Source organism: Pseudomonas sp. OV226 (assembly GCF_003148705.1).
Taxonomy (GTDB): Bacteria; Pseudomonadota; Gammaproteobacteria; order Pseudomonadales; family Pseudomonadaceae; genus Aquipseudomonas.
In genome coordinates, this window is record NZ_QGGS01000029.1 from 1 (window position 1) to 57671 (window position 57671).

The 57671-nt window shown below is 52.2% G+C and carries 49 protein-coding genes and 1 pseudogene (1 of these 50 running past the window's edge); 6 read left to right on the top strand and 44 right to left on the bottom strand.

Features of this window, described 5'->3' with window-relative positions; all coding sequences use genetic code 11:
- A pseudogene (locus C7534_RS32415) lies at positions 1-236 on the bottom strand (diguanylate cyclase domain-containing protein); the annotation flags it as partial.
- 165 nt (positions 237-401) lie between these two features.
- Complete coding sequence (locus C7534_RS29135) at positions 402-3323, bottom strand: HD domain-containing phosphohydrolase (RefSeq protein WP_109787891.1); 2922 nt, start codon at positions 3321-3323, stop codon at positions 402-404.
- A 238-nt stretch (positions 3324-3561) separates the two neighbouring features.
- Between C7534_RS29135 and C7534_RS29140 the strand changes: the two genes are divergently transcribed.
- Positions 3562-5040 (top strand): GGDEF domain-containing protein, encoded by a 1479-nt coding sequence (locus tag C7534_RS29140; protein ID WP_256594836.1) that lies wholly within the window; start codon positions 3562-3564, stop codon positions 5038-5040.
- A gap of 130 nt (positions 5041-5170) precedes the next feature.
- On the opposite strand, the gene C7534_RS29145 is transcribed toward C7534_RS29140, so the two are convergent.
- Entirely contained in the window at positions 5171-5374 is a 204-nt protein-coding gene (locus tag C7534_RS29145; protein WP_146206204.1) for a hypothetical protein, read from the bottom strand.
- A gap of 95 nt (positions 5375-5469) precedes the next feature.
- Here C7534_RS29145 and C7534_RS29150 point away from each other — a divergent pair, with 95 nt between their 5' ends.
- Positions 5470-6024 carry a hypothetical protein gene (locus C7534_RS29150; RefSeq protein ID WP_146206205.1) on the top strand — a complete coding sequence of 185 codons (555 nt, stop codon included), beginning with the start codon at positions 5470-5472 and terminating at the stop codon, positions 6022-6024.
- 722 nt (positions 6025-6746) lie between these two features.
- Here the strand turns inward: C7534_RS29150 and C7534_RS29155 are convergent.
- The 25 genes from C7534_RS29155 to C7534_RS29275 form a co-directional block, all read right to left on the bottom strand.
- Positions 6747-7175: a response regulator gene (locus C7534_RS29155; protein WP_256594838.1), complete on the bottom strand. Its 429-nt coding sequence runs from the start codon at positions 7173-7175 to the stop codon at positions 6747-6749.
- A gap of 413 nt (positions 7176-7588) precedes the next feature.
- On the bottom strand, positions 7589-8086 hold the full coding sequence (locus C7534_RS29160) for a hypothetical protein (protein WP_146206206.1): 498 nt from the start codon (positions 8084-8086) through the stop codon (positions 7589-7591).
- Positions 8079-8954: a winged helix-turn-helix domain-containing protein gene (locus tag C7534_RS29165; RefSeq protein ID WP_109787897.1), complete on the bottom strand. Its 876-nt coding sequence runs from the start codon at positions 8952-8954 to the stop codon at positions 8079-8081. Before C7534_RS29165 ends, C7534_RS29160 begins: the two co-directional genes overlap by 8 nt.
- 115 nt (positions 8955-9069) lie before the next feature.
- On the bottom strand, positions 9070-9912 hold the full coding sequence (locus C7534_RS29170) for a response regulator (protein WP_109787898.1): 843 nt from the start codon (positions 9910-9912) through the stop codon (positions 9070-9072).
- Positions 9913-10479: 567 nt separating this feature from the next.
- Positions 10480-10980, bottom strand: coding sequence for a hypothetical protein (locus C7534_RS29175; protein WP_109787899.1), 501 nt, complete (start codon positions 10978-10980; stop codon positions 10480-10482).
- The gene (locus tag C7534_RS29180) at positions 10973-11839 is read right to left on the bottom strand and encodes a winged helix-turn-helix domain-containing protein (RefSeq protein WP_109787900.1); all 867 of its coding nucleotides are present in this window, start codon (positions 11837-11839) and stop codon (positions 10973-10975) included. Before C7534_RS29180 ends, C7534_RS29175 begins: the two co-directional genes overlap by 8 nt.
- 1150 nt (positions 11840-12989) lie before the next feature.
- Positions 12990-13505: a hypothetical protein gene (locus tag C7534_RS32420; protein WP_146206207.1), complete on the bottom strand. Its 516-nt coding sequence runs from the start codon at positions 13503-13505 to the stop codon at positions 12990-12992.
- A gap of 1266 nt (positions 13506-14771) precedes the next feature.
- Positions 14772-15188, bottom strand: a complete 417-nt coding sequence (locus C7534_RS29195) for a hypothetical protein (RefSeq protein ID WP_146206208.1) — start codon at positions 15186-15188, stop codon at positions 14772-14774.
- 139 nt (positions 15189-15327) lie between these two features.
- Entirely contained in the window at positions 15328-15750 is a 423-nt protein-coding gene (locus C7534_RS29200; protein WP_218278090.1) for a hypothetical protein, read from the bottom strand.
- Positions 15751-16013: 263 nt separating this feature from the next.
- Positions 16014-16841: a DUF1266 domain-containing protein gene (locus C7534_RS29205; RefSeq protein ID WP_109787904.1), complete on the bottom strand. Its 828-nt coding sequence runs from the start codon at positions 16839-16841 to the stop codon at positions 16014-16016.
- Positions 16841-17371, bottom strand: a complete 531-nt coding sequence (locus C7534_RS29210; RefSeq protein WP_109787905.1) for a hypothetical protein — start codon at positions 17369-17371, stop codon at positions 16841-16843. Before C7534_RS29210 ends, C7534_RS29205 begins: the two co-directional genes overlap by 1 nt.
- A 365-nt stretch (positions 17372-17736) precedes the next feature.
- On the bottom strand, positions 17737-17997 hold the full coding sequence (locus tag C7534_RS29215) for a DUF5339 family protein (RefSeq protein WP_256594839.1): 261 nt from the start codon (positions 17995-17997) through the stop codon (positions 17737-17739).
- A gap of 1448 nt (positions 17998-19445) precedes the next feature.
- Positions 19446-22940, bottom strand: coding sequence for a response regulator (locus C7534_RS29220; RefSeq protein WP_109787906.1), 3495 nt, complete (start codon positions 22938-22940; stop codon positions 19446-19448).
- Between the two features lie 309 nt (positions 22941-23249).
- On the bottom strand, positions 23250-23642 hold the full coding sequence (locus tag C7534_RS29225) for a hypothetical protein (RefSeq protein ID WP_146206209.1): 393 nt from the start codon (positions 23640-23642) through the stop codon (positions 23250-23252).
- A gap of 76 nt (positions 23643-23718) precedes the next feature.
- On the bottom strand, positions 23719-24732 hold the full coding sequence (locus C7534_RS29230) for a M48 family metallopeptidase (protein WP_256594840.1): 1014 nt from the start codon (positions 24730-24732) through the stop codon (positions 23719-23721).
- Between the two features lie 20 nt (positions 24733-24752).
- Positions 24753-25355: a LemA family protein gene (locus C7534_RS29235; RefSeq protein ID WP_109787908.1), complete on the bottom strand. Its 603-nt coding sequence runs from the start codon at positions 25353-25355 to the stop codon at positions 24753-24755.
- 471 nt (positions 25356-25826) lie between these two features.
- Positions 25827-26267: a L,D-transpeptidase family protein gene (locus C7534_RS29240; RefSeq protein ID WP_256594841.1), complete on the bottom strand. Its 441-nt coding sequence runs from the start codon at positions 26265-26267 to the stop codon at positions 25827-25829.
- A 371-nt stretch (positions 26268-26638) separates the two neighbouring features.
- The gene (locus C7534_RS29245; protein WP_158283941.1) at positions 26639-27244 is read right to left on the bottom strand and encodes an SPFH domain-containing protein; all 606 of its coding nucleotides are present in this window, start codon (positions 27242-27244) and stop codon (positions 26639-26641) included.
- A gap of 60 nt (positions 27245-27304) precedes the next feature.
- Entirely contained in the window at positions 27305-27850 is a 546-nt protein-coding gene (locus C7534_RS29250) for an SPFH domain-containing protein (RefSeq protein WP_146206210.1), read from the bottom strand.
- Between the two features lie 446 nt (positions 27851-28296).
- Positions 28297-28803 (bottom strand): ribosomal maturation YjgA family protein, encoded by a 507-nt coding sequence (locus C7534_RS29255; RefSeq protein WP_218278091.1) that lies wholly within the window; start codon positions 28801-28803, stop codon positions 28297-28299.
- A gap of 191 nt (positions 28804-28994) precedes the next feature.
- Complete coding sequence (locus tag C7534_RS32425; protein WP_146206211.1) at positions 28995-29393, bottom strand: hypothetical protein; 399 nt, start codon at positions 29391-29393, stop codon at positions 28995-28997.
- 658 nt (positions 29394-30051) lie between these two features.
- Positions 30052-31398 (bottom strand): hypothetical protein, encoded by a 1347-nt coding sequence (locus tag C7534_RS29265; RefSeq protein ID WP_109787913.1) that lies wholly within the window; start codon positions 31396-31398, stop codon positions 30052-30054.
- 106 nt (positions 31399-31504) lie between these two features.
- Positions 31505-32383, bottom strand: coding sequence for an SPFH domain-containing protein (locus C7534_RS29270; protein ID WP_218278092.1), 879 nt, complete (start codon positions 32381-32383; stop codon positions 31505-31507).
- A 129-nt stretch (positions 32384-32512) separates the two neighbouring features.
- The gene (locus C7534_RS32430; RefSeq protein ID WP_146206212.1) at positions 32513-32833 is read right to left on the bottom strand and encodes a hypothetical protein; all 321 of its coding nucleotides are present in this window, start codon (positions 32831-32833) and stop codon (positions 32513-32515) included.
- A gap of 125 nt (positions 32834-32958) precedes the next feature.
- Entirely contained in the window at positions 32959-33429 is a 471-nt protein-coding gene (locus C7534_RS29275) for a hypothetical protein (RefSeq protein WP_109787914.1), read from the bottom strand.
- An 898-nt stretch (positions 33430-34327) separates the two neighbouring features.
- Between C7534_RS29275 and C7534_RS29280 the strand changes: the two genes are divergently transcribed.
- Positions 34328-34591, top strand: a complete 264-nt coding sequence (locus C7534_RS29280) for a hypothetical protein (RefSeq protein WP_146206213.1) — start codon at positions 34328-34330, stop codon at positions 34589-34591.
- A gap of 646 nt (positions 34592-35237) precedes the next feature.
- Here the strand turns inward: C7534_RS29280 and C7534_RS32550 are convergent.
- The 6 genes from C7534_RS32550 to ltrA all read right to left on the bottom strand — a co-directional run bounded on the left by C7534_RS32550 (position 35238) and on the right by ltrA (position 43268).
- Entirely contained in the window at positions 35238-35375 is a 138-nt protein-coding gene (locus C7534_RS32550; RefSeq protein ID WP_158283942.1) for a hypothetical protein, read from the bottom strand.
- Between the two features lie 60 nt (positions 35376-35435).
- Positions 35436-36302 (bottom strand): prohibitin family protein, encoded by an 867-nt coding sequence (locus tag C7534_RS29285; RefSeq protein WP_109787916.1) that lies wholly within the window; start codon positions 36300-36302, stop codon positions 35436-35438.
- Between the two features lie 628 nt (positions 36303-36930).
- Entirely contained in the window at positions 36931-38061 is a 1131-nt protein-coding gene (locus C7534_RS29290) for a polysaccharide deacetylase family protein (RefSeq protein ID WP_109787917.1), read from the bottom strand.
- 69 nt (positions 38062-38130) lie between these two features.
- Positions 38131-39309, bottom strand: a complete 1179-nt coding sequence (locus C7534_RS29295; RefSeq protein ID WP_109787941.1) for a tetratricopeptide repeat protein — start codon at positions 39307-39309, stop codon at positions 38131-38133.
- Between the two features lie 1898 nt (positions 39310-41207).
- Positions 41208-41399, bottom strand: a complete 192-nt coding sequence (locus tag C7534_RS29300; protein WP_109787918.1) for a DUF4223 family protein — start codon at positions 41397-41399, stop codon at positions 41208-41210.
- A 582-nt stretch (positions 41400-41981) separates the two neighbouring features.
- Positions 41982-43268, bottom strand: a complete 1287-nt coding sequence (gene ltrA / locus C7534_RS29305) for a group II intron reverse transcriptase/maturase (RefSeq protein WP_109787942.1) — start codon at positions 43266-43268, stop codon at positions 41982-41984.
- A 666-nt stretch (positions 43269-43934) separates the two neighbouring features.
- Here ltrA and tnpA (C7534_RS29315) point away from each other — a divergent pair.
- Both tnpA (C7534_RS29315) and C7534_RS29320 read left to right on the top strand, forming a co-directional pair.
- Positions 43935-44267 carry an IS66-like element accessory protein TnpA gene (gene tnpA / locus C7534_RS29315; RefSeq protein WP_256594844.1) on the top strand — a complete coding sequence of 111 codons (333 nt, stop codon included), beginning with the start codon at positions 43935-43937 and terminating at the stop codon, positions 44265-44267.
- Between the two features lie 76 nt (positions 44268-44343).
- The gene (locus C7534_RS29320) at positions 44344-44799 is read left to right on the top strand and encodes a GNAT family N-acetyltransferase (RefSeq protein WP_109787920.1); all 456 of its coding nucleotides are present in this window, start codon (positions 44344-44346) and stop codon (positions 44797-44799) included.
- Here C7534_RS29320 and tnpC read toward each other — a convergent pair.
- The 3 genes from tnpC to tnpA (C7534_RS29335) form a co-directional block, all read right to left on the bottom strand.
- On the bottom strand, positions 44796-46349 hold the full coding sequence (tnpC, locus tag C7534_RS29325) for an IS66 family transposase (RefSeq protein WP_109787921.1): 1554 nt from the start codon (positions 46347-46349) through the stop codon (positions 44796-44798). The genes C7534_RS29320 and tnpC overlap by 4 nt on opposite strands.
- Positions 46350-46411: 62 nt before the next feature.
- Positions 46412-46747, bottom strand: coding sequence for an IS66 family insertion sequence element accessory protein TnpB (gene tnpB / locus C7534_RS33010; RefSeq protein ID WP_146206214.1), 336 nt, complete (start codon positions 46745-46747; stop codon positions 46412-46414).
- On the bottom strand, positions 46744-47061 hold the full coding sequence (gene tnpA / locus C7534_RS29335) for an IS66-like element accessory protein TnpA (protein WP_109787922.1): 318 nt from the start codon (positions 47059-47061) through the stop codon (positions 46744-46746). The genes tnpB (C7534_RS33010) and tnpA (C7534_RS29335) overlap by 4 nt, the downstream gene beginning before the upstream one ends.
- A gap of 81 nt (positions 47062-47142) precedes the next feature.
- Here tnpA (C7534_RS29335) and tnpB (C7534_RS32435) point away from each other — a divergent pair, with 81 nt between their 5' ends.
- Positions 47143-47388, top strand: coding sequence for an IS66 family insertion sequence element accessory protein TnpB (tnpB, locus tag C7534_RS32435; protein ID WP_256594845.1), 246 nt, complete (start codon positions 47143-47145; stop codon positions 47386-47388).
- 548 nt (positions 47389-47936) lie between these two features.
- Here tnpB (C7534_RS32435) and C7534_RS29345 read toward each other — a convergent pair.
- The 7 genes from C7534_RS29345 to C7534_RS29375 all read right to left on the bottom strand — a co-directional run.
- Positions 47937-48650, bottom strand: a complete 714-nt coding sequence (locus C7534_RS29345; protein ID WP_109787923.1) for a DUF3142 domain-containing protein — start codon at positions 48648-48650, stop codon at positions 47937-47939.
- 6 nt (positions 48651-48656) lie between these two features.
- Entirely contained in the window at positions 48657-50828 is a 2172-nt protein-coding gene (locus tag C7534_RS29350; RefSeq protein ID WP_109787924.1) for an outer membrane assembly lipoprotein YfiO, read from the bottom strand.
- 150 nt (positions 50829-50978) lie between these two features.
- Entirely contained in the window at positions 50979-53039 is a 2061-nt protein-coding gene (locus C7534_RS29355) for a DUF2207 domain-containing protein (protein ID WP_158283943.1), read from the bottom strand.
- Between the two features lies 1 nt (position 53040).
- Complete coding sequence (locus C7534_RS29360; protein ID WP_256594846.1) at positions 53041-53763, bottom strand: LemA family protein; 723 nt, start codon at positions 53761-53763, stop codon at positions 53041-53043.
- A gap of 450 nt (positions 53764-54213) precedes the next feature.
- Positions 54214-54825 (bottom strand): hypothetical protein, encoded by a 612-nt coding sequence (locus C7534_RS29365; RefSeq protein WP_256594847.1) that lies wholly within the window; start codon positions 54823-54825, stop codon positions 54214-54216.
- A gap of 260 nt (positions 54826-55085) precedes the next feature.
- Positions 55086-57296, bottom strand: a complete 2211-nt coding sequence (locus C7534_RS29370) for a WG repeat-containing protein (RefSeq protein ID WP_256594848.1) — start codon at positions 57294-57296, stop codon at positions 55086-55088.
- 17 nt (positions 57297-57313) lie between these two features.
- Positions 57314-57671: the end of a fatty acid desaturase family protein gene (locus C7534_RS29375; protein ID WP_109787927.1), read on the bottom strand. It continues 842 nt past the right edge of the window; 358 of the gene's 1200 nt are visible here — the last part of the coding sequence; the start codon falls outside the window, past its right edge; its stop codon occupies positions 57314-57316.

The window sequence follows — 57671 nt, forward strand, 5'->3', positions numbered from 1 at the left end:
TCGCACCAACCATCCAAATCACGGCAGCAGTAAATCAAACTGAATCGATAGGAAGTATCTATGCGCAGCTTGCGAAGCAATTTCCCTGCCGAGGCTCCCGGCATGTCAAGCAACAACACATCAAACGCGGGAACGGCTAAAAGGCTGTCCAGATCGGCAAAGCGCTCCAGTTCCAAGGAACCAAAACTTGAAGTGACATGACCAAGAATAGCAATGCGGGGAGATGAAGTCGGCATGTTGCGGTCCCCTGAAGGGCAGCCAAATAGCTCGTAGCCAGCACCACTGAAACGATAGCAGCATTGCTGTCAGCCAATCGCCTATTTCAAAATGAGGCTCATAATATCAATTCAGAGGCGTGGCTGATTGCGGATTTGTGGCGCCGAGTTGCGCCGGCCGCATGTTCATGCGTTCGCCCTCAGGTACTGTGCAATATCAACGTCATCAATCTGCTCCGGTTGCATATAGCGCTCGGCATAACGCCGGTACACCCCGGATGTCAGAAAGAGATCGAATAGGTCCGGATCGATGTGCTGCTGCGCCCTGGCTATCGACATGATGTGGACCGCCTCGGACAGGCTCTTCGCCCGTCTGTATGGCCGATCTGCTGCTGTGAGCGCCTCGAAAACATCAGCAATGGCCAACATTCTCGCCAACGGGCTCATGTCTTCCCGACCCAGTTGTCGGGGATATCCGGTGCCATCCATCTTCTCGTGATGATTGCCGGCGATCTCCGGTACCTGGCGTAGCTCCTTGGGGAACGGCAAGCGCGACAGCATAATTTGCGTCTGCACGATGTGGTCTTCGATCTTGAAGCGCTCTTCGTCCGAGAGCGTTCCCCTTCCCACTTGCAGATTGTGCAGCTCGCCCCGGTCGTACAAAGCCTTGGGCGTATTGCGCTTGAAGCCCCATGGATTATCCGCCGGGATCGTGTCATGCGTTGTTCGCGCGATGACGTGTTCGGGCTTATCGGCCAGCAGTGGCTCCATTGCAGGTAGCGGCGCTGCCGGATAGTGAGCCTTACGTGCCAGTTCTTCTTGCGAGAGACCAATACGATCGTCCAGAGTCCGAAGCCACGTACGACCAGCGACCTGCAGCAATCTGGCTTTATGCGCTGAGTCCATGAACTCGCCGCCCTGGTTGCAAGTGGCGACGAACGCGAAGTCGTCGTCTAGCACCTTTAATTCGGCGTCACGTCGCGTGCGCGCTGCCTCGTCGGGTTCGCCGGCGGCGACTGAATGCAGATACGTTATCTCGGCATCGCGTTTGAGTACCTCGAAGCGCATGCGGATTTCGTGAATCCGGTCGTAGAGAGTCTCCAGCTTTGTCGCCTTGTCGATAATGTACTCGGGGGTCGTCACCTTGCCGCAGTCGTGTAACCAGGCGGCGACGTGCAGGGCTTCCCATTGTTTATCCGTCATCCCGAACGACTCGTAGGGACCTTCGGTGGCATCGCAGGCTGCTTTGGCCAGCATCTTGACCATTTCTGGCACGCGCTCGCAGTGGCCGCCGGTGTGCGGGCTCTTCGCATCGATAGCGCCAGCCAGTAGGCGAATGAACGCGTCGAACAGATCACGCTGAGCTTTCGTCAGCCCCTGCATCTCAAGTGAGCCAGTGCACAGGCCGGCCAGTGTACTGACAAAGGCTAGCTGCGCAGTTTCAAGCGGGGTGTCGCGCAGTATCAGAATGACGCCCAACAGCTCGTCTTGGCGAGTGGCAAGCGGAATGGCTGCAACGTGAGGTGACTGAGCCGATGTCAACATTTCGAGGTTCGCATCACGGATTTCATCAACCGTGAAATAGCGCGTTTGCGAAACGTTTGCGCGGGCGGCAGAGCCGATCACAGGCAGTGCTTGCTCAATTGAAGTGTTCGCCACAGCTTGCGTTACATTTTTGCCATCGCGATCAAACGCTGCGGCGACCGTCAAAGCGCTGCCTTCCACCAGGTACAGTACGCCTGCATTGCCACCCGCTGCATTGAGGGTTTTACGCAAAAGCAAAGGCAGAAGGTGATCGAGCCGGGTTTCCGCGGACACAGCTTGCGCGATCAACAAGAAGCGTTGGATCGTTTGCCGCATTTCCTCGGTTGCGTGACCAAGATCATGCACCTCACTGATGCGCGACGGGACGGAAACCGGCTGGTGGAAATCGAACCTGCGTACGGCTTCGACCCCGTCCGCAAGCGCTTGCAAGGACCGGGAAATGTATCGCGCCGCAAACCAGATCAAGGGTATCGCAAGCAATATGACAATGACGGTAGCCGCCATCCCAATCCACGCCCGCTGCCTGGCACCTTTGAGCAACTCGTCTTTTGGGATAGCGGAGACCAGGAACAGGGATTTACCGTCGTCTGCTGTCAACCGGTCGATGGTCGTGTACCACTTCTCGCCGCCCGCGGCTGTCACTTCCTGCCGGCGGGGCGCATTACCCAATGCCCCGATGCCGTTCGCAAGAAGCGTCAGGATGGGGACCCGATACTCACTGGCGACCGTGAGTCGGTCCGTCCGGATGGACTCTGTGGTCGATAAGGATTCAGGGAGTTTTCTGTCGATCGCGATGACCTGGCCACTGCCATCTAGTACAGCGGCCACCGAGCGCGCAGTGGTCTCCTTGCGCGCGAGCATTTGCCCGAGTGAATCCAGTCGGAAATCGCCACCCACCACCGCGCGGCGGTTATCAGTAGGGATGGCGAACGTTGCGCCGACCACTCGGTCGATAAAAAACGTATAGGCCTCGGTGCGAATGAGCGATCCCGCCGCCATGGCTCTGGTGTACCACGACCGTTCTCTGGGATCGAAGTTGGAAGCAAAATCCATGTCGTCCTGGACCGAGAGAGTCGTGAGATTGGAATCGAGAAAATAGAGCTTGCCTTGCTGCGTACCACTACCCCGTTCGACACTGTTAATGACGTAGCTGGCTTGCGGCGGCGCGTGAAAGGTCAAGCGGGTTGAATCGTCGCGCAGCGGTGTGACAACGAAGACGCTACCGTCTGCATAACCAATGTAGAGCGATAGCAATAGTGGCGATAATCCCAACGCATCACGAACCAGCGCCAGATGCTGCAGACGTTGATCGAGAGAGGTTGAATCGGTCAGCGAGCTGTGGCTGATAAGCTCGACTGCGATCCGCGCTGGTGTCACGGTCTCTTCTATCTTGTCGCGTATATCATCGCTGATCTGATTCATAGCATCGGATGCGGCGACTTCCAGGGCTGTCTTGGTCATCATGAAATTGATGCCGCACGTCAGCGCTCCGACCACCAGCACAACGGCCCCGAACAGCGCCCAGAGATGAATGTGAAGCGGGTAACTTCTGTGCGTTTGCATCGAACTTCCCTCGACGGGTGCAGCACGAAACCTCCAGAGAACTGCCGGGGCATCTGCGGCGGGCCTAAGTCCTGCGCACGGTCAGTCTAGCAAACCATCAAAAAAGCTACTGTCGTACGACTACTGCAGCGCCAAAGGGTGTAATCGATGTTTACGCGCAGTTCGATGTCATCTCAGGACAGTGGGAGCAAAATCGCTGCGATACCGGCATGACTCGGCCAGATGACTACACCTTTAAATGATCTACGCTGAGCAGGTGCTCGACTGTCTGGCAACGGGATTGCTAGATAAGCACTGCCAATGCCCTGCCGGAGTGACAATCATGAGGTGGATAATCGAGTATGCGCGCGCCGTCAAGGTTGGTTGCTGGATTATAGGGGCAATCTTGATCGTGATTGCCGTTATCGGGGTGGCCGACCGTTATCACCGCCAGCGCGCTCTGCTGCTGGAGGGTCAGCAGGTATTATTGGCTCATCGAAGCAGTTGGGGCTATTCCACCCTGGTACGCCAACTGGCGACCCATAAACTGCAACATTCTCTGCTTCTAGCAAACCCCCTGCCGACCGGGTGTCTGCCAGACCAGTACATTGCCGAGCAGCAGCGCGCCACAGAGACCCGGACTGAAGGTATCGAGGAGCTGTCTCAATACACATTACGAGTACCCATCCATCAAATGGCGCCTCTACCCAGTCCGCTGGCACCACAAATGCGCCTGACGAAGGGCGGCATCCAGATGACTAGCCGGCAACTTCTGGGCTACAGCTGCACCGGGCGTTACGCGGTGATCCGGGAAACACAGACCCGGTTACAGCCATTACCGCTGCCACCGCGCTCAGCCATCGGACCGGCGTTTGTCGATGCGCTTGTCGTGCATGTCGCTGTGAGCCACGGACATGAGCCCCCCTTGTATATCGACGTTCATTTCACCGATGACAAGGCAGATTTGACACCGGTCACAGCAGCCGACTGGCCCACACACCTTTCCGAGGAACAAGGCGAGGAGCGTTTTGTCCGCGACATGGTGGATCCACAACATGCCCTGCACCTGGAATTCTATAGTGAACCACTGGCACCGAGTTTCCTGTCGCTGTTCCTGAGCTGGAATGGTCTCGGTTTATTAATGATGGTTGGCATGCTTGCCAGTGTGTTGTTGATCATTTGGCTGTCGGGGCAATTGATTGATGCTTACGGGATACAGCATAGAGCGGCTACCCGCGACTTTCTTACTGGGTTATACAACCGACGGGAGGCTATGGCATTGGCAGAGGCGGAATTGGCCAGGGCCCAGCGTACGCCTAGTCCGTTGTGTATATTGATGCTGGATATTGACCATTTCAAACGGGTCAATGATACCTACGGCCATGACGGGGGAGATGAGGTACTGAAGTTTTTTGCCCAGCTACTGAGCCAGACTTTGCGCCAACATGACCTACTCGCCCGCATAGGTGGCGAAGAATTCCTCGTCCTGCTTCCGAATACTGATCTGACTGGCGCGCAATCGATGGCCGAGCGCTTATTGCAGGTCTTGCGTGGTTCAACGCTGAACTATGCCGGAACACGTATTAGCATCACCTGTAGCATCGGTGTCACCGCTTGGCGGGGCCCAGAAGACAACATGCAAGCCATGCTTATCCGAGCCGATCTTTTGCTGTATCAAGCCAAACAGCGAGGACGTGACCGTTGTGTGAGTGATGCATGCTTATCTACTGCCAATTAAGGAGCACATCCAAACCGATCGCAGTATAACTACTGCTCTCAAAAGCGTCCTTGAACTGGTCGGTACTCGGATATGGATCACGTCATCATGTGCTATGAAGGCTGTGTATCGCTTGCACAGCGAAGTATTTTTAGTTGATATCTGTCAGCCCCTGGATGCTGCTACCGTCTGGCCATTTTACCGTGACGGTGCTGCCTGCTTCGGCCTTGCCGGATTCTTCAGGGAGGTTGTCGCCGTTTGCGTCGGCCACCACGATTTGCGGGGCGGCGACCATCGTGTCCAGCGAATAATATTGAAGCACACTGATGACGAGGCTGCCGCACCGCATAGGCATGCGCGCTGCTGCCCGTGCCGGCAGTCCAGGTATTGCCACCGTCTCTGCTGTATTTCCAACTCGTGCCGGGTTGAAGGCCGTCTACGACGACCGTGTTGTTCAAGGTTACGCCGTCGCCTGCGATACCTCTGTCCAAGGCCAGCACCAATCAAATCGGCGGTGTGACCCCGCCGGCCACTTCTGAACGGTCGATCGTGATCGATCAGCAATTGGGCGGTTTCTGCGCCGTTCGAACCGGTGTGGTGTGGCCATTGGCATTCATGACGCCGGTGTGGATGCAGCCTTGGGCGATACAAAATGCCATCGACCACCAGCTGGTTGCTCTGCGACAGATCCAGCACGTCCTGCACCGTCAGTTGCAAGGTATTGTTGCCACTACCGGTCAGGTCAATATGTTCAATCGACTGCAGGCGTGCCACGCCGCCAACAGCGGAAGAAGTACCATTGCCTCCGTTGATCGAGCCACCGCTCGCGTTGGTAATGTGCTTCCGGTATATCCAACGAATGCCGGCGCCGCCATCGCCCGTACCACCTCCGATTCCACCAGTGATGCTGTCGCTATTGGTGACAGTGATGTGTTCGACAGCATCGATGCCGGTACTGGTTCCGGTGTTAGCGCTATCGCCGCTGGACACCGGGTCACCGCTTGAATTGCGGCCGAACTAACGCCCCTACAGCTCCGCCAGTCCCTCCTCCGAACTCTCCCCAGCGGCGCCGTTTGGTGGGTTTACCCCGCCGCCCTGACCGTTTCCAGCGCCTCCACTCCCACCAATTCCAGAGTTCAGGCCACCGCTGCCCCCGCCCGTCACTGTTTCTGCGTGGACATTAAGGACTATTGACATGACTGCCAGTATTACGACGATGACAGACAGAATATCGCCTGGTCGTTTCAGACACTTAGTCGCCATAGTGGAGCAGCTCAAACAGGATGAGTGTGTTTGAAGACTAGATGAAGTTTTTTAATCCGGGTCGTTTCCGACTGGGAGAGAAATGATACTGCACTGAGGGCATGCACAAGCGCGCCCTTATGGCACGCGCCATTGGCCTGAAGCGCCTGCGGCGGGCAGCTAAACGTCTTAACGGGGAATGCCTCGCGCCAAGTATTTAGGCGTGAGAGAAAAACATGACTTTCGCTGTCGTGAGGGGCATCTCTGGCAGGCGCGTGGCGCTAGCGCCAATCAATGGTGCGCCACGATGTCAGAATAGGCTGAGGGATCGAGCGTTCTGCCAGGAGGAGGTTGCTGGCGGTTCCGCTAATTCGAGGGCGCGAGTGCCTAACTGAGAAGTACACCAGAATCATAACCGTTTGTGCATTCACTCACTATACAGCCAAGCCGGGACTGCTATGCAGGTTTTGTAATAATCCCTAAACTCATTGGCTGTGTTTTTTTTCACAGGCGTTTGCCATCGCAATAGCGGTAAGATGTGCGTCAATGCTCGCTAGAACCCGATCTGAATCAATGGGTTTTGTAATGTAATCAATAGCACCAATCATCCTGCCATGCGCCTCATCTTCAGCTGTGGCACGCCCAGTCAAGAAGATGATAGGAATATCATTCGTCTCCGCTGCCCCCTTCAGAGTGAGGCACACCTCATAGCCATCCATTTCCGGCATCACAATATCGAGCAAAATCAGATCCGGCTGCGGGTGAGCCCTCGCGATTTCTATTGCTTTTAAACCGTTAGTTGCAATTTTGACATGATAACGACTCTTGAGCAGCGAACTCATAAACCAAAGATTTTCCGGCGTATCATCTACGACCAAAATGGTCGATTTTAACAATGAGCTATTACTTTCCAATGAAGAACTCCACTTAAATCTTGAAAGATTGTGATGATATTAATTCGCCACCAAAAAACATTCTACAGGATGGTTACAGTCCGTTTTCATCCTGCCCCATCAAGGGCATTGAGGCACGACATTAAGTTACAGAAAAAACCAACCAAAACTGGATATTAGCTTTTGAATCGCCGTATACACACCACTGAGCATTTGATTCTCATACATTCAAAAATAGCCGGCCCCAGCCCTCCTAGCTCGCCAACTTTTATTCGAGCAACGCGTGACGACACCAAACCAAAATCTGTCGATCCACGTCAAAAAAGTAGAGGGTCCATACCTCCCTGGGGAGGGTACCCTTAACTGGTCCTGCGCGATTGACTGAATGCGTCACTCGCAAGACCGAATGCGCCAATTCTGTGTGAGCATTCATCTCATCGCCGAGTGCACAGCATAAAAAAGCCGCTGCCATCATCAATCAGGTAGCGCGTCGAGCCTACCGATTGGATTTTAAAACTCAGATCGCTTTTAGGCTGAAAAATGAACATTCCTAATGAGTTAAACCACTCCGGACTCGAACCCTCCGTGTCACTTTTGTTGCTGCCCACAACATCGATGTGTAAACGGCTGTTGTTTTGGTCCATTCGAAAAACGCTTTGGCGATGTATCTCTCCAATTTCCTCCCTGGTGTCACCGTCGATGAAGCGACCGCTTAGCCCTATGCCGCTAAGCCCGCCAGGCTTCAAATCCAATCGATAGCGCGCCAACAGCCACAGCGAACGCGTCTTGGCAAGAATCTCATGCGCGCCCTCGCCTTCGCACCATAGATCACGGCTGACCTGCTCGCGCACGCATTCCCCGAGCAGCACGCCGGATAGACCAACAACAATAAAGAGCAACGACCACCAGAAAGATTCAGGGGGACTAACCACGCGGTTGCACCCCAATACAACGGCTCTGAGGAGACTGTAATTCACCGTCACAAAATATTTGCCCCATCCCGCCGCTTGCGGGCAAAAGATAAAGATGGAGCCTGTCGAATGAGATACCGAGCAACACGGCTATTTTCTGACTGCGCGGGATTAATGACTGGAAGGATGATGTAGTCTGAGGGTTAAAATCCGACGTCGAACGATAGACTTGGACTCCGCTTATAGTTGAGGGGGCTGCAAAATCCAATTGTGCAGAACCACTGCCAGGGATCAATCCGATAGCCCCCAACATAAATGCCGAGAGCCCCCATACGAGCAATGCGAGCCAGCCCCTCCCATGCGAAGACATGCTCAGCGCACGCGACACGCGCACGCCCAGCCTCTCTGAACTAAGCACTTTCACCTCCGACATCGACGGTACTTGTACCGCTCTGTCGTTGCCGCATGCTTCGCGCTGCCCAACCTGAACGAAAGTCTCGCTAACCAGCGCCCCCTCACATGTGATCAGTGTGCTCAGCGGTTCGCTCGACAACTCTTCAACTCTCACTCCATCAGTGAGCCGGTACCCAATTCGGGGAACGGTTTGAATAAAGTCGCGATCTGGCTGAAGCTTTTCTAGCGCCAACCGCAATTGCCGGACCACTTGAGCAAGACTATTGTCGGTGACCTCCAGACCATAACTTCCCCACGCCCCAGCCATTAGCTCGCGCTTGCGCACCACCTCGTCTTTCGATTTAAGCATTACTGAAAAACACCGACTCGCAATTGCCCCTAAGCGCAAGGGCTCTTCATCAAGGGCGCCTACACGAAACAATAGAAAGCGGTCCTCATCAAATATAAGTTGCTCATCGATCAGCACTTGCCCCATGGCACCCCTCCACCAGCGAAAGCAGAACGCCCTTTGTCGAACTTTAGATACTCAGCGCGCACGCTCGGTCGATTGCCGCCCCTGCTCGCCCCTCCCAGGCCCCTCTCACTCAACGTCAAACCAGGAACCCCCGCTGCTGTGAAAAATGTCGAAACTGATTATCTACCCTCAACTTAAAGGCTTCTGGCTCAATAGGCTTTGTTTCAAAGTGAATCGCACCGAGCTCCAGACCTTTGCGTCTGACTAGTGGATCACCAATGGCAGAGATAAAAATAATAGGGATGCGAGAGGTGCGAGCATCTTTGGCTAAGCGACTGGCGAGCTCAAAACCGTCCATTCCCGGCATCATCACGTCAAGCAACAGCAGGTCCGGCGGCGAAAACGAAGTGCATATCGCAAGCGCTTCGTGACCATATCGCGTGACCTGAACCCGATAGTCATTTGTAAATAATTCAGCCGTCAGACTCAGGTTATTAGGCGTATCATCGACAACAAGCAGCGTAGGTCGACCAGGATGCTCGCCCATTACACGAGCACCAGAGTACTCAGATGGGCCCCGCATCCGCGCAGTACTAGTCAAATATTGCATGGCGCGTTCGATGCACAAATCAATATCCGCGGCAAGAACAGGCTTCAGCAGAACACCAGCGACACCGCTAGCGATAAGCTCGTGAATTTGATCAAGCTCTTCCTCGCCCAGCATCAGGATGCATGGCAAACGCTCCAGATACTTACGTCGACGCAGCAATTGAAAAAATGTCATACCGTCCACCGAAGGCATGTTTTTTTCAGCAATGACCATATCGACTGGGCACGATCGGACTATCTTTAACGCCTGCAAGCTATTGCTGGCCATTAACACTCGACGGACACCCAGTACACCCAGCCGAGCAGCGATGGCCGCACACGTTGAACTGGCACTATCAACAACAAGAATTACTGCGTCCGACAAAGTCATCCAAGCTCCTGCCAATGAGACTCTAAATATATTTGATCCAGGCAAACACTAGCGATGATAGTACGCATAGCCAACCAACAGCCTGCTGACATGAAGACACTAAAAACTTAAATCACCCGTTTTCACTGTTCGAAAAGCGTCACAAGGCAACATCATGAAAAGTAGAAATGCTGGTCGACTCAGGCAATCACCTGAAAATCGCCTACTAGCGAAACAATAACTGCACCCCATTGCTACAAGTAATCGCACGCGCCAATAACCTTTTAGGAAAACCCAAATTGCCAGGCGAATCCAATAGTCGATTTTTTTTGCAGCGCGCGTCCAATATTTTAAATGCCGGTGCCTGATCCTTATAATGACCACAGATATTAAAGTATGATTGCTAGGAATTCTGGTCAGATTGCGCCAGCGATACGACCGAATACGCCAATCTCATGTGCGGTATTCGGCGCCAGCACGGGATCACCAGCGTAATTAAAGATACGAAGCGAATAGATACGCCTTATCGTCAAGCAGAATCTGGTGTTACCACTGGCCACACATTCAGCGCGGCAACTGCTTCCGGTACTAACGTCTACTGCACAAGATGAAAGTGTCATTACCATCGTCGATTAAATAGCGCGCGGCAGTTAGCGGGCGAATCCAATAGCTGAGGTTAGCGCTTGACTGGAAAATAAACATCCCCAAAGACCTTTGGAGATCAACCCCTGAATCCTCTCCGTCGCCTTTAGCGCTTTGCAATACGCTGATTTGCAAGCGAGCTCCTTGCCTCTCCATTAAAAATGCACTGTTGCGCTGCAAACTACCGATTACTGCTCCGGAGTCGGCATCTAGCACATGTGCCATCATGCGCATATGGCTTGGCCCGACCGGATTTAAACTCAATCTGAAGCGTGTAATTAACCAAGCGGAATTAGAACTCATTATCACTTGGCGGGCACTCTCCCCAACGCACCAAAAGTCGAGACTTTCCTGGCGCTCTGCCGATAAACGACCCAACATCAGGCCCAATATCACCGTTAGAGCGAACGCAACCAGCCATACTATATTGCGCAGGTGCTTAATCATGTTGAACGCCAACACAACGACTAGCAGCCTTTTCTAACTCCCCATTGCAAAGGATTTGACTGACCATTTGACGCGACGAGATCAAATACAGATGCAGATTCTCCGCTGACAACCCAATCCTCGCGGCCAGCGTTCTATTGCGCTCGACAATGCCATGCAATTGCGACTGCGACAGAACGTCAATTCCCGTAAGGAGAGGATGTACATGAGTGCCACCAATCACCACCGGAGCAGCGTAATCCAGAGCAGCAACATCCAAAGGCATCCACCAAGCTTGCCCCATGAAAAAAGCCCCACCTCCCCACAATGGCAATGACAGCCACACCACCCACTGTTGCCATGACAATGTCGATGACACCAAGGGCAATCTTGACGACATCTTGCTTAGCCGCGTGGTGTTGACGGATGGTGCACGCGGCCCACCCTCAACATCAGCAACTCCCGATGGCTCGACAGCAGGAGGTAATTCGTTGGTTCCCACATTCTCACATGACATTTCTGTCGGCCGGGAAGATACCGACAACACTTCTACCTTCACTCCTTCACAGAGTTTATAACCTATGCGCGGCAAGGTTTGGATAAACTCGCGATCAGGGCATAACTGCCCCAGCGCTAGACGTAGTTGCCGGATAACCTGGGCCAAACTATTGTCCGTCACCTCAAGCCCGTAGGCTCCCCACGCCCCATCCATCAGCTCTCGCTTACGCACCACCGCGCCACTTGAGCTAAGAAGCATGGCTAGGCACCGACTCGCAATGGACCCTAAGCGCAAAGGCTCCTGACCGTTAGCATCCGATCGAAATAAGAGGAAATTGTCTTCATCGAACACCAACTGCTGATCAATCAATACCTGGCCCATAGCACTCCGATAGACAAGAGGAGCGCGCGGTTCGGAATCGCCGAACTGCTCACTTTGGAGTTAAGCGGCCGTTTCGGCCTTACGCCATAGTTTTTGCAAAATAACCTCCCCCGCACCAGCAGACACACTGCGCATACATTACAACTCGTTTGTTGTGCGTCACTGTTTCGTCGCGACGGCTCAATCGGGGCATGAGCGGCAGGGTAGTTACACCGGCTTGAGTTTAAAAGAGATGGGCGCCGCTGCCCACGATCGCATCTCTGTGCCAGCGTGAATGGTGCCGCCATCCACTAGCATGAAGGGGTAATCAGCCATGAAAATCAGAACTGTTGAGATCGACCTGGCCAAAAAACATGTTTGTGCGACCTGAAAGTCGATTGAGTTTCTGTTTCACAGGAGAAGGTACGACCTGATGAAACCGGCTGTTCCATCAGCCGTTTCCTACCTAGACATGCGGAGCCGGTAACGTAAGCAGCTGGCGAAGTCATCTACCAAACGGGCAGGTTAAGGGCCATTAGGGCAACAGCGTCACGTACATCCGCCACTACAGATGGCGCACCCGTCGAGCTTTTCAGGGAGGATTTTTCATCCTGATTCGGCCTAGCCCCCCTCACTTGCTGCCGCAACTTTAGGTACATATCTATACCCCCTGTTCCGGCTTACCCTTCTGCTGGTCCTAGGCATGCCCATCGCCACTCAGGCTGCGAACCTGCATCGCTCGACTTCCAGCGTTTCTTTGGCGATCACGACAGTAATAACGACGGTTTTCTGCAGAAATCGGAGTTACTGGCGGCGGCTGAGAAGCTAGGAGATTACGGCGGCACTCTCACTGAGCCTATCACGACTGAAAACTCCTATTTCACATTGGATAGCAATCGGGACAACAAGCTGTCGTTGAATGAGCTATGGAAATGGGGTCTGCATCATGGGCCTACACGTCCTGAAGGTAAGTGTAACCCCCGATCTGAGTCAACAAAATCATTTAAACTAGGCAAAAAAATTACAAAATATTGTCGCTATCGCGCTATAACTCACATTGTAAAAAACCTCATCGCTAACCACCCACTCAAATACCAATGCATTAATTCAATTTTAGCTTCTGTAACATATTGTAAGACTTCAGCGACTCGCACATTGCGAAACCGATTTATTAAGGATGCTCAGTTATCCAGAGTTTTTTGGGTAGACCGGTCAATACGTTTCGCTCAAACAGGACTTGTTCAATGTGTCGCTTTGTACCTTCTGGGTCTTCATAGTGAATTTCGTTATCAACTAGAAAAAGGCCATGACTCTCATATTCTGGCGTGACCAAAGTACGGCCGTAAAATCGAGATACCGCAAAGTAGACCTGTAAGCCTTTTTCAATTTCATTTTCATCTGGTCGCCTTGGCCTATCTTCTTCAAAAATGCAACCATTCCCCCAATGAGACGTGTAGCTAATCAAATATTTTCCTTTCGGAATTGCTAAGCCGTAGGATTGAGTCACCTCAACAGTGCTGACCAAAAAACCGCCCTCATCTCCTTCAGTACCCAAGGTACCTTTTACTACCGCAATAATTTCGTTACCCTTGAACATTGGCCTGCTGAGATTATCCATCAAGCTGGGAATAGCTTCGGGGCAGTCAGCCCACGTACTAAAAGAAAGCGACATCAAAACAACATACAATATATTTCCATATGACCTCACATCACCCCCTCCTGATCGATTAGCACTTCGCCCTTCGACTCCAAAAAAAAGCGCTAGAAATGGTAATAGCAAAAAAAATAATCCCATCTCTTACGTACCCCTCAACAAAGTAAACGATCGCAATCGAGAGATAGCTAAAATACTCAAACATCAAAGAAAATATAGCTATTTTTTGGGGGTCGTAGTCACATAAAATAACGTCAACAGTAAAAAATACTGCCCCTAACGCAACCATTACGACTAAAAACCACATGATAAGCATTGTGGTTTTTGCCTTATGCATGACTACAAACTCCCAGTATGCGCTATAAAAAATACTAAAGGAAAAAATTCCGACGCAATATTTAATAAGGCAAGGACTCATAAGATTCGACGCATATTCGAAGCCGAAAAAATCAAAATAAAAAAACGGTTTTTCTCTCGCCCCTAAATCACTATCCAGGCACTGCGTAAATTGCATCCAATCATAAAAGAAGACCAACACCGAAAAATTAATAAACAACAGCAAGCATGACAGCTGTAAAAACCGTATAACGGCCTTCCTTATTGAATTTGATCGTTCAATCAGATTCGTGCATCGGAGCTCATTCTTAGCCATAGAGATCATAAATGGGTCGAATCCGGAAAGTAAATTTTAGATACGAGTAAGGGGTTGGCTCACTCGCAAGGATCATTTCCGACAACCACCATGAAAGGACTTCTGGGCCACATCATCGATGCCGTGCGCCTCACTGACGATGATCTGGTGCTGCCAATTGCCATTTTGTCCATCGTATCTTCAGCAGTGAGCCCTTTTGGCAATGCCAAACAGCCAACTCGACCTGCTATGAAGCCCAAAATAAATGGACATGCTGACTACGCGTCGCGCGCTCGCCAAAGTAGTTGTTCAGCGTCCACGCCGTAAATTGATCTCCCGTTAACATGATCACTGATAGAACGCCGACTGAAGCGATCCCCCCAATCCATCGTAACCCTTCCCATACACGACCGAAGTTAGGTGGCATTACCCTCTTCACCTCTACGAGCGTTGACAGCCCCCAGCAAATGACGAAATAGATGAAAAAGTCGAGCAGCAGCGGGCCAACGGCTATCGTATAGGCCCGCGACGTGGCCATACTCGGGGTGTACCAAGGGAGCGGAAGCCATAGCTCATCATCGAGGGTTCGCCCTCCCAGGACGTCACAGTGCGCATGGTCACGCAGGCAAACAGCATCACGGTGGAGAGTAGGCTTTTGCTGAACCTGCTCATGGCGGCTCGGCAAAGGATTGGGTGAGCATCCACGTCGTAATATCCACGGCTAATCCGTCGACTATCGCCTCGATCATGCTGCATTCCGTGGTCTCAGTTGTGATTTCAGACGCCTTTATGCTCCGTTGGCGCAGGGCTCGATACTGCGCTGTCGGTTGTTCGGCTCGTTCGAACTGGGCATCGGCCATCACGATGGTGGGGCCACCAGGACTGATGGTCACCAGGTTTACGATCGTAAGTTTTAGCCGAGCATTCTTCGAGTTGGCATTGCTCGCGGAAGACATGAGTTTAAATCGCGTCTCCAGCCGATCATAGACGGCTGAATACAACAAGTTGAGCACACCGCATGCGTCATCGGCTTCCGATAGCTGATCACCTTGAGGTGAAACACCGTATACAACGGCAGGCAGCAATATGATGTCTTGCGTGGGTACAACCGTTGGCCACGCCAACGTGCTGTCAACCGCAGACACGGATGGGGTGGATGACTGTGCCCCATGCAGTGGGCTGCAAGCAGTCAAAAATAAAATCGTGGTCACTGCGACGTATGCATTACGCACCAGGTGTCATCCTATGGTGTATTGCAGTGTCTCCCCATGCCGCATAGCGTCGTACATGAGCTAACTCGCTCGACGCCGCGCGAACGCAGGCGGCAGAGGTTTGCTTTAGGTCGAGGTGCATCGCCAGGCGAAGCTGATCTTTAAACTGCTCGGAGAACTCTCCAGATTGGAGGCGCTGCAGGATGCACCCCAAGAGCTTGGTTTGGCTCGCGCAACTCAATGCGCAGTGTTTCAAACGACGCGACATTAGGGCCCTTACCCTGCCGTGACCATTACCTTTACTTTCGGCCACAACGAAATCGACGCAGCAATCGATGACCTCCGATCCTTTTTCCTTTAGCCTGTCCGCAAGGGCATAAAGTTTGCGCTTTTTTACAGTTGAAAATTCGATCGGGCAAACAGAATATTCCGACATATAGTGACACCACACATACCGACAAAATTCACTTGCCGTGCCAAACATTGAAGTTGAGCTACCTACCACCCAGCTAATAATAAATAAGCTCTATCGTGAAAGCTCTAAATCTAAATATTTCGCTTATGGTGATTTCGTGTCGAGCGTCCAACAATTGCATTCCACCAGTGACTCCTCAAAAATCATTATCAGTGACTTGAGAGGCAGAAGCTGGTGAAAATACTAGTGCGCGAGTAAAGTGTCGCACACAACCGCTAGTCGCCTTAATGTATAGATAATTGCGACGACAACACCCAAGGACTATCCTCATCAGTCATTAAGTCTTCAGCAATAGAGATAATTACGTCTAAAGTATTGTTCTGCCCCGACCAACTCGCTCTTCCGATAATATAGCTTTTGGCAAACTGCGACCACGACGAAAAACTCTCCCGCATCTCACTATCAACGCGCACCAAAATACGACAAAGTTCGAGCTTCGAAATATAACCACGATCAAACGACATTCGTGCCACGGTGACTAAGCGGCCCAAATCCCACGCTAAAATACCCGCTTCATAATCTTTGAGGAGATATTGTCCATTGACCTTATCCTGAAGCGTGCGAAAAACCGACTTGAAATTCTCCAGTAGACTCATAGCGGATTCAAACGCTGAATATACTTTGTGTTTTACTTCAGATGAGGCCTCCGCAGAGAACTGCTCTAGCACGAATTTCGGCGAGCCGTATCGACCACTATCAATTAATGCATTAAGAACTCGCTGTCCAGAATTTTCTAACGCGCCCTCGCTGTAAACCCGAAAAATAATATCGTACAAAAAGCGGTGTCCATCCTGGCTCAACCATGCCAGCCTTTCATGAGCCTGCACTGGTGAACATATATCCCAGTAAGAACCAAGCCCTTCAACTAGCCTCACATCCGTCAAACCTGTTGTATAGCTATCGCAATACGCCATGATCTGCTCACTATTGATGAGTCCTGCATGAATAGCTCGCTGTTCTGCCTTATCCATAACTGCACTATCGGGGTGTTTGCGGTACTTTTTACCAGACAACGCCTGAAATAGCGTGCTAAAAAAATACTTTATATTCATTATTGGTTCACCCTAAAAGTTGCATTAACCGCTTGATATTTTAGCATGCTCACCAAATCATCAAAGTCCGAGTCTCGCACCATATGATCAGCATCAAACTCGAATTTATTTGGTGTCATCGAGGGCACTGTGAATGTTATTTTTTTCTCTTGTTCTGACGCGCCATCTTCTTGAACTATTGTGGTGACAACCGTGGTTATTGCGTCGTAGTTTACTGTGACCAATTCACCGCGAAACTTCTGGACTGCTGTAAATCTCATGCATCTCGCTTCATCATCAAGAATTATGTTAGCACCTAGACTATTTGCTGCACGCTTCTTAAAAATCGAACTAACCGTACTATATGTGAGGTAAAGCCCCAGCAATGCCAGAACTCCGCTAGCCACGCCAGGCGGAAGTTGAAGCGTAACCTTGCCTATTTTGAGGTTCGAAATCGGATAAAAAATTGAAAGTAGAATAATCGCTGGACCGATGAGGCCAAAAACCAATTCCAGAGTGGAGTATTCTATTTTATAGGGTATGCTTCGCATTGAATCACCTAAGTTTATTTTAATTACAATGGGCACCCTATGGATTTCAACACTTTAACTTTCAGCTTTCAATTGCGGGCTTCTCTCGACGCCATCATCAAGATCTCTGGCAAATTACAGGCCGTAGCCAGGCATCCCACCCCGCCGCCCACACTCATACTTATAGAAAGTCAAACGATTGATTTTTACTGAACAGGGCGAAATTTGTATTATGGACCGCAAAAAGAAAGGGAGTGTGAACTCCCTAACGTCATCTATGGTACGAGCCCCTTTTTTTTCAGATACAGATATAGCGCCACAATTGGGACCATCACTAGTATAGGAATCCAAAAATCCATAAATTTACTCCGAGCAGTCGGGGCTAATTATTTTTTAGGCATATTCTCCATCGCTTGCTTCATCATTTCAGATGCCTGTTTACACGCCGCGTCTTGAGTAGAGCTTGGCATTTCGGACATTTGTTTTTTTGCGGTGTCGTATTGCGCCTTCATCGCCTCGGCCTGAGGGCTAGAGGACACGAACTGATCAATTTGCTTGAAATACTCTTCACAAGACGGGGACACATCTGCGGCCATGGCCGCGCTTGATAGGCATGCCAACATAATTGCGATACTAAATTTTTTCATGCTAATTACCCCATAATTTTTAAAGCAAAAATAATCATTTAATCGATATTTGGCTGACGAGAACGAAGAGCACAATGCTCCAATTCCGCCACCAATCGCTCGGTTTTTTTCATCAACTCACGCGCACGACGCCAGACGGACAAAAAAACAAAACAAACACTGGCGAACACCCTCGACAGAAAATATTCAACCGCATCAGAAAAGTTTGCCAATCAAAAACCTTCAAAGATTTTTGAGCTGCAGTACTACCAGTTCTGACACGGTCTGAATTATGAACTGCTTAAGCGTCGAAAAGATTGACCGATTGCGCCAAGCGTTAGACCCATTAGGACATCAACCAGAACTCACATAAATGGTATATGCATCAGGGATTTTCTGAACAACACTTTGGATTTTACAAACTCCCCCCTATTCCATCCGGCGAGATTGTCAGGTGGTGCCGTGGAATAGAGTTGATTACGTGCCACTGCCTTGGGTGTGATGGTGCTCGCCTAGCGCATCTGCTGATGCGCGATGCACACGGTCCACTGATGCAAAGTTTTAGTTTGCCTACCGAGATTCTGCGATAGTAGAGGAACTTAGCAGGTGCTCTATTCAGCACCAGCTTGCTGGGCTGAGCATAGGTTCCCGACGAAACCACTGTTCTCACCCTCCGTCGCCCGTTGGAAAGGCTCGAGTTTTCGGCAGTTTTTTTTTGGAGGGGGGGGCGTGGCTATCAGGTGACCGCCAGCTGCCGCATCGTTTTCCACCATCGTATGAGCCTCGCGCATGGTGCGTGGTGCGTGGCTAATGCCAGACGGGTCCTTAAGCTGCAGGACGGCAACGAGTGCGCGGGCTGTGTCTACGCCAAATGTTTCGGGATCGGAAAATGCCAGGAACGTTGAGGTCGCGACGCAGCTTGCTAGATTGCCGCCCTGTACAACGCCAAATGCGCAATGGATTAGTCCCGAGCAGCAATCCGATCTGCTGGACGTACAGAAATGTCCACTCCGCAATGTAAGCTGAGTCAATCGTATCCGTCTTGAAGAGCACGATAGCTTTAGGTTCACCTCAGTTTGCTCCTGAGTTGTAGTGTTAACTCATCAACTCATACTGAACCCACACGCGGGTATATTAACTATCCACCTCAGGATGGCTGCATTTCCTACGCTTCACCCTTCTGTACAACATATTAACGAATTCAACACCTCCCTGGCGGTAGCATTAGCAGCAACCTGCATCATAGCGGCTCCATAATTCGCTAGTGCTCTACCCTACTCAGACACATCATCCAATAAACCGTTTGTTAATCGAAAGATCCACCAGCCTATTATGGTTTCGGCACGTTGGTCCTTCAGCTTCCTAGGCACAGATGTAGGTTGCAGTTCGTTTAATGCTGTTGATTGTTGAAACCTCTGAGTCGCGCCTTTTTACTGCTATTAGTGCATGCTCTCCTACATTCCTAACACTCATTCCCCTGCTTCATAGGCCAGTAAAATGTCTCTAAGGCAAACCTGCGCCGTATCAAAATCGAACAGCTTCACCGCGTTCTCCAGTCGCTGGAATCTGGTGGGAGATGCGCCTCGTAGAAGATCCGCGTGTATGGAAAAGTAGTCAACTGCCTGGATATCAAAACTACCCAGGAGGACAATGAGATGCTGGCAGACTGTTTGTAACTCGACGGCATCGACCACTAAAGGTGCATGCTCAACCTCGACGTAGAGAGATAACCGCTTGCGGAGTTCTCCCAATAGTACTTCCAGTGGCCCAGCAAAGGCCTCTATATAGATATGCAACTCATCCTGAGGCCGCTTTGCGCGCAGCAGTTGTTCCAGTGCATCGGCCGCTTGCGCGACGGTGTTGGCACCTATCGTAGCGGATATGCCCTTACAGCTATGGACCAACAACTGCGCCTTCTCCAAATCGCCGACTGCTAACGCAGCACTCAGCTGCGACATCAAGGAGCTCTGGCCGGCCAGGTAGCGTTGCAACAAGTCTGCATACATGCTGTGCTTGCCCTGCACCCGACGTAAACCGGCAGCCACGTCCAAACCCTCGATATTCAAATCGGCGTTAGCGCAACCCATCATCGGCACTGGTGGTGACAGCGACACCACCGCGCGCTCCTGATAGATCAGCGCTCCAGGGAGCCAACGCTGCAAGGCCGCGTAGAGCGTCTGTGGCTCAAAGGGTTTGCTGACAAAATCGTTCATCCCCGCCGCCAAGCACGCCTCGTGATCACTTTTCCTGACGTTGGCGGTCATCGCGATCACCGGTAGCGTGCTCAAGCCAGGCTGTTGGCGCAACAGGCGCGTGGCCGCCAGACCGTCGAGTACCGGCATCTGCATATCCATGAACACCAGATCATAGCGCTCCTTTGCCAACCGGCGCAGCGCCAGACTTCCATCTGCCGCGATATCCACACGACAACCCACCGCCTGCAGCAACTCAGAGGCGACCTGCTGGTTTAGCTCGGTGTCTTCAACCAACAAGATTCGCGTGCCTTCGACCACTCTCCAATCGCCAAGTGGGTCCCTGACGGTTACGCCTTCAGGCACCGCGCTTCGAGCCAACTGTAGACGGACCTCGAACCAAAAATGGCTGCCTTCACCCAATACACTCTCAACACCTACCTGCCCCCCCATCAACTCGGCGAGTTGTTTGGCGATTGCTAGCCCCAGCCCCGTACCCCCAAAGCGCCTTGTCGTGGAGGTATCGGCTTGCTGAAAGCTCTGAAAGATGAGTTTTACCTGCTCGGACGAAAGACCAATTCCGCTATCGGTCACGCTGAAATACAACAACGAGCCATCCGCTAGGGCTTGACGCAACCTCACTTCGATCCGAATCAGCCCACGCTCGGTAAACTTCACCGCATTACTCAGATAGTTAAGCAGTATTTGCCGCAAACGAAGCGGATCACCAGCCACACGTTCCGGTACATCCACAGCGACACTGAGTCGCATATCGAGGCCTTTTTCGGCAATATGGGGACGTACTTGATCAAGTACCTCTTCGAGTAACTGGAGCAGGCTGAAGTCACGAAGCTCCAACTCAAGCTTGCCGGCCTCAATCTTTGAAACGTCCAGAATGTCGTCAAGTATGCCCAACAGGTGCTGGCTGGAGCTTTGCACCTTGCTAAGGTAGTCACGCTGGCGCTCGCTTAGCTCCGTCATCAACGTTAGATGCGTCATGCCAATAATGGCGTTCATCGGCGTGCGAATTTCATGACTCATATTGGCAAGAAATTCGGCCTTGATACGCGCGCTGTCCTCGGCCAATAACCTCGCTTGACGCATCTCATCAACCACTGCGTGCTGGGCGGTAACATCTTCGATAATCCAAATTGAACCCCGGGAGGACAGATGCCCTGGCGCGACAGCCCGAGCGCTCACGCTGGCCCAGAAGCGGCTGGCATCCTTGCGGCAAAACTGCATCTGCTGGTGAAATATCTCTCCGCGGTCCAGTGTCTCGCGGACATGGAGGTCTAACTGGATCATCGCCTCTACTGACATGATTTGGTCCGTCCAGATCAATGGAGAGCGCTGCAATTGCTCACCCGGGGCATACCCCAGCAATTCATCCAACCGTGCATTGGCCTGTACGATCAACATACCCCGCACCATCGCAATACCATAGGGTGCGGCGATAACGATTGCCTGTTGTTCAGCCAACAACGCTTGGCGTTCATCTTCCAGGTTGCGGTGATCCACACTATTTTTCTGTAGTACGGCGATAGCTTGCATGACATCACCAATTTCATCCTGCCGCTTCGGTGTTGGAATAGCGATTTCCAACTGCCCCACAGCCAATGCCTTGATGATGCCTGCGGAAACGGTCAGCGTATTAAGCAGGCGATACACAAAAAAGATGACAGGAGCAATCAGTAGCGCAATCAAAAGCGCAGCCAGCAGCGCCAGCCGGATAAGGTTGTTACCAGCAGCACGGCTATTGGCCTGCGCTTTTTCCGTCGCCGCCTCCAGCAACTTGTCCCGCACTTGCAGAATGGAGTCCATAGTTGGAACGTATCGCGCCGCAAACTCGCCAGTAGTCAGGGTGGGCAAATCATTATCCTGCCAGCTCTGGCGCATTTGTCCCGCCAGGCCAAGGCCTGCGCCAAAGTACTGTTTATCCATGCCGGCGATTGCAGTTGAGATAGTCGGACTGGAGCAACAGCGACTAGTGCGACTGAACACTTCATCACGCCTAATGTCGAGCTGCCCCATAATACGGTCAATGACCGTGGATTTTCCTGGCGTAAGCGCTTCGCGCCGTGCCAGCGCCCGGGTAAATTGCGAGCCGAGCTGACCGGCCTGCTCGCGTAGTTCAGCGGCGACTAGAGCCGCTACGACGGCATCGTTTAAATCCGTACCGTAACGCTCTACCGGCTGCGCTATTCGACTGACAATGGGCGAAGCCTGAGTCGCAACGGCGATCATCCCGTCTATGACAGCATCCAGCTTATCGCCGTTGCGACGGGGCAAAGATTGCGCGATCAACTCGTCGACACGCGAGCGCGCTTGCGCCAGGGTTTCTCCCAAGCGATCCAGCGCTGCCAGTTGACCTGCGACCTCAAACCCAGCTATTTGCTGAATGCTAGTCCGCAGCTGGGCAATGGCCGCGTCGCTATTGCTGCGCGCGACGGCCAACGCCTGCACCTGACTGCTCAATGCAGGGTTGTCACTGCCCAACATGGCGTTGGTCGGCCCCCGTTCTCGGGACACCATTTCAAATACCTTAAGTGCCAGCCCCGCGCGCTCGACATCTCGCACCGCACGTTGGTTGTAGGCGTATTCCCGCCATTGGGCTTGGGCCATCCAGCCAAGCAAGCCTGCTAGCGATAAAGTCCAAATGCCGATATAAATTAGGAGGCGTGTTTTTATCCGCATTAGCTTTTCACATTGAAACCATAGGGAATAGATTGAATCTGTGTTTGCGCGAAGTGCTAACTGCATGCTTTTTCGCATACGAACGGCGAATCCACTCCGTTTTTAAAGCTGTTCTGGATCTATATGTCTTCAATGTTTTTCTCATCGTGGGGACGCTGAACTTCCAGGCCAATGCCAAGTGCCATGTATCTGCGACTAACTGTGTGAGCGCAAACCTGATTCTTGGCCCGATTTATTTGACGATCCCCGCTATGGCTCAAGCGACGCCTAGAAATATCAGATAGTTATCTGGAGTTCCATGCTCCTAGCAGAAAAAAATAACTCGTAATTTTCGCCGACTAAAGCTCGCATATTTGGCAACCACGACTTGCTAGTTGACCTTAATAATCAACGCATCTGAACCTGGACTTTCGACGCACTTTCCAGCAGTCGCTGCCTGATTAATTTACGCCAATGATCGCGTGAAAAACGGTATTCATGTCCTAGCACACGTGCCACCCCGAACCCGTCAACACTGTTCCGGTACCGGATGCGCAATAGATCATCCACGCTGTCGCGCCGCACCAAGCGAGATTGATGAATGCGCATCAAGCCTTCGTCGCCTGCCTCAATGTCCCGAAGTACGGTCCCGTGTTTGAGCAGCCATTCCATCCCGTCTCGATCGCGCGCCGAAACGTATTTGTGATCAGACCAAAAAGCTACAAATCCGCCCGAATCGCACGTCTCTGTTTGAGCGCGACCACGCAGATCTCGCGTCTTTTGATAGCGCTCAAGTTGCATTTAAGCCTCCCAATTACCAAGAATTCATTTTTCAATTTTTGCACCTCGGAGCGGATAACCCCCTCAAAAAATGCCGTCAAACGTTGCTAGGACTACCTAGCATCCCATTGCGGGTCAATCCGGTGATGCGTACCGCCAGTGGAGGATGGGTGGACATCATACCGCCCAAGCCAGCCTTTACTCCGTCGCAAAAATACAGATGGCTGAACTCCTGCGCATGGATAGCCTGTAAGGTCGAGCCCTGGGAATGACTGCCGATTTTCTTTAGCGCACTGGCGATACCTTGAGGAGTGCGCGTGAATTGCACCGCCGACGCATCCGCAAGAAACTCCCGCTCACGACTGATACGGGCCTTGATCAGATTGCCGAAAAATGTCCCTGCGTAGCCCAGCGCCCATAGAGTCCCGCCGACCTTCATGATCGCTTGGGAGAAATTGGTGTCTTTCTTGTCATCGTTCGATGATGAACGGCGATAAGACGCCGTACGCAAAATGAGCGTACCGGTTAAACCTAACAACAATAGCCCGTGAACTATCGCTGTCAGGCGGGTATTGAGTCGCATGTCACCATTATAAATATGGCTGAACTTATGCGCTATCACACCTTGCAGCTCTTCGCGATTGAGTAAGCACATGGCGCCTCGGGTGATACCGATAACGGCGTCCTGAGGCGCCCATCCGGCGGCGAAAGCATTGATCGCAGCGTCTTCCAGCAGGTAAACAGCGGGTACCAATGTTCCTGATGCGATGGCCATTTCTTCCACCACGTTCAGCACTCGATGCTCATCCACATCCTTCGATTCGTTGCTGAGCAGCCGCCCACCAAGTCGTTCCGCAACTTTCTTACCACCAGCCCGCAATTGTGCCGCTTTATAAAGGCTGCCCCCTAAAACCATCGCCAATACCACAACAGTTACGTCACCTACCAACTGCCAATCAGTGAGCGCAACCAACATGGATTTTTGATTATGCAGAATCAGTATGAGTGCCCCGCTGGCGAGGCTGATCAGGCTTATAACTGCCACGCCCATCAATAACACCAGAAGGCTTGTATGGCGTCGAGCACGGTCTTGGTGTTCAAAAAAATTCATTATCTCACTCCAAGTGCGGGCTAGCTGAACATCACTTTAGGAGCGTCCTGGATCTGTATGCTATCGGCAAATACCAGAAAGCTGGCATCGGCATTATGGCCGAACAGGTTAGCCAACAAGACTTGGGGAAAGGACTGCCTATAGGTGTTATAGGTCATGACTGCGTCGTTAAATGCTTGGCGTGAGAACGCCACCTTGTTTTCTGTGCTGGTCAGTTCCTCGTTGAGTTGCACCATGTTTTGCGAGGCTTTTAGGTCGGGGTAGGCCTCCATTGTCACGTTCAGGTGTCCCATGGCGCTCGCAAGGCTCCCCTCGGCTTGGCCCAAATGACTCATCGCCGAAGGATTACCTGGTTGAGCTGAAGCCGCCTGGAGCCCCGCGAGCGCAGTATTGCGCGCGGCAACGATTGCCTCGAGGGTTTCGCGCTCATGGCTTAGGTAGGCCTTGGCCGCCTCCACCAAATTAGGGATTAGGTCGTAGCGGCGCTTGAGTTGCACTTCGATCTGGGCAAAGGCACTTAGAAAACGGTTCCGCAGGGTCACCATCTTGTTGTAGATAATAATGACATAGAGCAGTAACAGTAGAGCAACAATGATTGCAATGACGATGCTAGCGAAAGACATATAGGGATCCTTGAGGCAGACCAGAAAGCACGCTCCGGAGCGCCCCAAAGATACAGGCCGCGCTCACGAAGCGCGCGACCGCTTACGCCACACTTGAGACAGATCGCGCCAACCTTTGAAACTTTGTTGATAACAATGCTCTAGCGACCCACCAGGTTACAGATCGTCACCACGGTTGATTTACAACTAACTACCACTTCTATCTCGGCCGTTAATCGCGCCATGAAATTGACAAACTGACATGTTTAACAAATGACGCCCGCCAAAAAAACACAATACGAAAAATTCGCAAAACACACCCCCCCCCCCCTTGCATTAATTCCAAACTTAACTCCACCTTTTAACTCAGTCCCGCAACAACGCTACAACGCCGCCCCGATGCATAAAATTAGTTAGCGCACAATACCAAGCAGCGGATAGATTGATGCTATCCGGGATAGCATTCCGATAACTTCCCTATAAACCCCTGCCCTACCTTATTTCAATGGGCGTACCATCAGGAACCAATACCCATATTTCACGCATTTCGCTGTCAGTTACTGCGATGCAACCATCCGTCCAATCCCACAGAAAGTGAAACGGCTGAAACCATGCCCATCCGTTGGGCAAACCATGAATCATAATATTACCGCCTGGCGAATACCCATTTTCACGGGCGCGCATTGAATCAATCGCATTTGGATATGAGATACGCAAACTAAGGTAGGCCATTGATTTTGGATTGCGCCAATCGATAAAGTAACGCCCTTCAGGTGTTCTATCATCCCCCTCTTGTTCCTTTGCACCACCATTCGCAGCAGCGCCAAGCGCAATGCGATACTTGGCCAGCAACACACCTTTACGCCATAAAAGCATTTGTCTCTCTTGCTTATTGACGGTTATCAAATCGGCAGAATTACCGGTCTTAACCATCTCATGACCTGGGACGGGGGCTCCGCCCACACGCCCCATAATTTTCGTATACCCCATATACCGATATTAGTAAAAATAGCACTAAGACAAAAATTCGTTTTAACACATAGATTCCTTAAGCGTCTCGTCAAACCATCGCCCGGGATACATTCAGCAGAACCAGACAAGCTATAGAACTAACACCCGAAAGATCTTCAAACATAAAGAAGCCATCCAATTGTAGAGCCTCAGTGTCTTCACGACAGCTTACTGAGGAGAAAAGTCACTACCACCTAAACAACCGCTTCCAAGATAAATACCAGCATCGTTTTTTTTGATTTAGCTTAATCAGTCATAATTACAGCGCCAACATTTTCGAGATCGGATACCGATTAATTTGATGTTGTTGTGGCCCCAGCCTCTACATCCGTCGGTGTGGAGCCATCCAGTTCCGACAACCTAATACTTGCTACGCTGACATCGTCAATTTCAATTATTGCTCCGATGGACTGCCTGATTGCGGATTTCGCATCATCTATAAATAATTCGGGAGTTTCCATTAATGTGATACCCGAATATTTGGATAATACCGATCCAATCACCTCGCTTGCTATTGGCTTTATAATAGCGCTTTCAATAGCCCCCTCATCACCGTAGCGAATGTAAGCATTTGAAATTTCATTTGGTGAAACGCGCCAACTTATCGAGGCATCCACGGTAAATTCTGATGTGGCGTATTTATCGGACGAAGAGTAGGCATGAATTGCGGTCAACTCGGAGATATTAGCTTTGGTCGAAAAATAAACTATATTATCCACTATGGGCGCCTGCCAGCTCAAACCAGGACCATCGACGGAAATTACCTCCCCGTTACGCAGGTGCAGTCCGCGTTCATGCTCCGAAAACACCAGTAGTAAATACTTAAACGAGAGCGACGCACAGATAACAAATCCAAATACTATAAATAATACCTTTTTATGTCGCGAGACCATTTTCATCCCACTCTCCCTTTCATATGAATACCCCCCCTCAATGACGCATCTCCTCACCATGAAGGTTTAATCCGAATAATGAATACTCTCAGCATGGGTACTGCCAACAAAAACACGATTAATAGTTACCGGACTAAACGACGTGCGATCTATGTGGCTTTTTATTGCGCTGATAAGTTTTCGCTTGTTTAGCGCATCCATCGTAGACAAGTGTGAGATTGCCACCCTTAAGCCCTCAGTAATTCTTGGAACAAGGATCGCATTATCCACCCCCTCCAACTCACCATATTTTTTATAAAGATCAATTGCATTCACGGACTTAATCTGCCAACTGACAGAAACGTCAATGTTTATTACATCAAGATCCTTTGTTCTAGCCTGGAAAGAATCCCATTTTGTAATATTCTCCTGCATTGAGATTGACACCACGCTATCGACGAACGGTAATTTCCACCCAGGCCCCGGCATTGCCGTGCCCACCAATCTTCCATTGCGCAAAATTATGCCGAACTCCTGAGCATTGACAGAGTAAAACATATCGCTAGAGACGTAACCACAAGCCAGCACCAATACCGCTACAACACTGACATTTCGCATTGTCAAAGCAGGCAACCCTTTTCCTTAGTGACTATTTTTTACAATAAGCCCCGCAATATAAACTCCGAGAAACCCTATCAATCACTGCCAAATCAATTAAGACTTAATCTCTGGCCACATAGCAGTCAGCATCGACTGCGCACCACGTACTAGCGATAGCGCACACCTACGTCAAAAATTAAGACGAGCGTTATTGCGGCGCTTCCGGCTTTCGATAAAAAAACACCCTCACTGATAAGATCTACCATTCCGCGCGACCTTGCGCAGCAGGCTTTGTCTAGACAGTAAAATATCAGTTACTCAAAAACCATCAGAGTTCAAGTGCGACATGAGCGTAAGCATGAATGGCGCTCAACAATTATTAATTAATCACACTGCCAAACTTAAAAAAGCGGATTGTGGCACATATACAAACGTTTAATAACGTGTCTGGGCAACCCTTGTAGATTTCATTTTTTCCATCAATGAGCGGTTGTGCACCGTCTAGCAATCAGTCGTACAATTTTGCTTGGGCTAAGCACCAGCAAGGCGCCGAGCACATACGCCACTACATCCCACCAATCTGGAGTCGCACCAATAATAGTTCTCAGAACCCGGTTCGATATTTGAAGATCGCAAGCTGAAATTACATATTGAGCAAACTCAACACCTAATCCAATCAGGAGCGCGGCACAGGCGCGCGATATTGGCGATGCGATCAAAACCGCTCCGAACGTACAGTACACACACATCACCGCAAGCATGTCTCCGGCAAATCCACGCACCCACCCCCATCTGGCACCTAATGTCGCAAGAATAATCATCAACAACAAGAGGGCAATGCTGCACGCGAAGTAGCTGCGACTAAAGCGAGCTTTCATGTTTTTACCATTTGAGGGGGGGCGATCCGCTTGAGGGGGAATGAACATCCTAAGCAGTTTCGTATGGCTGAGTATGGTTTTCAGTGATCGCCAATCCGGAATCGTCATAAGTTCCGTAACCCCATGCTAGCGCCGCAATGAGCGTCCTGTAGTTACGACCATCCCCTATTTTATTCGATGACTCATGGGCAAAGCCTGTCGAATGAAGCCCTATTTTCACTAGAAACAAATTTCTTCAGAACCTACGAGGAGGCGATACGCTCAATAACAAAAAATTTCAGCACAAATGAAAAGATGAATCACATCGCAAACAACATTTCGCGCCCCATCAATGACTGGAGTTCCGACAGACGAAACGGCGCTTGAAGCACGCCCAATAATGGTATTTTATTTTGTTTGGCCCAAAGAAATATCCCTCTGCACTCTATTGAATTTACATCCGAAACTGTAATGATCGATGTAGTTGTGGCGCACCCCACGATTTGTTTCATTTTTTGCGCATCTACGCCCAGATCAAATCCATCGAATATCACATATTCGAATTGTTTTCCCATTTTGAACATTCCAATTAGCTCTGAAGCGGAACCGCACAAGCTAAGAGTAAAATAACCCAGATCATTCAGCGCGGCTGCATATCTAAGAAGCGCACCTGCATTTTTGCATACAACCGCAACTTTTCCACAGCTATGACGAGACATATCCTCTCCAAATGATACATAATACTAATCTTGTCTTTACCGGCTAGAACTGAGAAAACTCACCACCAACAGCGGAGTTCAGCACACTAAAAAACTACCGTTGCAAGACTCACAAAGCGAGGATTGACCGGCCTATACGGTCTATATCATAACGGTATGCGCTCATGTTAATTTCGCCCGATTGCGCCAAATAGCCTACCGAATGCGCCAAGTACCCACCTCTTAGCTTAGGGTGCGCCTCCTGCCGACAAGCGGCATATTGAGTCGGGTAATCAGGGAGCTTCACCATGAGGAATATAAAACACGCCGAATCGAGCGCAATATTAGTATTGACTCGTCATCGAGTAGATGTAGCGACCTGCACTTATAAACCCTCCGACCTGCAATCATCGCGTTTTTCAACCGGAATTAATTGAGTCTATCTGAGCGGCCAAACCCGGATTATTTGCGAATGAGCCTGCATTCATCCGGTTCGACCTGCAAGCGAGTGTCGTGAACCGGAATTAATTGCGAGTGGGCGATCGCCTTTTCAGTCTCATTTGAGTAGTCTCATTGAGACGCGCGGATGGGACAGTTTTCTTGTCTCAATAAGGTTGTATTTCGGTATTGGTCTGTTAGCTTTATAGGTTCTAAAAAACTAATGCGACGAACCCCATCATCATTTTAAATGGCGAAAGTCGTGCAGGATATTGCCGTCATTATCTATAAGTAAGGAAGGGGTGTTCGAATCGATGTAAAAGCCTGAGGCTAGGGGGGAGGCCTTGACGAACCTGCCATGACGCGTGATCTGGGGCAACTGGTCGACAGTACGACTCCAAATCACCTTGCCATTTTTTGCGTCCAGTAATTGAAGCACTCGACCTTGGTCCTCGACGGGCGTCGGGTCATAGGCCACTAACACGCGCGCATCGTTCCGGGCCAGGACTGACGCCTCGAATCGCGTCTCACCGGGTGACACCACCTCAAAATTAGTTATCCCTTCTCCACGGAATGAGTAGGGACTGAACCCGTACTCTTTGGTCAGAGCATGATAATCCTTTGAACGTAGATAATCGCCCGGCCCCGGAAGAGATAGATTAGGCCATTGCTGATATTTGCCTGTACGAACTTTTTGATCATAGGATACGAGAACAGAGGGCCTGAGCAGGCTCGCTCCGGGCACGCTTGCGAAGTCAATCCGCCGTTGAGTATTCGTGTAGCTTTCGAAAGGTTGGTCAATATAATCGCTGTAGCTTTTGGCATCCGCTACTACCTCTCCTGTTAACCAATGCACGTTATAAACGCTGCCACCATTGGTCGTCACTTTGAATGCGTCCGGGGAGTTGTAAACAGAATCAATCGCGGACACTCCTATGCTGAATTGCTCCGGATGCCGATTGATCAACTCTTTGTTGAGATCGTCAAATCGCGCGCTGGCTGAATCAAGGTGGGACAAGCGCCGTCCATTCAAGGTGAGGTAAATTTCCCCGTTTGAAAAATGTTGGAACTCTGGACGAGCGCCGGGAGTACCTGGAAGCTCGAACCTCTGAGGCTCAGCAAGTGGTGTGCCCGAATCGAGATCGGTGATGACCACGCGGTATAGGTTGACTTCCCCATTCCCAGAGTCAAGAACACGAACAAATGCGAATTTTCCGTCGCCTCTTTGGTACACCGTCGATGCCTCTAAGCGGTCTTGCTCAAGACTACTCGCTCCGAATGAAGGTCGACCGTCCTGTTTCCCCGGGCTGACAAGCGTGACAAGTAGCAGGAAGACGATGGCCATCCCTCCCCCTAGAATCCCGACTATCCTAAGCGCCGTTCTGCCCCTTGAGGCCTGCTCGGACGCGAGCCGCTCGGCAGCCGCATACTTGACCTGATTCAGTACGCGCTCCAGGTGATCAGCACCATCATCTTCCACCCGCGTAACAGAACGGCAGTGCCGGCAGGTATATTCGTTCAGGCCCGATTGGTCCAAGGCGGTACTTGCGCATTCAGCGCATTTCAGCGTTTTTAGGTCAATGGTCATAGTTTTCTTGGGGTTGATCGAGTGAGGGGCAGTACCGACGGGCGCTCGTGCGTCAGAAGAGAGTCAGCGCAACCCGTAAATACTCAGTAGAGCGAGCGAATGTCATTCACACCAGCGTCTTGAGCAGCTCAGTCTTCTTGGCGTCGAACTCCTGCTGCGTAACAATGCCTTTGGACATAAGTTCGCTGAGTTTTTCCAGCGAGGTCATCACGTCGGCAGGGCTCACTACCGCGGCGGAAGGCGGCGACTTCGCACCCAAGCCCTGCGCCAGGTTTTGCGCCAGTACCTGACCAAGTGCTACGCCGGCCCCCAGCCCCATGGAATCGCCAACCATCCCGCCACCCTGGCTCGCACCCTCGGTAAACTTTGGAATTGCTTGCGCCGTTTGGTACTGCATGAACGCATCCATGTCCTTGCCGACCATTCCCATACCGATCTTCTGATCAAGGATTTTTTGCAGCTCCTCGGGTAACGAAATGCTCTGCACGGTCATGCTGTCCAATTGCAGGCCCAGCTTGACGAACTCGGGGGCTAGCTGTGCCTGCAGTGCTTGAGCAAACTCAGCCTGATTGGCCGCCAAGCCTAGAAAGGAAGTGCCGCTGACGGCAATGGCAGTACTGATGCTCTGCAGCACGAGCCCGCGCAGTTGCTCATCGAGATCCTGTACTGAATAGATGCCGCGTGTGCCGGAAATTTCGGTGTGAAAGCGCTTGGCATCGACCACACGATAGGCGTAGTTGCCAAAGGTGCGCAGGCGTACCGCTCCGAAGTCCTTATCATGGAGGGTAATCGGCTGAGGCGTGCCCCACTTCTGGTCGATTTGTTGCCGTGTACTGAAGAAATAGACCTCGCTCTTGAAAGGGGACTCAAATAGCTTGTCCCAGTTCTTGAGATAGGTCAGAACCGGCAGCGTCTGTGTCGTCAACGTATACATGCCGGGGCCAAATACATCGCCCACCAGACCTTCGTTGACGAACACCGCCATCTGGGATTAGCGATGCTCCACTCTGGATTTCCATCTCCCGCACGGGATAGCGCCACGCCAGTGTTCCATTGTTGGTCTCGGTCCATTGGATGATGTCAATGAACTGCTTTTTGAAGAAACCCAACAGACTCATGCCATTGCTCCTTTTGTTGCACGACCAAACGACGCGGTGCCAATTACGCCAAGCACCGTACTAACCACCAGAACGAACCATAAGGATGCACTCTCCGTGGGCGCGCTCGGCCATAAAACAGGCCCTAACACCAACGTCGCAACACAGGCCAATGCCAACAGCAGCAACAACGCTGAAGCGGTTAAAGAGAGTGCCCGAATCACAGCCAATTGGGCCTGAATCGCAATCAACACGAATCCAGCAAGGCACAGCACTGGAAAAGTCACCCACAGCGTGAAGCCTGCCGGGATAGGCAACATCGCGAACGAACCAAGCACAAGGCTCCCCCCCCGAAAAAAAGAGGTGTCGAAAACTCGTTTCGCTAATCAAAATCCGCCAATTTATAGCTTTAGATGAGTAAATCGGCTGAAAAACTTACCGTAGTATTCGACCCATCCTGGTGTCATTTCGCCTCTGTCGGAACGGCCCCATTTTTCCTAATAAATGGAAGGACCGCTGTAGCGCATCCGAGTACCGCGGCGAGTGACTGAATAATGAGTATGATTGCATCGTGACCTTCGACGTGTGTCCAGGCGCTAAACATAAGCGCCACAAAACCAACCGAAATAAGCACAGCCAATGTTGCGGCCACCTTAGTTCGACTCCCCATCGGGGCGGCGGCACCTCCCATCTGAACTGTAAACAAATAAATAACGTAAATCAAAATAGCTGAAAGGTAGTTGGCCAGAGACAACGGTAAAGTATGTTCAAATAGAATTGATATTGTACCAATCGTAAATTTAAAAAAAATAAATGCCAAGATAGTTGCAGGTATGACGCTCGCCCAACGAGCTAATGGCGACCAGCCAGACATAAAATTAATGCCGAAATTCTCATCAATAAAAGGCTTTTTATTTTTTGCTCGATCACTCATATCACACCTTGGTTTTTCAATAAAAAATTTGAGAGGATTTATAGAAATCGACTCGCCAGCATAAAATGCGCTTAGGTTATAACTGTTGTGACGCCGCTCTCTAACCAACTATCTTGCAATGCGCATGTTTTGGCAATTTACACTGCTGGCGGAAAGCAGCCCCTCATCACACTTTTTCTTTACGTAGTTATATGTACTATCGTCATACTTTAAATCGCTCAAGCTATAAATATTCTCATCCTCAAGTTTTTCCGCAAGTCCGCTCAAGCCAAACTTAAGTGCAACCAACACTAAAAAATGGCTATCGCCGAAAAAATCAAGGTTATATTTTTCTTTTTCTGAGTTTCAGTCATTTAGCATCCCCTGGCTTCAATATTTTTTGCATTTGTCAATCTGATGAGAGCGTCAGCCCAATGTTGTTGGATGGGTGAAAAGTCTTAAATACTTTACTGTCCACTACTCTTTTCTTTAAAACGAGGTTCTCTCCGAGAGGATTAGTCACCACCTTTTATGAAACGGCTTACCTATACCGGAATAGATTTTGATATTTCTACTGCCTATACTAAAAATATTTCTTATCGAATCCGCGACAATCTCCGCCAAAAACTAGGCAAATCGCGCCATCCAACGTGGTTTTGGAGGGGGGAAGTGTGATTTCTGTTCCATTACGGCAACAGCCGGTCTACAGGAGACTAGCCCAATGAAATCGGTTTACCGTACTCTGAAATCCATTTTCTGAGGCGCCCCCCCCTGGTTAGGTGTAGCGAGCACATGGAGCAACGCGACGGCACGCACGACGAAGCTTATTGGCTACGCTATCGTCGACTCACTGTTATGTGACCCAAAGAGCCGCAACTTCTACACACGGGTGCTGCTGAGGCCATTCGCTGTTTAGGCCGTGCACGCAACGAAAGTACGCCCGAGCCAGGCTTTTGTGATTTCATGTCACCTGCGCTACTTGCTGGAAGCCGCAGCAGGATCAGAAGGCGTCAATGACGAAGATTCAGAGGCGTTGATCGGGATCGTTACCGGTGAGGATTTTGTTCCCAAGGGGCTGTCGCTGTCAGACGTAGCGGCCCGGCTACAGAATTACCTTGATTCGCTAGTCGATGCTGCGCCAGGGGACTGGGCGATGCTGTTTGCGATGTGGAAAAGCAGATGAGCCTGACCGAAAGCTGTCAATTGCAGCCGGGTCGAGGCACAAGCCCTTAGAGTTCAACGCTCTACCCATTGATACCCTGAGTTTTCACGTAACGATTTAACGAGCCTAGAGAACGAAAGACCCGTATCAACTCACGGCGTGAGCGCAACGGGTAGTGTTTGCCGCCGCCACTATAGCAACGCCTCGGCGCTAATCGATTGGCGCATGTTCAACTCCTTTCGCTCGATTGCCGTTGCTGCGACGGGGAGGGGCTCGACGCATTCCGAGAGCCTCAGCGATGTCTTCGAGAGGCAGATCCCGCGGGCTCATTTGGCCACGCACACGGGGCAGGCGCCTCGTTTCGCCCGAATATCGGTGGCTGAGTGGGCGCATCGGCTGTCCCGTCGGGCCTGGACGGCCTGAGCGACCTGTAGCACATGCCCCAGTCGTTTGTTATCGACGATTGCCCCTGATTGATTTCACTCAGCCGGTCGTAGGGCACACGCCGCAATACGGTATCACCATCGCGCGGCTCGATGCGCCCATCCGGGTAATGAAAGATCTGGATATTGCGGCCGGCCAGGCGCCGGCTGTGTGGGGTATCGGTGAGCAGATACCGGAACTTGTCATACTGCACGGTCAGTCTTTTAGACAGGTGCCGCGGCTCCTACCAAGCGAAGATTAACTCCATATTTGCGTCATCGCGCACCGGTCGATGGGCGTCGTGATCGGAGCGTGGGGCCTTGGCGAAGCGTGCGTTGTAATCGGCGATGAAGTGCGGCAGAAACGCATTGGCGTCGGACATCGTTTTCTGGCACTACCTGAAAAATCTGGGACTTGGACGTACGACGCCTAAATGGCACACTTACTGTCTTTTCACGTCAAGATAGGGCACCACAGAGTTGGGAAGCATCGTCGTTGGTAGTTTCCCATCCCAACGCTCAGCCTTGGTTAATTCCACCAGGTTCTGGTTACTGGACAACGCCGCCGCTCGCGCCTTAATCGCATCAGCCTCTGCATCACCGCGCAAACGCGTCGCCTCAGCTTCTGCTTTGGCCTGAGCTAGAACGGAGTCCGCCGCTGCCTGGGCCATGGTGGTCTGAATTTGAGCTTGAATTCTTTCTGTCGCAAGCATTTGCTCGCGAGTTTTCACCTGGACTTCAGCATTCATGCGCTCCTCAATGGATCGCTCATAGGCATCGGAAAAATCGATGTTTTCGACCTGGACACTATCGATGATTACCGGAGCATCAATTGAACACTTCAGCGCTTCCGCAATGTCGGCCACAAACTGCCCTCTGTCTTGAACGGCACGAATAGCTGTGTAGCGACCAAATATATTTTCTACCTGGGTAGGAACTTGGCGACTGATGACGCGTGAAACCATGTTCTCGACATCGCCATACCCCCGGTACAATTCTGCTACTTGACTTGGCTCGACATGCCATGAAACCGAAACGTTCAGAGTGGCCGCCTGCTGATCCATAGAATAGGCCGTCAGCGACTCATAACGCGTAGTTTGATTCTGAACACTGATTAACTTTACAGCTTCGATTAGCGGAATTTTGAATGCTAAGCCTGGCTCGGCGGTGCCGACCAATGCGCCATTTCGCAGGACCACGCCGCGTTCTTTTTCATCAATGGTGTAGAGCGCGGAGGAAGCAACAAATGCGGTCAATAGCATTGCTGCCGCTATTGTCGAATACTTCAAAGAATTTATACTGATCGACATATTGGATAGTTCTCATGGATTCTGTAGTGCACGTTCAAACAGTGCCATTAAAGTGCTGGCCGAGTTGAAGACTTCACTGGATGCTTATGCTCGTCTCTACATTTGAATCGGCTTAATTAGCTTGCTAATGATCATGGGCTCTCCAGCGGTTAAGACTTGTAAGAATAAAAAATAGCTTCCTGATACGCGCGACCGTTTATGCAAATCGCCCCCCATTGTATCATATTCCGTATCTTAGAGCGGTAAGTGCCTTCTAGCTCAGGCGTTAAGCCTCATTGGATTCGCTGCTCCGCCGGTCCTCGGGGCTCCACTCTCACGTAAATCGAATGATGGTCTGACGGTAGATGTTGTATTCCCTTGACGGTGCGAACTCTGATGAGTAGATGTTCACATCAACTGGACATTATGGAGTCAACGCGACGCGGTAACGTTGTGAGCGGTATTCAGTTCGTTTTCGGGCGAGATGAATTGCGTCCAGTGATGCGGTAAATTGGGATTAATTACGAATGAGCCTTCATTGATCCTTATCAACTAGCGATCCATTATCGGGAGCCAGAATTAATTGCGAATGATCAGTACCATAAGACTCAACGAACACGGGCAGCAAAGCAGGCTGACCAGATTACTCTTAGCGCTGTGTCTGGCAATCCTGCCATTGCACGCCATTTCCCTTATTGGTCGCGATCAGCGCAGACACCGCGTTGGGTGCCTTATCATGAATATCGTGAAACAAAATGATCCCGTGACGCCACAGTAACATCAGAGTTTGCACTCGTTGTGCCGCAGCCCTACTGCTGATCTGTTTGCTCCAGTCCTGGGAGTCGATATTCCACAGCATTACCTTGATGTCATGGGTCTTAAAGAACGCTGCGCTGTCGCTGAGCCGCTGCCCATAGGGCGGACGGAACAAGGGTTGAAAGTTGCTTGGCAGCGTCTTGTTGACCAGTGCGGCAGTGCGTACTACTGAGCTCTGCCATTCGCTCCAGTGACTGTGGGACTTATGCTCCCATCCATGCAACGACACACATTGATCTCGGTAAAGTTCGCTTAGCTTTTCAGCAGAGGTTTTTTGCAGGCGGACCTGAAACGACCCGCCCAGCACGAAGAACATGCCGTGCATGCCGTGGGTTCGCAGTACAGAGGTCACCGTCTCAGTGTGCCCCCCCACCGCGCTCGGGCCGTCGTCAAAAGTCAGCAGAAACTGTCGATCGCCCAGTTCATCACCATTGAGTTCTGCGTCATTGAAGCTTTGGATTTCGCTGCTGATTTTCGGGAACAACGCTGCCAGGCGCAACTGTTCGTTGAGGTATTGCTCGTGAAAATGCTGACTGGACGTCACCCAAGTGCCTAACGTATCGCCGGCACTAACGGTAAAGCTCGCGGCCAACTCACGCAACTCGGCGAGATTGCGCACAGACGGGCAAAATGGCTCACCGGGGCAATTGGCGCTAGCCTTGCCGTAGCCGTCCAACAACCGCTGCCAAAAGCGCTGACGTACCTGCTCTACCGACTTGATGTCGACCGACTTCACGTCGAGACGCTGCTTCAGGTTTTCGGCATCCAGCCCTTCAGTGTTCAACAACACTTTGCTGAACATCAAAATTTCAGCGCGGGAGGCCATATCGAAGTCCGCTTCACTCGTCAGCGCTCTTGGCCAACCGCTACGGTCAATTGTCGCAAAGCTTGTTGGGTTCGCCGCCTGGGTGGCGCCAATCCAAAAACAAAATACTAACAGCGCATGAGCCAGGTGAAACCACATCAGTCGGTCCTCTGAAATGAACAACGCGCCAAACCAGGCGCGTTGAGATTGCCGCTCTACACCAGTGATTCAGCGGTTTTGCATGCGCCCGATCGCTGTGTCATACACCGGATTGGCTTTTTGCTCCTTGGCCAATTGGTAATGGCGCAGCGCGTCGGCAAACTGTCCGCCCGCCTCGTAAATTCGCGCGATGTTGTAGTAGGAGCCCGCACGCACAGTAGCCGCGGTACTGCCGGTCGCCAGAGCAATGGCCTTGCGGTTAGCCCAGATTGACTCGGCCGTGTTGCCGGCCTTTTGATAAGCCAAACCGAGGTTTCCATAAGCCTGTCCATAGCCATTGTTCAGCTCAATGGCCTGGCGGAAATAAGCAATCGACTGCCCCAGATTACCCTCGCGGTAAGCTGTTTCGCCTTTGGTATTCAGTGCCTTAGCATCGTTCCGCGCCGAGGGGCTAATCGCCACGGCAGCGACCACAACGCTGTCGTCAAGTAATGGCCTAACTTCGCCGAGTACTTTGCCCGGGTCGTCAACGTTCACGCCGCTTATGCTGTCGATGTCCTGAAAGTCGCCACTGCCCGTGATACGGAACACGGTCCAAAGATTACCGCTGCGGTTTTGTGGCACGTCGTAGGTGCGCACAAGAGACTGCCCCATGTACACAAACACTTTGGCTTCACTGTTGGACAGTTGACGCGAGTTCGGATGGCTTATGTTGGTAAAATCATGCACGGCGTAGACGTAGGTGTCGCCGTAATGCTTCTTCTGCAGAGTGATAGTTTCTGGACCGTAACTGTCGATGTCGTCCACATCCAACTCGGCATCAGTACCATTCTTATGGCCAAAATAGATGTTGTTGCCTGGGAAAATCATGTGCGAATCAAGATCTTCCGGGGTCTTGCCCCATGTCAACACGACGCGCAGGCCGTCAAGATTATCCTGCACAGGACTAAGGGCGTAGGTCATGCCCTTACAGGGACACTTGACTACCAAATTGGAGTAACCAGGCTTTTTGATAATCAGCAGGCTGCTGGTGTCATCAGCCACCTCGCTAATCAACGTCAATTGCCCCTGCGCATTGGTACGGCCTACAACGTTCTGCGCACCGTTGCGCTGCAATAAAACCTCCGCATCAGCGATCTTCTGGTTCTTCACCACTGCGCTTAACACCTCAATCGGCAACGGTTCGGCCTGAACTGGAAATGCAGTTAAAGTGAGGACTGAGGCGATTGCCGAAAGTCCCTGCAGCATCAGTCGTGAGTAATAATTCATTTTTTCCTCAGATTAACGATTCATGTGAATAAGTGATGTGGTTTTGTTTGCATACTTGGGCGTGCTCCTAATGGTGAGCGGCATCGCGCCTCTTTAAACTCGCGCTGCGCCAAGCCAGCCAAGCCGTTTCCTTATATCAGTAATGTAATATGTAATCGCTACTGCATACCCTGCATCGACCCTGCATCGACCCTGCATTCACTAATATTGAATAACGCGATCGCCACTATAATGGTCGACAATTTTGGCTAGCAATTTGGCTAACACCCTCCTGAACCAACCGAGGCTGACAAACTGTCGTCCGATTACTTCACTGCGTTGGTCTATTTAGATTTTTTTCGCCCAGCCTGCCTTGTCGGAAAAGCCGCGGTAGAGCGCACACCGACAACAGGAAACTCCACAATTACACCTCCCCTCGCTAAGAACTCCGCCGTATAAGTAGCGAGTTCTTCGCGGTGAATTTCGATTCGTCGTTTGGGATTGTTTTGCGCACTACTACTCATACAAACTCCGTTCCATTGCATACATTAATAGACCGCCGATTGCCGGGCGCGTTTTTTGTTTTAAATTAACTTTTTGGGATTCTTTCAAGAAGTAACTTTCCATACGCTGCAAAACCAAGCACTATCTAGTGTGCGCACTCAGCGCGCCGAGACGTGTCGCCCGCAAACTCTAAATTTAATAAAAATTGCAACAGGCCAAAGACACTTCTCTAAGGAAACTGCACTCTCAAGATTCCGCTTCCATCAAACCTCGATGGATATTCAAAAATGGCTCGCTCAACGCCCCCCCCCTAATGGCAGATCAACACTGATCGCAGACGGTCTACGGATTGGGATCGGTGTCCAATGCCATTGCGCTGACAGCCCCAAACACTCCCGGCAACCAGCAAATACGCTAAATACAGTTCCACGGTCACGCTAACCTAGAAATCATCCCATTCCACATGGATCAGGGTGCGAGAAAGCACCGCATACGATTCCTATCGCGAACAAAGGAGGCGATACGATCTTCCCAGTAAAGACTGGCACGTTTCGCGCTCAAATATATTCAACTTGGGTCGAACGAAATATCAATTATTCCCAAGCTATACAACATGACTTGAAGCCAATACAAAGCAAAGGGATCAAAATCAAGCCGTGAATAGCCATAACAACTTTTAAACCGAATGATAGCCCATATATCTTCCAGAATAGCGCAAGTAAAGACATCGCCAGAGCATTCAACACCAAGAACGAAGCTATGGCGCGCCCAACCTCCCTCTCCATTAGCTGAATCGCGACGTAGAGCGTACCAACCGCCGCGACCGCCAAATAACCAACAAAAGGCTAGGCCGATACAGACAAATGGACACGTTGATTTTTGGCTTTTGCATATCCTAACCTTTCGAGGCGTGATTTAATCCCGCCCGTTCCAACCAACCAACCAACCAACCAACCAACCAACCAACCAACCAAATTAAAGCGCTTGGACTACAGCATAGCGAGGGGATTATCACGCAAGCGAGTACACAAATGCGGAGAATACATAAGGCAGTCACAGATATAAAATATAAGATATAACCACGCCACCCTATTGCCTACCCATACTACCGACCAATAGTCCGAATCGGCAGTCGCATCAACACATTTTACATGGATAGACCCATATTCAAGCATGTCGACCTAGGCGAAATTCATGCTTATTATTGTCAACGTTGCTACGAGCAAAAAGACAGCGTCCAACAAACAAGTATAAAAAATCCGATGTCAGACGACCGACACCGGATTCTCGAGAAAGCCCTCCCGCAATAAAATTGAGTCAATGAACAATTTTATCCACAAGAAATTAACTTTCAACCAGAATAACAAGAATGATTACTCACCCTCGCTAGACAATTACTTCTGATTAGGAATTGTATCAATTGGCCCGCAGCCACCGATAACTTTAGAAATAGACACCGCAGGGACAAAAAGATAGTCGTAAGAACAGTTTTTTGGCTGGTTGTAGACTTGACCTGTGCAGCCAGTAAGAAGTGCAATCCCGGAGGCAATCACGATACCAACAGACGCCTTGATAATCTTTTTCATATTTAATCCTATATTTTTTTGTGTACCATCATTTGATGACAGCAACGCTAAAAATGAGGGAAGCGTGGAGCTTCACCATCTGAGGCCGAGCATAACCGCGCGGCGTTATATACAGCACCACACGTGCCAGGCTACCAAACTCACTTAAACAGCGTTATGGACAGTCACGGCTCGTTTGCTGCGCAACTAGAATAGGTGTTTTTACACGGAGAAGATCGCCCGCTTACGCCAAACGCTTGACCGCTTGCGCCAACTATTAAAGTTTCAACGAACACAGGCGAGGGGCCAACCTATATTTGATAAAAAAACAAGCCAATGTAGGGCCTCCTCACTCCTCACTCCTCACTCAGACCTCGAATGTAGAATATGCGGTCTACTAAATAGAATCCCTGCCCCGCCTAGAAAAACATCGAACCGTACAAACCAGTAAACGAGGCGCCGTCACTGCCTCATAGACGCACTGAAGGCTTGTGCACTTCGCATATCGGCCAATTTCTATCACCAGTACTGACGGCCAGATGACAGGTCGCGGTAGGGACGGCAGTTACCTGCCGCCCCCCGCCCAGATCCGTACGTGCGGAACTACCGCGTACGGCTCCTGCCTTGGGTACGTGACGCGAAGCGATCTTCAGGGTAAGGATGTGCATTTCTCGGTCTTGGTATGTAGAGGTCGGCAAGGCGTCCGTAGCGTGACCATTGAAGCCGATGACGCTGGTTGCGACGTTTGAGGGCTTGCCGCCATAGACGGCATACCGCCAGACGAAAACCGCCAAGACGTATCAGGTTTCCCGGTACCGCGTGGTAATTGAAGTAGCCACTTACCACCCGAGTGAGCCATTGCCCTTGAACCCGGATGGGTTCATGACGCCGGCGCTTCAACTCATCACGGATAACCAGCAGCGTCGCACGCATACGCTTTTTGACCGTCAGTCGCAGCACTTGAAAGTCGCCACGTCTGCTGACACTGCAACAGTGGGTGAAGCCCAGAAAATCGAATGTTTCCGGCTTACCTAAACCTCGCTTCCTGCGATTTATCGCAGCAAAACGACCGAACTCAATCAGTCGTGTTTTCGAGGCGTTGAGCGATAAACCGAACCTGGCCAGCCGGTCCTGCAACTGCGCCAGAAACTGCTGAGCCTGCACTTTCGTCCTGAAACCCACCACACTGTCATCCGCGTATCGCACGACAATTACATCGCCACGGGCGTGGCGCTCGCGCCACTTCCTTGCCCACAGATCCAGCACGTAGTGAAGATAGATATTCGCCAGCAACGGCGAGATCACTGCGCCTTGGGGAGTCCCCTTGATCGCAGCCACCCTACGGCCTTCCTCCATTACACCAGCTTGAAGCCATTTGCAGATAAGCCCGAGCAGGCGCCGGTCTGCAATCCGGTGTCCCAGAAACATCAGCATCCATTCATGGTCGATCTCATCAAAGAACGACGTGATATCCGCATCCAATATCCAGTTCACCTTCTGGCCCTTGAGCGCGACCGTTAATGCATCCAGCGCATCGTGCTGGCTACGCCCCGGCCGAAACCCATACGAGAAACCTAGAAAGTCCGCTTCATAGATCGCATTCAGAACGGTAACAACCGCCTGCTGTACGATCTTGTCCTCCAAAGAGGCAATGCCCAACGGGCGCTGCCTGCCATCGGCTTTGGGAATGTACACCCGCCGCGATGGCGTTGCACGCAAGGCTCCACTGTGGAGCCTTGCGTGCAAATCGGTCACCCGCTGGAGGAGACCTTCTTCGTACTCTCGCCACGACATGCCGTCCACGCCCACTGCGGCATCCCGGCGCAGGGAATAAAAGCTCTGCACCAGTAATTGCGGTGTAACGTGGTGCAGCAAAGCCGTGAACTGCATGCCCTTATTCCTTTGGGCTGCTTCACGTACACCTTCAAGTCCCATCGACGCGCAACTGATCCGGCTCTGTGTCCGGGGCGCGGGGGAAGTGTCGGTGTTTCCCTTGGTACGCCCCTTTCCTCCACTATCTCCGCAGGGCTAGGCCCCTTGTTCGACGGCTTCTCAGGTACTACGGGCGTATCCGACTTCTCAGCGACGTAGACAGCAGGGTTACGGCTTTTGGCCTTTCCCGCTCCGCCCGGCGCTCCCGCACCGGGCATCGCTGAGATCTCCCAGTTTCTGTGCAAAGGACTTCCCGACGTGCACAGGGTCTCCGACCGCGCGGGATCAGAGCATGACTGGCGTATAACGCCATGCTCCGTATGGCCTTCTGCTTCGGTTAACAGCATCGGCATCCCGAATTCCTGATTACGCGGCTCAATGGCTGGCCCATCGGTTTCCCCTGTCAACGCTTCACCCTGCACCTCACGGTGCAGCATGCATGACTCGGGGTCTGGTTGATTCGCCATTTCTTACCAGTATCGAACTTTCATCGACTATCCTCTGCCAGCTTTAACTGGCGCACTAACCGTCCGGGCAACACACCTTCCTGATGCCATCGCTTAAGGCGATGGTGTCCACCTAATTTAAGTGGACACCATTTTTAGCCTTTTTAAGCGGACGCCCATGCCTCAAGAACGCCGTTCCTATTCCAAATCCTTTAAGACCCAGGTCATCGCCGAGTGCGCGCAGACTGACACCTCAATTGCCAATGTCGCCTTGACCCACAACCTCAATGCCAACCTCGTCCATAAATGGATTCGGGTGCATGGGCAGAAAAACCTGGCACTGCAAACTGCCTTTATTCCGGTCAAGGCAGCGCCGTCGATAGCGACGCATCAGGTTCTTCCTGCGACGATTCGAATCGAAGTGCCTCATTCAAAAGGCGTAGTCGTGGTGAGCTGGCCGGCAGAAAATGCAGCGGCATGCTCTGCTTTTTTACGAGACCTACTGCGATGATTCGCATCGACGCCATCTGGCTCGTAAGCGTCCGGTGAAGGCACATTGCGATGGGCTACGCTGTGATCGTTAAAGATTGAGGTTCCCAGTTCGCCCCGCAACAGGCGGAGATACAGCAGCGATTAGCCGTGTAGTGATCGCCGCTCTACGTGAGTCAAATTCACAGGATTACTCACCTGACGTTATCGCTCAGGTGGAACGGAGCTTTGCTCCTGAAGCCGTCAGCGCACTGCTCGATAAGCGCAAGGTTTTCGTAGCCTTGCTAGGCGAAATTATTATCGGCACTGCAAGCCTCGACGGTGATGTTGTTAGAAGCGTTTTCGTTGATCCTGCGTACCAAGGTGGCAGTATCGGTCGGCAGTTGATGGATGTCATTCATGCTACTGCTGCCAGCGCTGGTGTTGGAGCTTTGCGGGTGCCGTCGTCGATTACGGCGGAGAAGTTTTACGCTGCGTTGGGTTATCAGAAAATTCGCGACGAGTTTCATGGGGCTGAGCGCACCATCGTTATGGAAAAACGGCTTGAGGGTTAGTCCCGGCTTTTCACCCACTTATGCGGCAGCAATTCAGTGATTTCACTCGCCCGCTGCGTTGGCAGGCGCGTAAGGACGTCCTTCAAATAAGCATACGGATCATGCCCGTTGAGTCGCGCCGACTGGATCAAACTCATGATCGCCGCAGCCCGTTTTCCGCTGCGTAGCGATCCTGCGAAGAGCCAGTTCTTGCGCCCAAGAGCCCATGGTCGGATCTGGTTCTCCGCCCAATTATTATCAATGGGTACGGCCCCGTCATCGAGGTAGCGCGACAGCGCTGCCCAGCGTTTCAGGCTGTAATCGAGTGCTCTGCTGATAGCCGAACCTTCGGGCACAAGATTACGCTGGGCGATCATCCAGGCATGCAGCCTATCCATCACGGGTACGGCTTTTTCTTGCCGTATTCGGCATCGTAAATCCGGCTCTAGGTCGCGCACTTCGCTCTCGATTTCGTACAGCAACTGGATGTAACGCAAGGCCTGCTCGGCGAGCTGGCTTTTGTTCGTGGCGTGCAGTTCGAAGAACTTGCGCCGCGCATGGGCCATGCAGCCAATTTCGGTAACACCAAGTTCAAAACTGGCTTTGTAGCCGCCAAAATCATCGCAGACCAACTTACCTTTCCAGCCTTGCAGGAAGTTGCGGGCATGCTCACCGGCGCGGCTGGGGCTGAAGTCGTAGACGACAGCGGCTGTTTCGCAGAATTGGCTGGTGGCGTAAGCCCAAACATAAGAACGGTGGGTTTTCTTCGAGCCCGGAGCAAGCATTTGCACGGGTGTTTCATCCGCGTGCACGACCTGCTGCCCGATCACTACGTCACGCAGGGCATCGACCAAGGGTTGCAACTGCACGCCCGTAACACCCACCCATTGAGCCAAAGTGGAGCGTGGAATCGCCAAGCCGGCACGACCAAAAATCGATTCCTGACGGTAAAGCGGAAGATGATCAGCGAATTTCGCGATCATGATGTGGGCAAGTAACCCGGCAGTCGGGATGCCCTTGTCGATGACCTGCGCCGGTACGGGGGCCTGGATCAGCGTTTCGCAGTCATCGCAAACCCACTTGCCACGAACATGGCGCTCAACGGTAAACACGCCCGGCGTGTAGTCCAGCTTTTCGCTGATGTCTTCACCTATGCGTTTGAGTGCGCAGCCGCATGGGCAGTGGGTGTTGTCCGGCTCGTAATGGATCAACGTGCGTGGGAATTCTGCCGGCAATGCCGTGCGCTTGGGCTTCTTTTTTTGCTCGGTCGCCGCAGGCGCTATTTGCAAGGCTTGAAGCTCGGCTTCAATCGCCGCGATATCGGTATCGATCAGGTCATCAAGCAGGCTGGCCTGCTCAGGATTCATCTGCTCGCTGCGCTTGGCAAACTTCAAACGCTTGAGTTGTGCGATCTCGTGGGTCAGCTTCTCGATCACCGTTTGATCGCGGTTGATCTTCTTGCCCATTGTTTCGACCGTCTTGCCCATGGTCTCGACCTGCGACAGCAACTGCGCAGCGAATGCACGCAGTTGATCGGGGGTCATTTGATCGAGATTGGGCGAGGAAGTCATGCCGTGGATTTTACCAAAGCAGATCGCTTGCGGCAGTAGGTCAAGGCGCTAATTACAGCTTCTTAAAGCAGTGTGATTGCACCGCCTGCTCCAACGCGTTGCCAAGGTAGACCGAGTACCAAGGCCTGAAGTTGCTCGTTATCCAGCTCCATTTCGCAGCCTTGTCGAATGCCAGGCCAATGAAACTTGCCTTGGTTCAACCGACGTGCAGCCAGCCAAACGCCAATGCCGTCTTGTACCAGCACTTTCATCCGAGTCGCGCGGCGATTGGCAAACAGATAAGCGCAGTGCGGCTTCGCCGCACCGAAGACCGCTATGACCCTAGCCAGCGCCGTTTCAGTCCCTGCGCGCATATCCATGGGTTCGGTGGCGAGCCAGATGGCATCGATGCGAATCATTGCGTGAGCCCACGGACAAAGCGGGCGCACCCTTCAGGATCAGAAGTTGGCCATTTCACTGTAATCGATTGATCACCAAACGGCAGATCAATGACCGCCGACGTTTCAGTCTGCCGTTTTGGCGTAGATTTCACTGGAATAAAAGCAGGTAGCACCGCTGGCAGCTGATCCCGGTACAGCGGCATCCACTTTCGAATGACGTTGGCGTTGATGCCATGACTGATGGCGACGCCGGAGATGGTCGCGCCTGGTTGCAGACATTCCTGAACAACTTGGGCTTTGAACGATTTAGGATAAGAGCTTCGTTGGCGCATGGAATTCCTGACGTTAAGGGCGATAGCGTCCGCTTAAAAATACGCGGACACCATCGTCCTTAATTCTGGAGTTCGGAAGGTGTGTTCGCCGGCCCCTTACTCTGGCTCGCCACCGAGCCCATGGACATGCGCGCCGGCACTGAAACCGCGCTGGCGCGGGTCGTGGCCGTGTTCGGTGCGGCGAAGCCGCACTGTGCTTATTTGTTCGCCAACCGCCGCGCCAATCGCATGAAAGTGTTGGTGCATGACGGTGTAGGGATTTGGCTGGCCGCTCGGAGCTTGAATCAAGGGCGGTTCTTTTGGCCGGGGCGTGCGGCACTGCTCTGAAGTCGAGTTAGATGCAGAGCAACTTCAAGCCTTAGTGCTCGGTTTACCTTGGCAACGCGTTGGTTCCGGCGGAGCCATCACGTTGCTCTAACTCGTCTGCAATGGCGCGCTTGCCAGCGCAATTAACGCTTCTGTCGTAGGTGAAAATCTTGGCGTCATGGCGTGCCCTGGAAATGGCCACGTAATAAACATCTTTCGCGGTTGTCCTGCTTTTTGCGTCCGCTCAATCAGCACGCGGTCTGCCGTCAAGCTTTGGCGGCTGTGAACAGTCGCTGCATAACAGCATCGGCATCTCGAATTCCTGATTACGCGGCTCAATGCTGGCCCATCGGTCCCCTGTCAACGCTTCACCCTGCACCTCACGATGCAACATGCATGACTTGGGGCTTGGTTGATTCGCCATTTCTTACCAGTATCGAACTTTCATCTACTATCCTTCGCCAGCTTTAACTGGCGCACTGACTGCCCGGTGAAGTTGCCTGCCGGACAACGTACTTTGAAATCCTTTTTGTGAGCGGTCCCCTTGGCCGGAGTTCCCCTCAGGCGCCTTAGCGCGAGTTCTGTAGAAACACCACATAGCCCCTGAACCAGGGGCTATTGCGCAGGTATGCCGGCTCATCCCATTCGCCCCCCTGAATTAACCCAACCTTGAACGGTAAACCCATGCGGCTCACGCGAGGCAGGTAAGCCCCGTAATCGGGAATGCTGTGTCGCCCCTGGTAGGTCTGTACCACCACTTCGTCTACCACGTCCTTGAGTTGTGCAATCACCTCTGGGTCGGAGTTGCTGGTCCAATCCATCAGACCAGTGATGCTCAGGCGGTATTGGACAGGCAGGCGTTGACGCAAGTCGCGCAGAAAGCTGACATATTCATTTAGATAGCGGGTGTGGGCATCAAAGTCGATCTGTATGCCGGTCACCATGTTGCCGGCCTGCTGCCAGCGTTGTACCTGTCCGAACAACTGGCGGTACACCGACACCGGCCAGCGCAGGGTATGGGCACGATAGACCACCCAGACTTCACCCCGATTCAAGCGCGGGATGGCCATGCCCTGCGCAATCAATTGCACGCCACGTTCGGGTTGCCGGCGGGACTGGCTGATCTGGCCTTGCAGGATGTACAGGCTCTTGGCAGTTGCCAGCACTGGCTGCGGTTTGACGCCGCTCCACAGCCAGAAGGCATCATACTCCCGAGCCACGACGGCAGCATGGGCGTTGCCGGCCAAAAGCCAGATCGACAGCAGGCAGTACCAAAGACGCATCTGACCTTACCAGTAGTACTGCAGGGACTTACCCCACTGGGTATCGGCGAAACTGGTCTTGAGCAGGCGGAACCAGTCCTTACGCACGGTGGGGGCGACATCCGCGCCACCACAACTGTTGTTGCCCGATGGAGCAAAGCAATTGATCGCGCGGTACAGCGCGTAGGCACGGTCATTGGGCGCCGCTTTGGTGTTGGCGATCACGCTCTGGTAGCCATCGAGTCGGGAGAACAGTTCGCCTTTGAACCCAGACGGTGTTCCCCCCAGCGTATCGGCGTTGGGCCGTTGATCCAGAGGCATGCCATCCAGGCCGTTGCGCAGGATGAATTCACCCAAGCAATTGAGTCCCGACGGACTTTTAGCATCTGTCTTCAGGGCTGTTGCGGTTTCGGCAATACTGGGGCAGGTGTAACCTGACTCGGCCTTATCGCCGCGCCACTGGAAGAGCGTCAATGAACGGCCCTCCCCAAAAAGGTAACCCAGGCTGACGCCCAATTTATCGTCGATGGGGGGCGCTGGCAGTTGCTTGAAGTCCTGGGCGAAGTTGGCGTACTGCTTGTACAACAGATCTTTGTAAAGCAGGACGAACTGCGCCGTAGCGCGCTCTGTAGGATCGCCGGCTTGGGCTATCTGCTGTTGCAGCAAAGCGGCATCGGCGACTTTGCGTAGTAGAATGTAACGCACCTGAGAGCTCTTGATCGGCGAGTTCAGGGCGAAGACCATCGCCAATTGCTGGCTACGTTCGTAATTCATCGCCAGGGCCAGCTCCAGCTGCTCCCGCTGCAGGGGCTGTTTGGCCAGCGGCAGTAATTGCAGCCACAGCGCCTGGGCGCCTTCCCAGTCGTGTTTCGCTTCCAGGGCCAGGCCGCGCAGGGTCTGCTGACTGAAGGCGAGGTAGTCAGGGTTTTCCGGTACATCAGTCGGCAGCCCTTTGAGGGCGTTGTCCGGATTCTTCTCCACGTACAGGGCAAAGGCGGCCAACAGATAGTCATACAGCGCTGGCTGCTTAGCGAATGCGGTCTTTTGCTGCTCCAGGGTTTCACGAGCTAGCGTGACTTGCTGGTAGGGTCGCATGCGCATCAGGTCGTTGACTGCCAACAACAGCGGCACCTGCGGCATGTCACCGGTGATACTTAGCAATTTGATGTCAACCTCCTCGACCAAATCGTCGAGAGACACATTGCGTTGTGACTCCTGGCTCTGGGTGAGTTGCCAGGCGAAGTCTTCGCCGAGCTTGCCCGTCTCGCCACCGAGCCAGTGCACCCGCCGCATCAACCCTTTGGCCGAGGCGGCGTAAAGCCCTTGTGGGTAACGGCTCAGGTAGACATCGAAGCCAGTTTCAGCCAGCAGCAGGTGGGACTTGTCCATATGTTCGCGTGTTAGCACATCGTATTCGTCGAAGGCGTTCTGCTGGGCGGCATTGAGCGCTGTGCGGGCCTCCATGTAGAGCGCGGTCTCCTTGAGCCAGGCTTGAGCACTGTCCTTGAGAGCAGTGAAGCCGGAGCTGGCTTCATTGAACTGGCCACTGTAGAAATCCGCGGCAGCTTGCAGGTACGTTGCGAAATCCCTGCCCAGCTGGCTCTGGATATCACCCGACAAGTCGATGTCGTCTTGTGTGCCGTCCTCGTTGCAGACTTCCAGCAGTTGCATCCGGCGATAGGCCAGTGCCACGCGTTCAGCAGGTGTCAGGTCACTGTCGACCAACTGTTGGAGAAAATCGCGGGCGCTGTCATACGAGTTGCTTCGGCAACGGCTGCCTTCGCCGGACAGAAACGCATCGCCAGCGATTTCGATTTGGTCAGAGGCCTGGGTGACACCGAGCTTTTCCAGTAATGCGGTCAATGTAGCCGCGGTGGCGGGCACCTCGCCGGTGTGCTCCGGCTCCGTCGGGTGCAGGCGGTATACCCCGAACGGTACAGGCCCGTAGCCCTCTTCAAGGTCTTGGCTGTCTAGCGCCTTTGGCGTCAAACGAAGGGTGCCCTTGTCCGCCAGCAGCAGGCGCAAATTGACTCGGTTGTCGTTGCCCGGACTTAGAAATGGCAGGTTGTTGCAGAGGTCTAAGGAGCCGTTGAGCACCCGCCAGTTGGGGTTACAGAAGTCGTCGAAGCTAGCTTGGGCCTGACTGGAAAGAAAGGCGGTAATTGCCAGTGTCAGTGATGACAGAAGACCGATTCGCATGAGTTGTCCTGGAGGATGGTTTGGAGTAGACGACTTGGGTTTTGCAGAATTTTGGGGGCGGAGCAAAATACGCGGGCACAATCGTCCTTATTGGCCAGGCTCGGAAGGTGTGTTCGCCGAGCCCTTACATCCGATCGCCAACCGCCGGTTTTACCAGCCACCCCCGCCTCCCCCGCCCCCACCACCCCCAGACTCTCCCCCACCAGAGGAGCTGCTATCAGACGAGCTGCTACTCGAACTAGAGCTTGCCCCAGACGACGGGCTCGGCGGTGGCGTTGATGCGATAACGGCGGCAGCGGTCAGCGCGCCACTGAGCTCGCTCGGCGTGCTGAAGCGACTGCTATTGCGGTACCACTCGGGACGATAGTCGGGTTCGGCCAACTCGATAACGCCGGACTCAATCGCCGCGCTCAAGCGCGCCGTCCATTGCTGTTCAACCCCAAGGGCCATAGCGTAGGGCAGGTGCTGCTCGTAGAGGGCGATGGTCATCGCAGGTGCATGGGCGGCGCCGGCCAAGGTGCCGCTTTCGGCCAACTGCAAGTACTCTCGGTAACCTTCCAGAGCATCTAAGATCTGGCGCCCTTCGACTGTTGGCGCTTCTAAGAGGCGGCGGAAGAGCACAATCTGGATAACGATCAAGGCCACGCAAACGCCCGCAATAAGTGAGGTCGCCACGATAACGCGAAGCCCGACCAAGGCGAACGGCAAACCAAACAGTATCAACACAATCCCCATCAGTCGGGATCCGTATCCGCTTTTGGTAAGGGTCGCCCAGCCGAAGACCATCAGGCCAACTCCCAAGATAAATGGAAAGAAGACGGAAAGCATCACCAGCGCATCGCCCAAAAAGCCCATCACCACAAAGGCAATCACCGCGCCCAGCACACCGAGGCACCAAGGTTTTCGGTTTTTTCTAAAAAGCTTGTCGCCCCACTCGCTGAGTTCTTTACTGTGGGCCGCCAGCGCCTTACTCATTGCCTTGACGTATTTATTGCCGACGCGAACCTCAGCTTTGCCGCCGCTGAACAAATGACCAAACAAGGCCTTTTCATGGGCCTGGGCGTTTTTGTCCAGCTTGCCGGCGGTGATGATAAACGCGGCGCTTTTCGGCGCATCGGCAATGCTGAGCACCTTGCGCCGAGCCAGATCGGTGACAGTAACTGTCATCGCCTCGACATCGCTAAAGCGGCCGCTGAAACCCTCGTTCCAGACATAGCCGGCACGTGCTGGACTCACCTCTTGAGGTGCTTCGTAGCGCGGGAAGATCATACCCTTGGCAGGGGCGGCGCCGACCTTTCGCCACCAATAAACGTAGTATGCGAACAGCGTCAGCACAGTAAGTAGGCCGACCGCGGGGCGGGGGTTATCCCAGAGCAAGCGCAGCAGCTGCATCACCGCGCTGGGATGTTTGATCAAACCAGACGGCCAGTCCAAGGCAATGGTGAAGCCTTCATTTGCGCTCAGCGGTCGGGTGGTAACTAGCTTCACGACGTTATCGCCGCGGCTTAGCACCTTGTAGGCGCCGCCGGTGGTCGAGCCGGCGTAGCCGGTATAGCCGGCCATCTGGTCGATGCGCGCGCCTTCGGGCAACTCGATGGTGGCCGTGGCTTGGGTGATGGGGAACGCCCATTGGTTGCCAGTGAGGTTCCAGTACAGCTCATCCTTATCAGCGGTGAGGTGCAGTTGGCCATCCATACGGTATTGCAGTTCATATAGATGCGGGCCTTGCTCGACGTCAGAATCTGGCGAACCGATGTAGTAACGCACGCCCCACTTGGTGCCTTCTTTTTTAAAGGGCTCAATCTGGCCGTCGCGAGTCACACTGAGCAGGTCGATAGGTGTTTTACGCACAAAGCCGCTAGGCAAACTGTAGGTGGTGGGAATCTCGCGGTATATGCCGTGCCTGATCATGTTGCCAGCGGCAGTCACCTGAATGCGCTCGGTAATCAGCAGATCGCCCTTGGGCTCGACCTTGAGCAAGATGTCGAAGTGATCAATGCGCTCTTCATGTTTGTAATTGGCGGCGTCGCCCACGTAGTCGCTAGAGTCAATCGCCAGGTCATCGTTATCTTGCAGGACCATAGTGGGAGCCGGCGCATGCTCGGCGTGGGTGTCCAGCACCTCGATGTACCCTGCCAGGGCATGGCTGATGGACAGTGCGGGCACTAGGCAGAGCATCAGTCCTAGGGCGTATTGCAGTTTTCTAGGCATCTTAAAACTCCATTTTTGGCGGCTCGGCCTGCCCGGCATCGTCCAGCGTAAAATACGCCACCCGGGTGAACGCAAACGCGTAGGCGAGCAGGTTAGTGGGCACCGATTCGACCAGAATGTTCAGCTCGCGCACCGCGCCGTTGTAGTAACGCCGGGCCATTTGAATGCGGTCTTCGACGTCGCTGAGATTTTTCTGCAGGTCGAGGAATAACCCGTTGGCCTGAAGTTCAGGGTAGGCCTCGGCGCGGGCAAATACCTGCTTGAGGGTATTGGACAACGCCTCCTCTACCTCGCCGCGTTCGACGGCGTTGCTGGCCTGATGCTGCTGGGCAACGTTGCGCTGAACGGTCAGCGCGGTAAGGGTGGCGCTCTCATAAGCCGCATAGAATTTCAGGCACTCGACCAACTGTGGAATTAGACTGGAGCGGCGCTTGAGCTGCACGTCAATATCGCTCCAAGCCGCCGCCACCCGAATGCGATTGAACACCAGCCGGTTGTAGCCCCAGATCACGCCAGCTATCAGAAGTACAACTACCGACACCATGCCCCATATTATGAGTCCCTGCATGCTATCCCCACTCTTGTCTCGATGCCGTCTTAAGTTGAAAATTTTTGTACGGACTACTAGCAATACAACGGTGATATTTGCCATCACGACTTGAGCGAACAGCCACCAGTCAATCCCCACTCTATGTTCATGCTTATCACGCAGCAGTACAGTCATCACAATGCTGCTCATGACTATCAGCTTCAATACGCATCGGTCATAAGCAAAACAAAAAGCCTCGCAGAACTGCCCCTTCAAAACTGGACACTAACTCCCATTAAATTGAAGCCATTGAAAAGCACCTGAACGCCCTCGATGAACGGTAGTTCAGGGATCCGTGCGGATGCTGTTCGTTGTAGTGTTCGAGCGCAATTGCCAAGGTATACAGCGCCGTTACTTGGCGCATCAGGCAACCCGCCTTCCGCCTAACACCGCCAGCTGGCGATGACAATCATTTGAAGCTTCCATTTGATTCGCACCAACGGAGAAGGCTAGGCTATTAGAAAGCGGGACCTAATGTGCAATCACAGCAATTCACTACAGTCCTTCATGGGATTTTTGTAAGCAAGTATGGGGAACCGAAAAGCACGTAGTTCATGGAAACCCCTTGGACCTAGATTGCCCATATTATTTCACCAGAGCTAAATCCCTTCCAAATAAACGTATAGATAGGATATGTTTCGCTGCGCTCTGATCAAAAAGAAAACTCTGGCGCACCCCAGTATTGGCCGGGATGGTCACCTCGTCAGGATTAATCAGATCGGGAAGTAATGCACTGGAGTAACCGCCCTCTTCGATCACCAGCAACGCGCCTGTTTGCCTGAGATTGATCAGGCGTACTGGCTTATTGGTGTTGTTTTTGAAGCCAATCAGGACTTTCAGTCCAGTGTCATTTACGACACCATTGTTGAGCAGCTCAACAGTGAGCATCTCTGCCATTGGCTCAAGACCAGAGAGAACTACCGCACCATCACTGCTTTCAGTGGATTCACGGCCTTTGGTGACACCCTCAGCAATGCCGCCCGCCAGATTCTTGCCCGTACTTATTAACGAAGACATTACCGAGCTGGCAGAGTCCCTCAGCGTGTTTGGCTCAGGCGCGGATATATCTGCAAAGGATGCAGCAGGCAAAAAACCCGCCATCAATAACGCGGAAGCCCATAACGCCTTTTTTATCATGTTCTCTTTTCGACCTGATTTTTTAGTGAGGATTAGTTCCCAATGATGAACGAGCGCCATTAACGGCGCTTGACCCCTTACGCCAATAAGGCGCTTGGGGACGCCATTCGAAAATAAACAGGACATTTTTGAAATGCGATTTTCTTACGCCGGTGGGCCACCCACCTTTGAATCTAATAGGCCAATTGGTGCTTGCCGAAATCCTGCTAATGCGGGATCAGGGGCACTCTCCAAAAAAACGCAATTCAGATTTACACACCCATCGACTGAAAATCTGAAGGTCTAACTGACACCGATGCGGCAAGCTCTTTCGCCACAGATCAGTTCTCATTTGGTACATAACTGCCCGTTTGCTTGCCGTCCGCATCAAACACGTTGACTCGGTTTTCCTCCTCTGCATCCCACACCTGATAGCTAGCTTCATTGCTATCGGACCCTATCGCGTACGAACGCAGTCGACCTAGTTTTTTCACCACAACGTTGTCTTTGTCGATCAACACCAGCCCATAATCAAGTTTGCTTTCTACCACGCGGCCTTCGTCAGTCAACTCCATTCCTTCGCCCCCTTCAATCTCTGCGGCGGCGAGGTTTTTCTGGAACGAATGGAGCGTCTTGTAGGTGGGCGGCACCCGCACCTTTCCGGCCAGGTCAATGGCGCCGTAAAGTTCACCCTTCTTGATCACGGCCATACCATTGGAAAAACTCTGGACCTCATCGTACGGCAGGCTGATGGCCAGGGCTTTGCCTTGGGTATCAATAAACGCGTACTTATGGCTTTTGCGATTCTGGACCAACAACGGCTGATCGTTGGCAAACTTACCGAGTGCAGTGAAGCCCGGAGGGTTGATTTTGTTCAGACTCAGGTCGTAAACATCGCGCTGTAGTTCATCGGTAGAAGTGGTGTAGATAAAGCCATCCGAGGCACTGATGGACTCGTAGCGTGGCGCCAACAACTCCTTACCAGAAAGGGACCAGATGCCATAGTTGGAATCAATACGGTAGGTCTTGGTGCCAGGACGGGCAATGAATAGTGTGCCCACCACTTTCGGGTTGACGTATTGCATCGGCACCACGATCTGTTGCTTTTTTAAGTCGTAAACACCGTAGGGACCGTTGGTGTGCTGCTGGACCACGATCATGCTGTCATTGATTTGTTGCTCGATGCCATCGAACGGCAGTTGCTTGAGCGTGTTGGTGCCGGAGGCAAACGTAAAATACTTCGTGATGCTCTGTCGCCACCCATCGTGATCACCATCGTTGATATAGCCCACCACCATGCGGTAAACGCCGGGCACCTCGGTGTAATCGATCCGCTCAAAACGTGGCGCCACCACCCATAGGCCATTCTTGTCAATGAAGCCGCTGTTGTCCGTCTTGTTGTCGAAAGCGATGTAGCGCTCCTGCGTGGATTCAGCATTAGCCATTTGCAACTCGACCGTTTGCTTTTGTGGCGCTTGCAGCACATAGATCACCACACTGGCTGGGGTGGCGTCGAAACGATAGCTGGCAGAGGAATAGGCTAGCGTCTCGGGTATTGGGGACAGGTTCTTGGTGAACATCGTCAAATGTTCTTGCAGAGCCCGGGGGGTTTTAAATTCAGTGAAATTCCTACGGATGCGCAACAATTCAGCGTAGTAAGTGCGTAGGTTGGCGATCTGGGGCGGGCTAATAACGCTATTGGAGTTACTACCGTTGTTGTACAGGGCCTTGCCGTCGTGGCTCATCCCCTGGATCACGTAGGTTGTTCCCTTAGGAGTGGCCAACATCAAGGAAGCCTCTGAGCCTCCCAGCGCTGTCAGTTGGTAATATTCCCCACCACCGAAAGTGACTTTGGAATGGTCTTTGTCCAACACAATTTTTTTGAAACCTGGGTAGCTCTGGTACGTGACTGCTAGGTCAACGTGCTCCAGCGGTTTGTTGAACTTCAGTTCGACTTCAGTGCTGTCCTGAGAGAGGTCTTCGGTAGGCGTGATCGGAATTCCCACGTCGTTGATAGGCAGTTGCGTACCATCACGCCAATATAGGGTTTTAACCTGATAATGCTCCTGGACATACTGCTCCGGTGTGGCTGCGCGCTTGAATACCTCCTGTAACGGCTCGACATTCAGCCTGATACCGGACTGGTTGTCGAAATACAATTGCTGAAAAGTCAGCGATGATTTGAGTTGCGCCAGCGCCTGCTTTACCTCTTCGGTGGGCAAGGGCACAAAGAGCGGATCGTAGCGAAGCTCTTTCTGTTCCTCGGTTTTCGCATTCTCGACTGACGTAATTTCCAGCTTAAGATTCTGAAACCTATGGTTGAGGTTTACCGTATCGCGCACGTCGAGAATCAGGTAGTTAATGCGCTTTTGGGCTTCCGACAAAGAGAGCTCACCGATGTCAGCATCACCACCTTCATTGAGTTCTTCAGCGCTGTAGTTTTCGCCGCTGAGGGGGGTATTCTCCGCCCGCCAGTCCATCAGGTAGTAAGTCGAACCGCCAATGACTGTGACGATGATCAGGGAGCTGGCAAGAAGCTTGATTCGGTTCATGGCTATTTTCACTGTGATCAAATTCGAGACTGGGGGCTCAATGGGCTGCTAGCAGAGCATGCGTCTTGGGCATCTCCGACTGGTTGTTGGCTTTGGATCTTCGCGCTTTCAGGTAATCCCCGAAGGGCTGGATACTCATCCGCCCCTTTGTTCGCGCCCATCGCGCTTAGAAACTGCTGTTGGAGCCTCAGCATTTCACCGGGACCTATACGCTGGTACTCAAGACCGAAACGTGGAGCAACCTCGCTGATAATCTGGCTTAAAGCTGGATAATGCCGATGGCTCCAGTGCGGGAACAGGTGGTGGGTCAAGTGCAGGTTGGCTCCGCCGAGCCAATACCCCAGCCATCGCGGCGTGGTCGTCCAGTCGATGGTG

Excerpts from the sequence above, each read along its gene's own strand:
- C7534_RS29135 (WP_109787891.1), bottom strand. The coding sequence starts at position 3,323 with ATGCAAACGCACAGAAGTTACCCGCTTCACATTCATCTCTGGGCGCTG.
- C7534_RS29140 (WP_256594836.1), top strand. The coding sequence starts at position 3,562 with ATGATCTACGCTGAGCAGGTGCTCGACTGTCTGGCAACGGGATTGCTA.
- C7534_RS29145 (WP_146206204.1), bottom strand. The coding sequence starts at position 5,374 with ATGCCTATGCGGTGCGGCAGCCTCGTCATCAGTGTGCTTCAATATTAT.
- C7534_RS29165 (WP_109787897.1), bottom strand. The coding sequence starts at position 8,954 with ATGGGGCAAGTGCTGATCGATGAGCAACTTATATTTGATGAGGACCGC.
- C7534_RS29170 (WP_109787898.1), bottom strand. The coding sequence starts at position 9,912 with ATGACTTTGTCGGACGCAGTAATTCTTGTTGTTGATAGTGCCAGTTCA.
- C7534_RS29175 (WP_109787899.1), bottom strand. The coding sequence starts at position 10,980 with ATGATTAAGCACCTGCGCAATATAGTATGGCTGGTTGCGTTCGCTCTA.
- C7534_RS29180 (WP_109787900.1), bottom strand. The coding sequence starts at position 11,839 with ATGGGCCAGGTATTGATTGATCAGCAGTTGGTGTTCGATGAAGACAAT.
- C7534_RS29200 (WP_218278090.1), bottom strand. The coding sequence starts at position 15,750 with ATGTCGGAATATTCTGTTTGCCCGATCGAATTTTCAACTGTAAAAAAG.
- C7534_RS29205 (WP_109787904.1), bottom strand. The coding sequence starts at position 16,841 with ATGAATATAAAGTATTTTTTTAGCACGCTATTTCAGGCGTTGTCTGGT.
- C7534_RS29210 (WP_109787905.1), bottom strand. The coding sequence starts at position 17,371 with ATGCGAAGCATACCCTATAAAATAGAATACTCCACTCTGGAATTGGTT.
- C7534_RS29215 (WP_256594839.1), bottom strand. The coding sequence starts at position 17,997 with ATGAAAAAATTTAGTATCGCAATTATGTTGGCATGCCTATCAAGCGCG.
- C7534_RS29220 (WP_109787906.1), bottom strand. The coding sequence starts at position 22,940 with ATGCGAAAAAGCATGCAGTTAGCACTTCGCGCAAACACAGATTCAATC.
- C7534_RS29225 (WP_146206209.1), bottom strand. The coding sequence starts at position 23,642 with ATGCAACTTGAGCGCTATCAAAAGACGCGAGATCTGCGTGGTCGCGCT.
- C7534_RS29230 (WP_256594840.1), bottom strand. The coding sequence starts at position 24,732 with ATGAATTTTTTTGAACACCAAGACCGTGCTCGACGCCATACAAGCCTT.
- C7534_RS29235 (WP_109787908.1), bottom strand. The coding sequence starts at position 25,355 with ATGTCTTTCGCTAGCATCGTCATTGCAATCATTGTTGCTCTACTGTTA.
- C7534_RS29240 (WP_256594841.1), bottom strand. The coding sequence starts at position 26,267 with ATGGTTAAGACCGGTAATTCTGCCGATTTGATAACCGTCAATAAGCAA.
- C7534_RS29245 (WP_158283941.1), bottom strand. The coding sequence starts at position 27,244 with ATGAAAATGGTCTCGCGACATAAAAAGGTATTATTTATAGTATTTGGA.
- C7534_RS29255 (WP_218278091.1), bottom strand. The coding sequence starts at position 28,803 with ATGACGATTCCGGATTGGCGATCACTGAAAACCATACTCAGCCATACG.
- C7534_RS32425 (WP_146206211.1), bottom strand. The coding sequence starts at position 29,393 with ATGTCTCGTCATAGCTGTGGAAAAGTTGCGGTTGTATGCAAAAATGCA.
- C7534_RS29265 (WP_109787913.1), bottom strand. The coding sequence starts at position 31,398 with ATGACCATTGACCTAAAAACGCTGAAATGCGCTGAATGCGCAAGTACC.
- C7534_RS29270 (WP_218278092.1), bottom strand. The coding sequence starts at position 32,383 with ATGGCGGTGTTCGTCAACGAAGGTCTGGTGGGCGATGTATTTGGCCCC.
- C7534_RS29275 (WP_109787914.1), bottom strand. The coding sequence starts at position 33,429 with ATGAGTGATCGAGCAAAAAATAAAAAGCCTTTTATTGATGAGAATTTC.
- C7534_RS32550 (WP_158283942.1), bottom strand. The coding sequence starts at position 35,375 with ATGTCCGACGCCAATGCGTTTCTGCCGCACTTCATCGCCGATTACAAC.
- C7534_RS29285 (WP_109787916.1), bottom strand. The coding sequence starts at position 36,302 with ATGTCGATCAGTATAAATTCTTTGAAGTATTCGACAATAGCGGCAGCA.
- C7534_RS29290 (WP_109787917.1), bottom strand. The coding sequence starts at position 38,061 with ATGTGGTTTCACCTGGCTCATGCGCTGTTAGTATTTTGTTTTTGGATT.
- C7534_RS29295 (WP_109787941.1), bottom strand. The coding sequence starts at position 39,309 with ATGCTGCAGGGACTTTCGGCAATCGCCTCAGTCCTCACTTTAACTGCA.
- C7534_RS29300 (WP_109787918.1), bottom strand. The coding sequence starts at position 41,399 with ATGAAAAAGATTATCAAGGCGTCTGTTGGTATCGTGATTGCCTCCGGG.
- ltrA (WP_109787942.1), bottom strand. The coding sequence starts at position 43,268 with ATGCAGTTCACGGCTTTGCTGCACCACGTTACACCGCAATTACTGGTG.
- tnpA (WP_256594844.1), top strand. The coding sequence starts at position 43,935 with ATGCCTCAAGAACGCCGTTCCTATTCCAAATCCTTTAAGACCCAGGTC.
- tnpC (WP_109787921.1), bottom strand. The coding sequence starts at position 46,349 with ATGACTTCCTCGCCCAATCTCGATCAAATGACCCCCGATCAACTGCGT.
- tnpB (WP_146206214.1), bottom strand. The coding sequence starts at position 46,747 with ATGATTCGCATCGATGCCATCTGGCTCGCCACCGAACCCATGGATATG.
- tnpA (WP_109787922.1), bottom strand. The coding sequence starts at position 47,061 with ATGCGCCAACGAAGCTCTTATCCTAAATCGTTCAAAGCCCAAGTTGTT.
- C7534_RS29345 (WP_109787923.1), bottom strand. The coding sequence starts at position 48,650 with ATGCGTCTTTGGTACTGCCTGCTGTCGATCTGGCTTTTGGCCGGCAAC.
- C7534_RS29350 (WP_109787924.1), bottom strand. The coding sequence starts at position 50,828 with ATGCGAATCGGTCTTCTGTCATCACTGACACTGGCAATTACCGCCTTT.
- C7534_RS29355 (WP_158283943.1), bottom strand. The coding sequence starts at position 53,039 with ATGCCTAGAAAACTGCAATACGCCCTAGGACTGATGCTCTGCCTAGTG.
- C7534_RS29360 (WP_256594846.1), bottom strand. The coding sequence starts at position 53,763 with ATGACTGTACTGCTGCGTGATAAGCATGAACATAGAGTGGGGATTGAC.
- C7534_RS29365 (WP_256594847.1), bottom strand. The coding sequence starts at position 54,825 with ATGGCGCTCGTTCATCATTGGGAACTAATCCTCACTAAAAAATCAGGT.
- C7534_RS29370 (WP_256594848.1), bottom strand. The coding sequence starts at position 57,296 with ATGAACCGAATCAAGCTTCTTGCCAGCTCCCTGATCATCGTCACAGTC.